The 56,570-nt window shown below is 70.6% G+C and carries 52 protein-coding genes and 1 riboswitch; of the genes, 17 read left to right on the plus strand and 35 right to left on the minus strand.

Going from position 1 to position 56,570, the window contains the following annotated elements:
• Positions 1 to 142 precede the first annotated feature (142 nt).
• Entirely contained in the window at positions 143 to 1,285 is a 1,143-nt protein-coding gene (locus BMZ82_RS08205; protein ID WP_093773267.1) for a glycosyltransferase family 4 protein, read from the minus strand.
• Between the two features lie 85 nt (positions 1,286 to 1,370).
• On the opposite strand from BMZ82_RS08205, the gene BMZ82_RS08210 reads away from it, so the two are divergent.
• Positions 1,371 to 2,627: a glycosyltransferase family 87 protein gene (locus BMZ82_RS08210; protein WP_093773269.1), complete on the plus strand. Its 1,257-nt coding sequence runs from the start codon at positions 1,371 to 1,373 to the stop codon at positions 2,625 to 2,627.
• Here the strand turns inward: BMZ82_RS08210 and BMZ82_RS08215 are convergent.
• From BMZ82_RS08215 to BMZ82_RS08235, 5 genes are all read right to left on the minus strand, one after another.
• Entirely contained in the window at positions 2,584 to 3,810 is a 1,227-nt protein-coding gene (locus tag BMZ82_RS08215) for a hypothetical protein (RefSeq protein WP_093773271.1), read from the minus strand. The genes BMZ82_RS08210 and BMZ82_RS08215 overlap by 44 nt on opposite strands.
• A 39-nt stretch (positions 3,811 to 3,849) precedes the next feature.
• Positions 3,850 to 4,872 (minus strand): C40 family peptidase, encoded by a 1,023-nt coding sequence (locus tag BMZ82_RS08220; protein ID WP_093773273.1) that lies wholly within the window; start codon positions 4,870 to 4,872, stop codon positions 3,850 to 3,852.
• A gap of 222 nt (positions 4,873 to 5,094) precedes the next feature.
• Entirely contained in the window at positions 5,095 to 6,135 is a 1,041-nt protein-coding gene (locus tag BMZ82_RS08225; protein WP_093773275.1) for a C40 family peptidase, read from the minus strand.
• Positions 6,136 to 6,401: 266 nt separating this feature from the next.
• Entirely contained in the window at positions 6,402 to 7,745 is a 1,344-nt protein-coding gene (locus BMZ82_RS08230) for an NYN domain-containing protein (RefSeq protein WP_093773277.1), read from the minus strand.
• Positions 7,746 to 7,783: 38 nt separating this feature from the next.
• A complete protein-coding gene (locus tag BMZ82_RS08235; RefSeq protein ID WP_093773279.1) occupies positions 7,784 to 8,023 on the minus strand; it encodes a hypothetical protein in 240 nt (79 codons plus the stop codon).
• A 201-nt stretch (positions 8,024 to 8,224) separates the two neighbouring features.
• Here BMZ82_RS08235 and BMZ82_RS08240 point away from each other — a divergent pair, with 201 nt between their 5' ends.
• The 5 genes from BMZ82_RS08240 to BMZ82_RS08260 all read left to right on the plus strand — a co-directional run bounded on the left by BMZ82_RS08240 (position 8,225) and on the right by BMZ82_RS08260 (position 14,578).
• A complete protein-coding gene (locus BMZ82_RS08240) occupies positions 8,225 to 8,953 on the plus strand; it encodes a rhomboid family intramembrane serine protease (RefSeq protein WP_093773281.1) in 729 nt (242 codons plus the stop codon).
• 797 nt (positions 8,954 to 9,750) lie between these two features.
• A complete protein-coding gene (locus BMZ82_RS08245; protein WP_093773283.1) occupies positions 9,751 to 10,818 on the plus strand; it encodes a polyprenyl synthetase family protein in 1,068 nt (355 codons plus the stop codon).
• Positions 10,815 to 11,753, plus strand: coding sequence for a terpene synthase family protein (locus BMZ82_RS08250; RefSeq protein WP_093773285.1), 939 nt, complete (start codon positions 10,815 to 10,817; stop codon positions 11,751 to 11,753). The genes BMZ82_RS08245 and BMZ82_RS08250 overlap by 4 nt, the downstream gene beginning before the upstream one ends.
• A gap of 9 nt (positions 11,754 to 11,762) precedes the next feature.
• On the plus strand, positions 11,763 to 13,157 hold the full coding sequence (locus BMZ82_RS08255) for a cytochrome P450 (protein WP_093773287.1): 1,395 nt from the start codon (positions 11,763 to 11,765) through the stop codon (positions 13,155 to 13,157).
• Between the two features lie 62 nt (positions 13,158 to 13,219).
• Complete coding sequence (locus tag BMZ82_RS08260) at positions 13,220 to 14,578, plus strand: cytochrome P450 (RefSeq protein ID WP_093773289.1); 1,359 nt, start codon at positions 13,220 to 13,222, stop codon at positions 14,576 to 14,578.
• A 17-nt stretch (positions 14,579 to 14,595) separates the two neighbouring features.
• On the opposite strand, the gene BMZ82_RS08265 is transcribed toward BMZ82_RS08260, so the two are convergent.
• Entirely contained in the window at positions 14,596 to 15,771 is a 1,176-nt protein-coding gene (locus tag BMZ82_RS08265; RefSeq protein WP_093773291.1) for a cytochrome P450 family protein, read from the minus strand.
• A gap of 143 nt (positions 15,772 to 15,914) precedes the next feature.
• Here BMZ82_RS08265 and BMZ82_RS08270 point away from each other — a divergent pair, with 143 nt between their 5' ends.
• From BMZ82_RS08270 to BMZ82_RS08280, 3 genes are read left to right on the plus strand one after another with little or no spacing between them, the layout of a single operon-like run.
• Positions 15,915 to 16,625 (plus strand): TetR/AcrR family transcriptional regulator, encoded by a 711-nt coding sequence (locus BMZ82_RS08270; protein ID WP_093773293.1) that lies wholly within the window; start codon positions 15,915 to 15,917, stop codon positions 16,623 to 16,625.
• Complete coding sequence (locus BMZ82_RS08275) at positions 16,622 to 17,920, plus strand: phthiocerol/phthiodiolone dimycocerosyl transferase family protein (RefSeq protein ID WP_093773295.1); 1,299 nt, start codon at positions 16,622 to 16,624, stop codon at positions 17,918 to 17,920. The genes BMZ82_RS08270 and BMZ82_RS08275 overlap by 4 nt, the downstream gene beginning before the upstream one ends.
• A gap of 45 nt (positions 17,921 to 17,965) precedes the next feature.
• Positions 17,966 to 18,247 carry an Lrp/AsnC family transcriptional regulator gene (locus tag BMZ82_RS08280; RefSeq protein WP_057579946.1) on the plus strand — a complete coding sequence of 94 codons (282 nt, stop codon included), beginning with the start codon at positions 17,966 to 17,968 and terminating at the stop codon, positions 18,245 to 18,247.
• Between the two features lie 42 nt (positions 18,248 to 18,289).
• Here BMZ82_RS08280 and BMZ82_RS08285 read toward each other — a convergent pair whose 3' ends face one another.
• The 6 genes from BMZ82_RS08285 to BMZ82_RS08310 form a co-directional block, all read right to left on the minus strand.
• Positions 18,290 to 19,663 carry an aminotransferase class V-fold PLP-dependent enzyme gene (locus BMZ82_RS08285; RefSeq protein ID WP_093773298.1) on the minus strand — a complete coding sequence of 458 codons (1,374 nt, stop codon included), beginning with the start codon at positions 19,661 to 19,663 and terminating at the stop codon, positions 18,290 to 18,292.
• 169 nt (positions 19,664 to 19,832) lie between these two features.
• A riboswitch (SAM riboswitch) is annotated at positions 19,833 to 19,949 on the minus strand.
• A 74-nt stretch (positions 19,950 to 20,023) separates the two neighbouring features.
• Positions 20,024 to 21,088, minus strand: a complete 1,065-nt coding sequence (trpD, locus tag BMZ82_RS08290; protein WP_093773300.1) for an anthranilate phosphoribosyltransferase — start codon at positions 21,086 to 21,088, stop codon at positions 20,024 to 20,026.
• A 149-nt stretch (positions 21,089 to 21,237) separates the two neighbouring features.
• Positions 21,238 to 22,875: a cytochrome bc1 complex cytochrome b subunit gene (locus tag BMZ82_RS08295; RefSeq protein ID WP_093773302.1), complete on the minus strand. Its 1,638-nt coding sequence runs from the start codon at positions 22,873 to 22,875 to the stop codon at positions 21,238 to 21,240.
• Positions 22,872 to 23,930, minus strand: coding sequence for a cytochrome bc1 complex Rieske iron-sulfur subunit (locus BMZ82_RS08300; protein ID WP_093773304.1), 1,059 nt, complete (start codon positions 23,928 to 23,930; stop codon positions 22,872 to 22,874). Before BMZ82_RS08300 ends, BMZ82_RS08295 begins: the two co-directional genes overlap by 4 nt.
• Positions 23,927 to 24,739, minus strand: a complete 813-nt coding sequence (locus tag BMZ82_RS08305; protein ID WP_093773306.1) for a cytochrome bc1 complex diheme cytochrome c subunit — start codon at positions 24,737 to 24,739, stop codon at positions 23,927 to 23,929. Before BMZ82_RS08305 ends, BMZ82_RS08300 begins: the two co-directional genes overlap by 4 nt.
• 61 nt (positions 24,740 to 24,800) lie before the next feature.
• On the minus strand, positions 24,801 to 25,421 hold the full coding sequence (locus tag BMZ82_RS08310) for an aa3-type cytochrome oxidase subunit III (RefSeq protein WP_093773308.1): 621 nt from the start codon (positions 25,419 to 25,421) through the stop codon (positions 24,801 to 24,803).
• A gap of 178 nt (positions 25,422 to 25,599) precedes the next feature.
• Between BMZ82_RS08310 and BMZ82_RS08315 the strand changes: the two genes are divergently transcribed.
• Positions 25,600 to 26,004 carry a response regulator gene (locus BMZ82_RS08315; RefSeq protein ID WP_093773310.1) on the plus strand — a complete coding sequence of 135 codons (405 nt, stop codon included), beginning with the start codon at positions 25,600 to 25,602 and terminating at the stop codon, positions 26,002 to 26,004.
• A 105-nt stretch (positions 26,005 to 26,109) separates the two neighbouring features.
• Here the strand turns inward: BMZ82_RS08315 and BMZ82_RS08320 are convergent, their stop codons facing one another.
• The 4 genes from BMZ82_RS08320 to coxB form a co-directional block, all read right to left on the minus strand.
• A complete protein-coding gene (locus tag BMZ82_RS08320) occupies positions 26,110 to 27,363 on the minus strand; it encodes a L,D-transpeptidase (protein ID WP_093773312.1) in 1,254 nt (417 codons plus the stop codon).
• 132 nt (positions 27,364 to 27,495) lie between these two features.
• Positions 27,496 to 27,894, minus strand: coding sequence for a cytochrome c oxidase subunit 4 (locus BMZ82_RS08325; RefSeq protein ID WP_093773314.1), 399 nt, complete (start codon positions 27,892 to 27,894; stop codon positions 27,496 to 27,498).
• Entirely contained in the window at positions 27,891 to 29,627 is a 1,737-nt protein-coding gene (gene ctaD / locus BMZ82_RS08330; RefSeq protein ID WP_093773316.1) for an aa3-type cytochrome oxidase subunit I, read from the minus strand. Before ctaD ends, BMZ82_RS08325 begins: the two co-directional genes overlap by 4 nt.
• Positions 29,624 to 30,583 carry an aa3-type cytochrome oxidase subunit II gene (gene coxB / locus BMZ82_RS08335; RefSeq protein ID WP_093773318.1) on the minus strand — a complete coding sequence of 320 codons (960 nt, stop codon included), beginning with the start codon at positions 30,581 to 30,583 and terminating at the stop codon, positions 29,624 to 29,626. Before coxB ends, ctaD begins: the two co-directional genes overlap by 4 nt.
• 297 nt (positions 30,584 to 30,880) lie before the next feature.
• Here coxB and BMZ82_RS08340 point away from each other — a divergent pair, with 297 nt between their 5' ends.
• Positions 30,881 to 32,245 (plus strand): cysteine desulfurase/sulfurtransferase TusA family protein, encoded by a 1,365-nt coding sequence (locus tag BMZ82_RS08340; RefSeq protein ID WP_093773320.1) that lies wholly within the window; start codon positions 30,881 to 30,883, stop codon positions 32,243 to 32,245.
• A gap of 55 nt (positions 32,246 to 32,300) precedes the next feature.
• On the opposite strand, the gene BMZ82_RS08345 is transcribed toward BMZ82_RS08340, so the two are convergent.
• Positions 32,301 to 33,275 carry a carbohydrate kinase family protein gene (locus BMZ82_RS08345; RefSeq protein WP_093773322.1) on the minus strand — a complete coding sequence of 325 codons (975 nt, stop codon included), beginning with the start codon at positions 33,273 to 33,275 and terminating at the stop codon, positions 32,301 to 32,303.
• 130 nt (positions 33,276 to 33,405) lie between these two features.
• On the opposite strand from BMZ82_RS08345, the gene BMZ82_RS08350 reads away from it, so the two are divergent.
• Entirely contained in the window at positions 33,406 to 33,615 is a 210-nt protein-coding gene (locus tag BMZ82_RS08350) for a hypothetical protein (RefSeq protein WP_093773324.1), read from the plus strand.
• A gap of 159 nt (positions 33,616 to 33,774) precedes the next feature.
• Positions 33,775 to 35,547, plus strand: a complete 1,773-nt coding sequence (locus BMZ82_RS08355) for a hypothetical protein (RefSeq protein ID WP_093773326.1) — start codon at positions 33,775 to 33,777, stop codon at positions 35,545 to 35,547.
• 100 nt (positions 35,548 to 35,647) lie between these two features.
• Here the strand turns inward: BMZ82_RS08355 and BMZ82_RS08360 are convergent, their stop codons facing one another.
• On the minus strand, positions 35,648 to 36,004 hold the full coding sequence (locus tag BMZ82_RS08360; RefSeq protein ID WP_030794551.1) for a HesB/IscA family protein: 357 nt from the start codon (positions 36,002 to 36,004) through the stop codon (positions 35,648 to 35,650).
• A 268-nt stretch (positions 36,005 to 36,272) separates the two neighbouring features.
• Here BMZ82_RS08360 and nadA point away from each other — a divergent pair, with 268 nt between their 5' ends.
• Complete coding sequence (gene nadA, locus BMZ82_RS08370; protein WP_093773330.1) at positions 36,273 to 37,472, plus strand: quinolinate synthase NadA; 1,200 nt, start codon at positions 36,273 to 36,275, stop codon at positions 37,470 to 37,472.
• A gap of 67 nt (positions 37,473 to 37,539) precedes the next feature.
• Here nadA and BMZ82_RS08375 read toward each other — a convergent pair whose 3' ends face one another.
• Positions 37,540 to 38,328 (minus strand): SDR family oxidoreductase, encoded by a 789-nt coding sequence (locus BMZ82_RS08375; RefSeq protein ID WP_093773332.1) that lies wholly within the window; start codon positions 38,326 to 38,328, stop codon positions 37,540 to 37,542.
• Entirely contained in the window at positions 38,325 to 39,359 is a 1,035-nt protein-coding gene (locus tag BMZ82_RS08380; RefSeq protein ID WP_093773334.1) for a 3-oxoacyl-ACP synthase III family protein, read from the minus strand. The genes BMZ82_RS08375 and BMZ82_RS08380 overlap by 4 nt, the downstream gene beginning before the upstream one ends.
• A gap of 127 nt (positions 39,360 to 39,486) precedes the next feature.
• Between BMZ82_RS08380 and BMZ82_RS08385 the strand changes: the two genes are divergently transcribed.
• Positions 39,487 to 40,254: an SDR family NAD(P)-dependent oxidoreductase gene (locus BMZ82_RS08385; RefSeq protein WP_093773336.1), complete on the plus strand. Its 768-nt coding sequence runs from the start codon at positions 39,487 to 39,489 to the stop codon at positions 40,252 to 40,254.
• A 41-nt stretch (positions 40,255 to 40,295) separates the two neighbouring features.
• On the opposite strand, the gene BMZ82_RS08390 is transcribed toward BMZ82_RS08385, so the two are convergent.
• The 13 genes from BMZ82_RS08390 to BMZ82_RS08450 form a co-directional block, all read right to left on the minus strand.
• Positions 40,296 to 41,501 (minus strand): cytochrome P450, encoded by a 1,206-nt coding sequence (locus BMZ82_RS08390; protein ID WP_093773338.1) that lies wholly within the window; start codon positions 41,499 to 41,501, stop codon positions 40,296 to 40,298.
• Entirely contained in the window at positions 41,498 to 42,739 is a 1,242-nt protein-coding gene (locus BMZ82_RS08395) for a phthiocerol/phthiodiolone dimycocerosyl transferase family protein (RefSeq protein ID WP_107487645.1), read from the minus strand. Before BMZ82_RS08395 ends, BMZ82_RS08390 begins: the two co-directional genes overlap by 4 nt.
• 217 nt (positions 42,740 to 42,956) lie before the next feature.
• Positions 42,957 to 43,577, minus strand: a complete 621-nt coding sequence (locus tag BMZ82_RS08400) for a response regulator transcription factor (protein WP_177244428.1) — start codon at positions 43,575 to 43,577, stop codon at positions 42,957 to 42,959.
• A 264-nt stretch (positions 43,578 to 43,841) separates the two neighbouring features.
• Complete coding sequence (locus BMZ82_RS08405; RefSeq protein WP_256251815.1) at positions 43,842 to 44,069, minus strand: ferredoxin; 228 nt, start codon at positions 44,067 to 44,069, stop codon at positions 43,842 to 43,844.
• Positions 44,066 to 45,460: a cytochrome P450 gene (locus BMZ82_RS08410; RefSeq protein ID WP_143098837.1), complete on the minus strand. Its 1,395-nt coding sequence runs from the start codon at positions 45,458 to 45,460 to the stop codon at positions 44,066 to 44,068. The genes BMZ82_RS08405 and BMZ82_RS08410 overlap by 4 nt, the downstream gene beginning before the upstream one ends.
• Positions 45,457 to 46,563, minus strand: a complete 1,107-nt coding sequence (locus BMZ82_RS08415; protein WP_093773346.1) for a terpene synthase family protein — start codon at positions 46,561 to 46,563, stop codon at positions 45,457 to 45,459. The genes BMZ82_RS08410 and BMZ82_RS08415 overlap by 4 nt, the downstream gene beginning before the upstream one ends.
• Before the next feature lie 8 nt (positions 46,564 to 46,571).
• Positions 46,572 to 47,657: a polyprenyl synthetase family protein gene (locus tag BMZ82_RS08420; RefSeq protein WP_093773348.1), complete on the minus strand. Its 1,086-nt coding sequence runs from the start codon at positions 47,655 to 47,657 to the stop codon at positions 46,572 to 46,574.
• Positions 47,654 to 49,012, minus strand: a complete 1,359-nt coding sequence (locus tag BMZ82_RS08425) for a cytochrome P450 (RefSeq protein ID WP_093773350.1) — start codon at positions 49,010 to 49,012, stop codon at positions 47,654 to 47,656. The genes BMZ82_RS08420 and BMZ82_RS08425 overlap by 4 nt, the downstream gene beginning before the upstream one ends.
• A 76-nt stretch (positions 49,013 to 49,088) precedes the next feature.
• Entirely contained in the window at positions 49,089 to 50,324 is a 1,236-nt protein-coding gene (locus BMZ82_RS08430) for a cytochrome P450 (RefSeq protein WP_093773352.1), read from the minus strand.
• Positions 50,325 to 50,633: 309 nt separating this feature from the next.
• A complete protein-coding gene (locus BMZ82_RS08435) occupies positions 50,634 to 51,317 on the minus strand; it encodes a response regulator (RefSeq protein WP_093773354.1) in 684 nt (227 codons plus the stop codon).
• On the minus strand, positions 51,314 to 52,537 hold the full coding sequence (locus BMZ82_RS08440; RefSeq protein ID WP_093773356.1) for a sensor histidine kinase: 1,224 nt from the start codon (positions 52,535 to 52,537) through the stop codon (positions 51,314 to 51,316). Before BMZ82_RS08440 ends, BMZ82_RS08435 begins: the two co-directional genes overlap by 4 nt.
• 935 nt (positions 52,538 to 53,472) lie before the next feature.
• The gene (locus BMZ82_RS08445; protein ID WP_093773358.1) at positions 53,473 to 53,751 is read right to left on the minus strand and encodes a PspA-associated protein PspAA; all 279 of its coding nucleotides are present in this window, start codon (positions 53,749 to 53,751) and stop codon (positions 53,473 to 53,475) included.
• A 33-nt stretch (positions 53,752 to 53,784) separates the two neighbouring features.
• Positions 53,785 to 54,594, minus strand: coding sequence for a PspA/IM30 family protein (locus BMZ82_RS08450; RefSeq protein ID WP_093773360.1), 810 nt, complete (start codon positions 54,592 to 54,594; stop codon positions 53,785 to 53,787).
• A gap of 242 nt (positions 54,595 to 54,836) precedes the next feature.
• On the opposite strand from BMZ82_RS08450, the gene BMZ82_RS08455 reads away from it, so the two are divergent.
• Complete coding sequence (locus BMZ82_RS08455) at positions 54,837 to 55,430, plus strand: DUF3043 domain-containing protein (protein ID WP_093773362.1); 594 nt, start codon at positions 54,837 to 54,839, stop codon at positions 55,428 to 55,430.
• An 83-nt stretch (positions 55,431 to 55,513) separates the two neighbouring features.
• Complete coding sequence (locus BMZ82_RS08460) at positions 55,514 to 56,215, plus strand: methyltransferase domain-containing protein (protein WP_093773364.1); 702 nt, start codon at positions 55,514 to 55,516, stop codon at positions 56,213 to 56,215.
• Between the two features lie 99 nt (positions 56,216 to 56,314).
• Here BMZ82_RS08460 and BMZ82_RS08465 read toward each other — a convergent pair whose 3' ends face one another.
• Positions 56,315 to 56,527, minus strand: coding sequence for a hypothetical protein (locus BMZ82_RS08465; protein ID WP_093773366.1), 213 nt, complete (start codon positions 56,525 to 56,527; stop codon positions 56,315 to 56,317).
• Between the last annotated feature and the right edge of the window lie 43 nt (positions 56,528 to 56,570).

The following is a 56,570-nucleotide window of genomic DNA, read 5'->3' on the forward strand; positions in this document are numbered from 1 at the left end:
GGTGACGCTGCATCAGTTTGGCTGTCATGAGCGCAGCATCAGCGCAAATCCGCCGCCCGCCTAGAGCCCGAACGGAAAAGCCTGGAACAAAAGCCTGGAGCAATGTCGAGAACAAGCTCTGGAACAAGCCCTGGAACAAGCTCTAGAGCAATGTTTTGAGACGCTCGGCGAGGAGGTCCCAGCGCCAGCGCTCCTCCACCCACCGCCGCCCCCGCTCGCCCATCCGGCGGCGCAGCTCGGCGTCCCCCAGCAGGACGGTGATCCGCTCGGCGACGTCGGCGGGGGCGCCGCCCCGTACGACCCACCCCGTCTCCCCGTCGAGCACGGCGTCCGGCGCCCCGCCCGAGTCCCCGGCGACCACGGGCAGTCCGGTCGCCGACGCCTCCAGGTAGACGATCCCGAGGCCCTCGACGTCGAGTCCGCCGCGCCGCGTCCGGCACGGCATCGCGAAGACGTCCCCGGCGCCGAAGTAGGCGGGCAGCTCGGACCATTCCACGGCCCCGGTGAAGTGCACCGAACCCGCCACCCCGCGCTCGTGGGCGAGCCTGCGCAGGTCCTTCTCGTAGGGGCCGCCGCCGACGATCAGCAGGACCGCGTCCGGCTCGGCGGCCAGGATCCGGGGCATGGCGAGGATCAGCGTGTCCTGCCCCTTGCGCGGCACCAGCCGCGAGACGCACACGACGACCGGGCGGCCGGTCAGCCCGAGCCGCGCACGCACCGCTTCGCCGCCGGAGCCCGGGTGGAAGGTCTTCTCGTCGACGCCCGGCGGCAACTGCACCATCCGGCCGGCCGCCTCGGCGCTCAGCGCGGTCGCGATCCGCGAGCGGGTGTACTCGCCGAGGTAGGTGACGGTGTCGGTGACCTCGCCGATCCGGCCGAGGAGCTGCCGGGCGGCGGGCAACTGCGCCCACCCGGCCTCGTGCCCGTGCGTGGTCGCCACCAGCCGCTCGGCGCCCGCCTTGCGCAGCGCCGGCGCCATCAGCCCGAGCGGCGCGGCGGCCCCGAACCACACCGACGTGCACCCGTGCTCCCGCAGCAGCCCGACGGCCCGCCGGGTCGCCGCGGGCGTCGGCAGCAGCATCGTCGTGGAGTCCCGTACGACGGTGAAGGGCTGCTCGGCGTCGAACGCGGCCGTCGCCTCGACGCCCTCGCGGGAACGCTTCCAGGTGGAGGCGTAGACGACGAGGCGGTCGGGGTCGAGGCGGAGTGCCATGTTGTGCAGGAACGCCTGGATACCGCCCGGGCGGGGCGGGAAGTCGTTCGTCACGATCAGGGTCTTGTGCATAGCGGCCATCGCAGCCGACCCTATCCAAACGCCGCGCACAGCCGCGCCGACCGCGCTTCACAGCCGCCCGGGGGATCATGACCCCATGACGACGAAGGCCCCGAGACCGCCCCTGGCCTCGACCTCGCCCCTGACCTCGCTGCTGGTGACATGGGGTGTGACCCGGCTGGTCCTGCTGCTCTTCGTCTTCAAGGTGCTCCTCTTCCCCGGCCCGGACGTCACCACCGACGTCTCCGTCACCTACCAGGGCTGGTACGAGGTCCTGCGCACCGGGGCGTTCCCGCAGTCCGACGTCACCTGGCAGTACCCGCCCGCGGCAGCCCTGGCGATCCTCTCCCCCGCCGTCCTGCCCTTCCTCTCCTACGCGTCGGCCTTCTTCATCCTGGCCTTCCTCGCCGACCTGGCCGTCCTGACGCTCCTGCTGAACACGGGCCTGCGCCCGGGCCGTTCCCTGCGTGGCGCCTGGCTGTGGACGGCGGGCGCGCCGCTCCTCGGCCCGACCCTCTACTCCCGCTACGACGTCATGGTGACGGCGGTCGCGGTAGCCGCACTGCTCGCGGGCACCCGCCGCCCCCGGCTGATGGGTGCGCTGACGGGCCTGGCGGCCCTGCTGAAGGTCTGGCCGATACTGCTGCTGGCAGGCGCGGTACGCAAGCGGGCCTGGACCACAGCAACCCTGACGGCAGCCGCCCTATCGGCCCTCTTCGCTCTCGCGATGCCGGGCGCCTTCGCCTTCCTCACCTTCCAGCGCGACCGGGGCACGGAGGTGGAGTCGGTGGGCGCGCTGGCCCTCCATGTGGCCCGCCAGTTCGGCTGGCCGGGCCAGGTGCTCATGAACTACGGCTCACTGGAGTTCCTGGGCCCGTACGTCGGCATCGTGAGCGATGTGTCCCTGGCCCTGACCGCGGTCGCGTTCGGCTGGCTGCTGCGGTGGCGGCTGACGGCGCGCCGCTTCACCCCGCACACACTCGCCGACGCGGCGTTCACGGCGGTCCTGCTCTTCACCGTCACCAGCCGGGTCATCAGCCCCCAGTACCTGATCTGGCTGATCGGCCTCGCAGCGGTCTGCCTGTGCTTCCGCACCACCCGCATGACCCTCCCCGCCACCCTGACCCTGACCGCGTCGTCGCTGACGGTCCTGGAATTCCCCATCCTCTTCGAGGACGTCGTCACCAGCACCCCCCTGGGCATCACCCTCCTGTTCCTGCGCAACGGGCTGCTGCTGGCCGCGACGGTGACAGCGGCCCGGCGACTGTGGCGGTCGACGGTACCGACACCCACGGCGTCCGCTCCCGGGGTCAGCCGAGTTGAGTGCGCACGTACTCCCGCCAGTCCGCCGTGAACTGGGGCAAGGACGTGCCCAGGACGGTCTTCAAGGCGTTTTCCACTGCTCCGGGGCGTTCCCTGTGGGTGCCCACCGTGCGGTAGAACTCGTCGAGTTTCGGTTCGCCCCAGTGTTCGGCGATCATGCGGCAGGCCAGCCAGCCGCCCTCGTAGGCCGAGGCGAGGCGGTTCGCGTCGCCGGTGAAGCCGAAGTCGGTGTCGGTGGGGAGGGCCGTCGGGAGGTCGTCGGAGGTGACGGCGTGCTGGAGTTCGGGGGCGGCCTCGGCGGGGGTGCGGTCGGTGTCGCGGTAGCCGACCCAGTCGGCGTAGCCCTCGGACAGCCACAGCGGGGTGGCGGCGTTGGTGTGGGCGCGGGTGGCGACGTGGGTGGTCTCGTGGGTGAGGACCACCTGCCGGCCGACCCTGCCGAGCATGCCGTACGCGTCGGGGTTGACGATGACCCGGTCGGCGGGTGTCTTCGCCCCGCCGCCCGTCTCGCCCGTCGTCACCGCGGCGATGCCCCGGTAGGAGGAGGCTGGCGAGCCGAGCAGCGCCGCCATGCCCTCCAGGGACTTCGGTACGAGGACGACGACGTGCCCGGCCCAGTCGGTGCCCCAGGCCGCCGACACCGCCGGGACGGCGTCGTCCGCCAGGTCCGCGAAGGACCGCAGCCGGGCGGCGGACTGGCCGGCCCCCAGCACGAGACTGTGCGCGCCCCGCACGACGCTCACCGTGCCCTGGTCCCACAGTTGCTCGCCGGTCTTCTTCGCGGGCCGCTCGGAGGTCACCGACCACTGCCCGGCCCCGCCACGGGCCAGGCCGAGGACGCGGGACGTGGTCACCGGAGCCTTGTCGTAGCCGTCCACCCGGTAGCTCAGTTGGGCGTCGGCGGTGGCGGAGGTGGCGGAGTCGCCGTCCTCGTGGACTGCCGTCACTCGGTATGACCAGGTCGCCAGTGGGACGGCTCGGACGGCCGTGTAGTCGGCCGCGGTGCCGGTGGTCGCGTAGGCGCTCGCGTCGTGGCCGAGGAGCGCGGCGGCGCGGCGGTCCAGGACCCGCTGTACGTCGGCACGGGCGCTGTCCGTGGCGGGGCGGCCGCCGCCGCAGCCGACCAGGGACACCAGCAGCGCGAGGAGCAGCGGCACGAGCAGCAGGCAGCGCCCCGGGAACCGGGAGCCGCGCGTCCGCCGTCGACCAGCCATCCACCCGATCGTACGGCGACCGCCCCGCACGGGACGCGGTCAGGGCCTGGTGACGGACGACACCGGCATCATCCCGACCGGGTCGTAGCGCACCGGCGCGCCCGGGTAGGGGGCGTGGATGACCTGGCCGTTGCCGACGTACATGCCGACATGGCTGGCGTCGGAGCGGTAGGTGACGATGTCGCCGGGCTGGGCCTGGGACAGCGGCACCCGGCGGCCCGCGTGCGCCTGGGCCTGCGAGGTGCGCGGCAGGGAGACGCCGGCCTGCGCGTACGACCACTGCATGAGGCCCGAGCAGTCGAAGCCGGAGGGACCGGTGGCGCCCCACACGTACGGCTTGCCGAGCGCGGAGCGGGCGGCGGCCAGCGCCGCGCCCGCCCGGCCCGACGCCGGGACGACGCCCGAGAGGTCGGGCAGGTCCTCGCGGCCGGAACGGGACGCCCGGTCGTAGTCGGCGCGTTCGGCGGACGGCAGGGAGTTGAGCAACTGCCGCGCCTTGGCGAGCTTGCGCTCCACGGTCCGCTTGTGGCTCACGACGGCCTTGCGGCTCTTCTCCAGCTCGGCGAGCTTGCCCGCCGCCTCGGCGCGCTCCTGGGTCAACTCGCGCATGGCGCCCTGGAGTTCCTTCAGTTCACCGGCCTGGTGGGCGGTGATCCGGTCCAGGACGGACGCCTTGTCGAGGTAGTCCTCGGGGTCGTCGGAGAACAGCAGCGCGAGGGTCGGGTCGAGGCCGCCGGCCCGGTACTGTGCGCCGGCCAGCGAACCGAGCTGCTCGCGCATGCCGTTGATGCGCTCCTGCTGCCGGGCGATGTGGTCCTGGGCGTCGCCGACCTGCCTGCGCAGCGTGCCGGCGCGTTCGTCGGCCTTGTTGTAGGCCTCGGTGGCTTTCTCGGCCTCTTCGTAGAGACGGTCCACCTCGGAGCGGGTGTCGTCGTGCGGCGCGGCCGTGGCCGGTACGGCGGAGACGGCGCCGAGTGCGGCGGCCGCGAGGGACAGCACGCTCAGGGCGCTGCGGGCGCCCCCGTTGAACCCGGACTGTGCAAGGCGGCGATGGGACCCCACGGGAAGCCGCGCTCCTTCCGCTGGCGGACAGGGAAACGCGGCAGACAGTAGCCCGCGGCGGGGGGTCGGCCAACGACCTCGGCGGGCACACACAGTGACGCCCCACCGCTGACGCAGGTCACCGGCGGGGCGTGGGGTCACTTCTCGTCGTCACGATTCGCCCGTTCGGGCGGCGTGGTGTCCCGATCTTGAAGTTGATCGGACCCCACATGTCGGGCTTGGTCAGACGCGGACGCCGAACATGAACGGGCCGCCGATGGTGCTCATCGACTCGTAGCGGACGACGGTCCCGGTGCGCGGGGCGTGCAGGATCTGGCCGTTGCCCGCGTACAGGCCGACGTGGTGCAGGTCGTTGAAGAAGAACACCAGGTCGCCGACCTGGAGGTCGCTCTGCGAGTAGATCCGCGTCCCGATGTTGGCCTGCGACTCCGAGGTCCGCGGGATGCCGACACCGGCCTGCGCGTAGGCCCAGGAGGTGAGGCCCGAGCAGTCGTAGGACGACGGGCCGGTGGCACCGTAGACGTACGGCGTGCCGATCTTGGACTGGGCGGCGGAGAACGCGGCGGCGGCGCGGCCGGAGGCGGAGCCGGTGTCGCCGAGGTCGACGCGCTCGGTGGAGGAGCGGCTCGCGCGTTCCTGGTCGGCGGCGAGGTCGGACTTCTCCTTGGCCGTCAGCGTGTTGTACAGCTCCCGCGCCTCGGCCAGCTTGCCCTGGACTTCCTTCTTCTTCTTGCCCAGTTCGGTGCGGGTGGCGGCGAGGTCCTTGAGCTTGGTGGAGGCCTCGCTGCGCTCCTGGGCCAGCTCGCGCTGCTTCTCCTGGATCTTCTTCAGCGCCTCGACCTGCTGGGCGCTGAGCTGGTCGGCGGTGGACGCCTTGTCCAGGAAGTCGTCCGGGTTCGAGGAGAGGAGGAGCTGGAGGGAGGAGTCGATGGACCCGGTGCGGTACTGGGCGGCGGCCGCCAGGCCTATGGAGTCGCGCAGTTCGTTGAGGTCCGCCTGCCCGCGGGCGACGTTGTCCTGGATGGTGGAGATCTCCTTCTGGAGCTTCTCCTGCTTCTCCTGGGCCCCGTTGTACTGCTCGGTGGCCTGCTCCGCCTCTTCGTAGAGCTTGTCGACCTTGGTCTTGACCTCGTCCTTGGTGAGCTTCTCGCTGGGCGCCGCGTTGGCGGCCTGGGAGCTCAGGACGACGGCAGCGGCGGCTGCGGTGGTCAGCACGGTCACGCGGGCGCGACTGGGCTGCTTCGGTCGACGGTGGGACGCCACGGAGACGGGCTCCTTCTTTTGAGTGATCACCCGTGTGGAAGTTCGAGCGTATGGAGGTGCGGGGTCCAAACCTTAGTGACCTTGCCGTGATCAGTTCAAATCCCCAGGCGAAAAAAACGCATCACGCAACACAGTTTTTTCACACAACTCACGTGCGGTGATGTGCGATTGACCCTACGTTGCGCGACGAACCCGCCAATTCGGTCATTAAACCCGTAACTTCGACCTTAAGGACAGCCGCCGACCTTCAGGACAGCGAATGATGTTCAGGACAGTCGCTTCAGAAGTACCGCGGAAGCCACCGGCCGGGCGCCGGCCCTGGCCACCCCGTCGGCCACCTCCCGGTCGGTCGAGGCGACGATCACCGGCCGGCCGGGCGGCTCGGCCCGCACCAGTTGGCGGATCAGCTCGTCGGCGGTCACGCCCGGCTTGGAGAACAGCACCCGCACCCCGCGCGGCGGCGCGAGCAGCACCGGTGCGGCCAGTTCGGCCCCGTCGAAGACGCAGGTGACCTCGGCGCCGGTCTGCGCGGCGAGCTGCGAGAGCTGCCCGAGGAGCCGCAGCCGCTGCTTCTCCAGCGGCATCTGCGGATAGCCGGTCTTGGTGACGTTGTAGCCGTCGACGACGAGATGCGCCTGCGGCAGCGCGAGGAGCTGGTCGAGGATGGCCGGGTCGTTCTCCGACAGGGCGCGGGCCGCGATGTCCTTCGGGGTCATCCGGCCCGGCTCGACCGCGTCGACGGTCTCCGCCGGCCGTACCGACAGCGGCGGCAACGCCAGTTCCCGGCGCAGCCCCTGGGCCGCGTCGAGCACGGTGTCCAGCAGCAGCCGCAGCCGCATGTCCTCGACGCTGCGGCCCTCGCGCGCCGCCCGCCGGGTGGCCTCCAGGCTGCCCTCCACCTCGGCGAGCCGTGCCTTCAGCCGCCGGCTCTCGCTCTCCGCGGCGGACACCTGCGTGTGCCCCTCGGCGCGCACGGTCTCCATCTCGCCCTGCACCTTGCGCAGCGCGGCCTCACCGCGTTTGACGTCGCTGAGGGCCGAACGCAGCTTGCGGTGCAGCGACTCGGCCTCCTTCTTCGCCGCGTCCAGCTCCGCGCGCAGCCGCTCGGTGTCGGTCCGGGTCTGCTCACGGGCCCGGTCGAGCTCCTCGCGCAGCCGCTCCAGCTCGACCCGGCTCTCCTCGCCTGCCCGTTCGGCGTCCGCGCGCTGGGCCTCCTCGCCGGCCGCGGTGACCAGCTTCACCCAGCCCGCGGGCCGCAGCACATAGGCCGCGGCCGCCACGTCGAGCGGGTCCGCGGCCGGGGTCGGCGAGCCGGAGTCGAGAGCGCCGGACAGCTCCGGCTGACCCTCTCTGAACTTCTCGGCGATGCGTTGCCGGAACAGGGGGTCGGTCTCCAGTGCGGCCGCCATCGCGGTGCCCGCGAACTTGGCCCGCCGGTTCGGTGCGAACCGGGCGTACTGGCGCAACTGGGCGGGCAGTTCGCCGACGGTCAGCCCGCCGAAGCCGTCGGAGACGATCTGTACGACTCTGCGCCGCACGCCGTCCGGCAGCGGACGGTCGAGCATCTCGGCGGCGCCGTCGCCCGGCCCCCCGCCTGCGCTCTCCACCATCCGTCACACCCCACCTATCCGTGCGGGGCCGCCTCCCGTCAGGAGTCGGCGCCCGGCCGATCCACCAGTTCCACCTGATCCACGGCGTTGCACCAGCGGCACCGCACCGACTCGATGGTCTCACTGACCACCTCGCGCTCCTCGACCTTCGGCTCACCCGCGAGGTCGAGGTGCACGTACTCGACGACCTTCGACGAGCGCGTCACGTCGAACCGCGTGAGGTTGCCGCAGAGCGTGCAGCGCCACCGCGTGGCGGCGGTCGGCAGGGGAACCGTCATCGTGACTTTCCGCTCCTTCTAGTGTCATACGTCCGTCGTGCGCGCGTCGTCGTCCGTCGTGCTTCCCGGGCCGGGGTCGCCGGAGACTCCCCCGCCCATGTGGCTCGTAACCCTACGGCCTGGCGGGTACCCACCGCCCGTCCGTCCACGGCGGCGAGGCGGTCTGGGATGGTGCGTCCCGTTACGTCATGCTCTGTGGTCATGATCGGCAACTGGAGCGGGACCCCGCGCAGCACCCTCCGTAAGGCCCTCCGCAGCCCCTCGGCGCCGGTGACCTACGGGCTGATCGCCCTGTGCTGCCTGGTCTTCCTGGTCGGCCCCGGTTCGGGCCTCAACGCGGCGTACGGCACCGGCGACGAACTGCTGGCCGCGCAGCGGGCCTACTTCCGGCGCTGGGGCGTGGTGCCGGCCGAGCTCTTCGAGGGCGCTCCCCGGGCCGCCCTGACCCCGGCCACGGCCCTCTTCGTGCACGGGAGCTGGGTGCATCTGCTGGGCAACATGCTCTTTCTCTACGTCTTCGGGGCGCTGACCGAGGAGCGGATGGGCCGCGTCGAGTTCACGCTCTTCTACCTCGGCTGCGGCTACCTGGCCCTGCTGGGCTACGCCGCCGCCAACGCCGAGTCGTCGCAGTCCCTGGTCGGCGCGTCCGGGGCGATCTCCGCGGTCCTCGGCGCGTTCCTGTACCTGTTTCCCCGGGCCCGGGTGACCAGTCTCCTGCCGTTCCTGTTCTTCCTGCCGCTGCGCTTCCCGGCGTGGGTCGTGCTGCCGTTCTGGGCGGCCCTCCAGTGGGTGGCGGCGGGGCAGGCGGCCCAGGGGCCGGGGGTGGCGTATCTGGCGCACCTGGTCGGCTTCGGGCTGGGGCTCGGCTACGCGTGGGCGCGTTTCGGGCGGCGGACGGCCGGGGTGGTGCCGGACTCCGGCACGGGCTGAACTCCCCTCCCGTCCCGCATTCGGAATAGACGGTACGACCGCCGCCCCGATTTAACCGATCCCCTACACACGGCGAACCGCTCATCTCCCCGCGCTCCGATCGGTGCCCTCGCCAACGACTCGAACGTAATGCGGTGTCGAGGACGCCGTCCAGGCGGTTAGGCCTTGTCACCCACGGCTGCCTTGTGCCTAGTATTCGACCACCGGGATCGAGGCCGCTTCAGCAGGCCCGCGGTCCTGCCTGCCGATTTTCATGGGGGAGACTGGCATGGAACCACCGGGAAACAAACCTGTCCTTTTCAAGGCTCGCGCCGCCCGCATTGGCCACGATGGCCGCGATGCCCGAGATCCGCGACCGCGCGCCGATCCGCATACGCATACGCAAGTGCCGGCCGGCCGGTGGCGCGTATCGCCGTCGGCCCGCCGGGGCGTCGTCCGGCGTCGGCCGGTCGCCCTCCGCGGGCTCAGAGCGCTCCGCGTCGATCCGCTCTCCTGACCTCGATCGACCTGATCTCCTGACGTCGGCCGACACCGGCCGACCCCAGGTGCGCCGGGCAGTGTCGCCCCGCGCACCCCGTCAGGCCCAGGCCGAGTCCGAGGCCTTCCCGGCGGGCGGTCCGCCGGGCCTTTCGCCCGCCCATCATCCGGCCCGTTTCCGACATTCCGTCCGAACGCCGTTTCCTCCCGCACCGCCGTCGGCACCCCGCCGGCCGCGCGGTGACGGGTTGCCGACGCATGCCGTCCGGCGCGCGGTACCGAATTCACGGGCCCCACGAGTGGGGATGAAGCACGTAAACATGAGTACCCACACCATATCTCCCGACATACTGGACCCGGTCGCCACGAGGACCGCCGTCGACAGTGTTCTCTGTGAATTCCTCGAGAATCAGCGAAAGAACTCCGGGCAGCGCCAGTTGACCCGCCTCGTGGAATTACTTGAAGAATTCATGGTGGGCGGCAAGCGAATACGCCCGATTCTCACCGTGTTGGGCTGGCAGGCGGCCGGCGGAGAAAACGACTTGACGGCCGTGGTACGTGTGGCCGCCGCGCTGGAGATGTTTCACGCGTTCGCGCTCATCCACGACGACATCATGGACGACAGCGACACCCGGCGCGGCCGGCCGACCATCCACCGGATACTCGCCGGGAAACGCGGCGACGAGCGTGCCGAGCGCTTCGGAATCGGCGGCGCGATGCTGCTGGGCGACCTCGCCTTCGCCTGGTCGGACGACCTGCTGCACACCGCGGGACTCACCCCGGCGCAGTCGGCGGCGGTGCTGCCGCTGCTCACCGAGATGCGTACCGAGGTCATGCTCGGCCAGTACCTGGACCTGCGGGCGACCGGCGAGCTCACCGACGACGTCGACGCCACGCTGACCGTCAACCGCTACAAGACCGCCAAGTACACGATCGAACGGCCCCTGCACATCGGCGCCGCCCTCGCCGGCGCCGACGCCCGGACCCTGGCCGCCTGCACCGCGTTCGCGCTGCCTCTCGGCGAGGCCTTCCAGCTCCGCGACGACCTGCTGGGGGTGTACGGCGACGTCCGGGACACCGGCAAGTCGCGGCTGGACGACCTGCGGGCCGGCAAGAACACGACCCTGGTCGCGCTGGCGCTGCGCGCGGGCGGCCCCGCGCAGCGCGCCCGGCTGCGCACGCTGATCGGCGATCCCGGTCTGGACGAGACCGGCGCGGAGGAGGTCCGGGCCCTCTTCGAAGCCACCGGCGCCCGGGACGCCGTCGAGCGGATGATCGACGACCGTTACCGGCGGGCGCTGCGCGTGCTGGACACCGCCCCCTTCACCGCCGCCGCGGTCACCGCCCTCACCCACCTCTCCGCCACGGCCACCACGAGGAAGTCATGACCACGGAACTGACCACGCAACCCGGCACGCACCTGACCCCGACCCCGGCACAGGCGACGGGGATCGCCCGCCACCGGCAGGAGTGCACCGACCGCTTCGCCGCCCTGTTCGACCGGCACGTCGGGTACGAGGCCCAGAAGGTGCCGATGACGGACGCCGAGCTGCGCGAGGTCATCGACGCCTGCAACCGCGCGGTCGCGCCGCTCGGCAAGAGCGTCTCGGACAAGCGCTGGGTCTCCTACATGGACGTCGTGCGGTGGTCGCAAAGCGCCCGGCACATCAAGGACATGGAGGCCTTCAAGGCCGTCTGCGTGCTCAACTGCGTGACGTTCGTGTGGGACGACATGGACCCCGCCCTGCACGACTTCGACCTCTTCCTGCCCGAGCTGCGCGCGGTGTGCGAGCGGTACTACGCCCCGCAGGACGCGGAGTTCGCGTTCGAGGGCGCTCGCGCCTTCGTCACCAGCGACCACATGTTCCGTGACTCGGCGCTCAAGGAGGTGCTCTGCTCCACCTCGCCCGAGCAGTACTTCCGCTTCCGCGTCACCGACGTCGGCGTGGACTTCTGGATGCGGATGTCGTACCCGATCTACCGCCACCCCGAGCTGACCGAGCACTCCAAGACGGGCCTGGCCGCCCGGATGACCGCTCGCGGGCTGGCCATCGTCAACGACTTCTACTCCTACGAACGCGAGCACGCCCTCGGGCAGATCACCAACTGCTTCCGGCTGTGCGACATGTCGGACGAGGCCGAGTTCCAGGCGTTCTTCCAGGCCCGTCTGGACGACCTGGCCGAGGACATGGAGTGCATCAAGGCGTTCGACCCCCTCACCCGGGACGTCCTGCTCGACCTCCTGCACGGCAACTTCGTGTGGACGACCCAGGACCGGCGCTACCGGACCGCGGTCAACGACGTCAACTCACGGATCGAGTAGGACCGCCCGATGCACACCCCCGAATCACCCAAGCCGCCGAAGTCGTCCCCCTCGCCCAACTCGCCCTCGGCGCAACGGTCCTGGCGCTTCGGCGTCGCGCCCGGCGCCGTACCGCTGCTCGGGCACGTCCCCGCGCTGTGGCGCCGCCCCCTGGACTTCCTCGCCTCGCTCCCCGCGCACGGCGACCTGGTCGAGCTGCGGCTCGGTCCGGCCCGCGCCTATCTCGCCGCCCACCCCGAACTGGTCCGGCACATCCTGCTCAACCCGCGTGTCTTCGACAAGGGCGGCGTCTTCGACAAGGCACGCCAGCTCCTCGGCAACAGCCTGTCGGTGTCCCGGGGCGAGGAGCACCGCTTCCAACGGCGGCTGATCCAGCCCGCGTTCCACACCAAGAGGATCGCCGCCTACACGACGGCGGTGGCCGCGGACACCCGTACCGTCACGGACGCCTGGCGGCCCGGCGAGACCCGGGACATCGGCGAGGCCATGCACGCCCTGCTCATGCGGGTCGCCGCCCGCACCCTGTTCTCCACCGGGCTCGACGAGCACACCATCGAGGAGGCCCGGCAGTGCCTGCGGACCGTCTCGCACGGCATCTACAAACGCACCGTCGCCCCGCTGGGCGTCATGGAGAAGCTGCCCACCCCGGGCAACCGCGCCTACGACCACGCCAACACGCGGCTGCGGCAGATCGTGGCCGACATGATCGCGCAGCGCCGCCGGTCCGACGCGGACCACGGCGACCTGCTGTCCACCCTGCTGCGGGCGGAGCATCCGGAGACCGGTGAGCGGCTGGACGACGGCCAGATCCTGGACCAGGTCGTCACCTTCCTGGTGGCCGGCAGCGAGACCACCGCCTCCACCCTGGCGTTCGTCTTCCACCTCATGGGCACCCTCCCCGAGGTGGAGCGCCGGGTGCACGCCGAGGTGGACGCGGCGCTGGCGGGCCGCACCCCGGTCCACGACGACCTGCCCGCGCTGCCGTACACCCGCAACGTCATCACCGAGGCGCTGCGCCTGTACCCGCCGTCCTGGATGGCGATGCGGGTCGCCGCCGAGGACGTCGAACTCGGCGGGCGGATCATCCCCGCCCGGACGATGATCCTGTACAGCGCCTACGCCCTGCACCACAACCCCGAACTCTTCCCGGACCCCGAGACCTTCGACCCGGGGCGCTGGGAGGGCGAGCGGGCGGCCCAGGTGCCGCGCGGGGCGCTGCTGCCGTTCGGCGCGGGCAGTCACAAGTGCATCGGGGACGTCCTCGCGCTCACCGAGACCGCGCTGATCGTCGCGACCGTCGCCGCGCGCTGGCGGCTGCGGCCGGTGCCCGGCAGCCGACTGCGCCCGGAGCCGAAGGCCACCCTGGAGGCGGGCCCGCTCCCCATGATCCTGGAACCCCGCTGACCACCCCTCTCCTCCCACCTCCCACCTCTCTCCGTCGTACCGTCTCAGGGGGCGCAACCGGCATGAAGTCCCATTCCGACCTGGCCAGGCGCAGTTGGCGGATCGCCAAGGCGCCGGGCCGGCTTCCGCTGGCGGGTCACGCGCTGCATCTGGCGCGCCGCCCGCTGGAGTACCTCTCCTCGCTGCCCGCGCTGGGCGACCTGGTCGAGCTGCGGCTCGGCACCCGGCTCACCTATCTGCCCTGCCATCCGGAGCTGGTGCAGGAGGTGCTGCTGAACGCGCGGATCTACGACACCGGGGGCCCGGTGAAGGAGAAGGCCCGCCCGATCCTCGGCAACGGGCTGATCACGTCCGACTGGGCCGACCACCGCAGGCAGCGCCGGATGGTCCAGCCCGCCTTCCACACCGCGCGCATCGCGACCTACGCCGAGGTGATGCACGAGGAGTGCGCGGCGCACGCGCTGACCTGGCAGCCCGGCCGGCCGGTCGACGTCGGTGACGCGATGCAGGCGCTGACCGCGCGGGTGACGGCCCGCGCGCTGTTCTCGACGGAGATGGCGCCGCACTCGGTCGCGGAGATCCAGCGCAGCCTGCCGATCATGGTGCGCGGCGCGTTCCGCCGGGCGCTCGACCCCACCGGACTGCTGGCCCGGCTGCCGCTGGCCGCCAACCGCGAGTTCGACGCGGCGCTGCACCGGCTGCACACCCTCATCGACGGCATCGTCGGGGACTACCGGCGCTCCGGCGAGGACCGCGGCGACCTGCTGTCGGCGCTGCTGGCCGCGCGCGACGACGAGGACGGCGGCGCGCTGACCGACCAGGAGGTCCACGACCAGGTCATGACCCTGCTGCTGGCCGGCGTGGAGACCACCGCGAGCGCGCTGACCTGGGCCTGGCATCTGCTGGCGGCCCACCCGGAGGCGGAGGCACGGCTGCACGCCGAGGTCGACGAGGTGCTGGGCGGCCGTACCCCGACGTACGCCGACGTACCGAGGCTCGGTTACACCCAGCGGATCTTCACCGAGACGCTGCGCCTGTACCCGCCGGCCTGGATGTTCACCCGGATGACCACCCAGCCCACCGAACTGGCCGGCCACCCGCTGCCGACCGGCACGGACGTACTGATCAGCCCCTACGTCGTCCACCGCATCCCGGAGTTCTTCCCGCGCCCGGAGTCCTTCGACCCGGACCGCTGGCTGCCCGACCGGGCCAAGGACGTCACCCGCGGCTCGTACCTGCCGTTCGGGGCGGGCAGCCGCAAGTGCATCGGCGACGTCTTCGGCATGACGGAGGCGACCCTCGCCCTGGCCACCCTCGCCTCCCACTGGCGACTGCGCCCCGTACCCGGTACGACGGTCTCGCCCCGAGCCGAGATGAGCCTCACGGCGGGCCCGCTGCCGATGGTGCCGCAGCCCCGCTGACGGGAACCCCGCCCGCTCTAGCCGAAGGTGACGGGCAGGGCGTGCAGGCCGCGGAGCATCAGGCTGGGGCGCCAGCGCAGGTCGCCGGGGTCGGTGTCCAGGGCCAGGTCCGGGCACCGTTCCAGCAGGGTGCGGAAGGCGACGGCGCCCTGCATCCGGGCCAGCGGCGCGCCCAGGCAGTGGTGGATGCCGTAGCCGAAGGCCGTGTGGCCGCGGGCGTCGCGGCGGATGTCGAAGCGGTCGGGCTCGGCGAACCGGCGCGGATCACGGGACGCGGCGGCCAGGACGACGGCCACGGACTCCCCCGCGCCGATCAGCGTGCCGCCGATCTCCACCGGCTCCTTGGCGTAGCGGAACGCCGTCGTCTCCACCGGCCCCTCGTAGCGGAGCATCTCCTCCACCGCGTTCTCCAGCAGCGACCAGTCGCCGCGCAGCGCCGCCAACTGGTCCGGGTGGCGCAGCAGGGCGAGGGTGCCGCCGGACAGCAGGTTGGCGGCCGTCTCGTAGCCGGCCACCAGCAGCAGGAAGGCCATGCCGAGCATCTCCTCGGCGGCGAGCCCGTCCTCTTCCCCGTCGAGGTGACCGGCGAGCGCGCTCAGCAGGTCCTCGCCGGGCGCGCGCCGCTTGGCCGCGACGAGGTCGGCGAGGTATCCCGTCATGGCCTGGGCCGCGGCTCCGGCGACCTCGGGCCGGGTGAAGTCGGTGCTCTCCAGGTACCAGTCGTGGAACGTCTTGCGATCGCTCGCCGGCACACCGAGCAGCTCGCAGATCACGGCCAGCGGCAACGGCAGCGCGAACGACTCGACCAGGTCCGCGCGGCCCGACGGCAACATGGCGTCCACCAGTTCGTCCGCGATCCGCTGCACCTCGGGGCGCAGCGCCTCGATGCGCCGGGACGTGAACTCCCGCGCCACCAGCCCCCGCAGCCGGGTGTGCTGCGGCGGGTCCGTCTGCACCATGTTCAGGCCGATCGAGTTGCCGCCGTCGTCCTGCCACCCGGCCGAGTGCCTGATGTCGTTGGACAGCCGCGCGTCGGCCAGCGCCGACCGCGCCTCCGAGTGCCCGACGACGAGCCAGAACTCCCCCGACGCCGCCGTCCGCACCCGGTGCACCGGCCCCTGCGCGCGCATCCGCCCGTACACCGGATACGGATCGTCGACGAAGGTCCGGCCGAGCGCCGACAGATCTTGCATGCCATCAAATCCCGTTACGGACAACGGTGTTCCTCGCTTCGAATGCGCCGGGGCGGATGAGCGGGGAGTACTCCCCGGTTGACGGCGCGACCCTAGCAATGAAACGGGGAGCTGTCCCCGGTTTTGGTGTTAGGGTGCCGCCCATGGCCGGCGGAGAAGCACCACTAGCACCCCAGCGCAGGCGCAGCGACGCGCGCCGCAACCGCGAGACGCTGCTCGCCGCCGCCCGGGAGATCTACGCCGAACGCGGTGTGGACGCCCCGCTGGACGACATCGCCCGCCGGGCCGGCGTCGGCAACGCCACGCTGTACCGGCACTTCACCGACCGGGCCGAACTGATCGAGACCGTCTTCCACGACGTACTGGCCCCGATCGTGGCCGCGGCCCGCGAGACCCGCGACCGGGCGGACGCCTGGCACGGCCTCACCGCCTACCTGGACCACGTCTTCACCCTGCTGGCCGCCGACCGGGGCGCCGGCGACCTGATGACCACCGGCATCCGGGGCGTGCCCACGCTCGACACCCTGCGCGAGGAGAACCGGCGCACGCTGGAGACGCTGCTGCTGCGCGGCCAGGAACAGCGCACGATCCGCCCCGACCTCACCGTCGAGGACCTGCTGTTCCTGCTGGCGGCGCTGGGCCGGGCCACGCCCGCCGCCCCCGGGTCCTGGCGCCGCCATCTGGCCCTGATGCTGGACGGCCTGCGCCCCGAAGCCGCCCACCCGCTGCCCGAACCGCCGCTCGGCCCGGAGCAGTTCGAGGCCGCCCTGCACCGCCTCGGCACCGCTCCGCAGGCGTCGGACCGGCCGGAGAAGTCCCCTCGTCCACCGAGATCGGAGACCCCCGCTTCATGACCCACCAGCGCCCCATATCGCCGTTCGAGAGCGTCTACTTCGTGGACCTGGGAGCCGCGGGCCTCCCCCTGTACGACATGGCCGTGTTCGTGGACTGCCTGGTGCGCGGCCGGCTGGACCCGGCGCTGCTGCGGCGGGCGCTCGGCCTGCTGACCGAGCGCCATCCGATGCTGCGCTCCGAGGTGGCGGACGGCGACACAGGGCTCCTGCTGCGGGTCCGGGACCGGGTCGAACCGCCGCTCACCGTGCTCGACGGCATCGAGGACACCTACGCCGAACTGATCAACACGCGGCCCGACTGGACCGAGAGCCTGCTGCACGCCTGGCTGCTGACCGACGGCGAGCGCAGTCAGGTCGTGCTCGGCGTCCACCACGGGGTGATCGACGGCCGCTCGGTCTTCCCCCTGCTCGACGAGTTCTGGCGGTACTACAGCGCCCTGGCGGCCGGCGCGAGCCCGTCCGTGGAGCGGCGCGAGGCGCTGCCCGAGGCCATCGACACCCGGCTGGCCGGCACGCTGCCGGACGCGGAGATCGACGCGCTGGTCGACGCGATCGCGCAGGGCGCGGGGGCCGACGTCAAGCCCGCCGCCCTGCCCACCGAAGGGGTGGGCCGCCCCGACCGGCCCGACGCGGCGCGCCGTTTCGTGGTCGACCGGCTGGAGTTCTCCGAGGAGACCACCGACGCCGTGGCGGCCGCCGCCCGGAGTCGCGGGGTGAGCGTCAACAGCCTCGTCACGGAGCTGCTCCTGACCGCCGTACGCGCCCAACTCGCGCCGGAACACGGCCCGTTGACGATGACCTGCGGGCACGCGGTCGACCTGCGCACCCGGCTGACGCCCGAGCTGCCGCGCGCCACCACGCTCAACTGCGTCACCGGCCTGCAGACCACGCTGACCGTCGGCCACGACGACCCGCCGGGGGCGGTGGGCCGGGAGGTGGCCGGCCAGATGACCGGCGCGCTGGCCCGGCGCGACCCCGAGCGGTCCCTCCTTGCCGCGCTGCGGGCCGGCGCGCGGGGCATCCCGGTGCCCGTGCCGGTCGTCAGCTACGGCATCTCCAACCTCGGCCGGATCCCCGCGCCACCCGTCCCGCAGGACGTACGGCTGCTGCGCTTCGGCGCGACGGGCAACGCGCCGGGCATGCCGCCCAAGATCCTGGTCGCGGGCCTCGGCGGCCGACTGCTCGTGCAGAACGAGTACGACGCCTGGACCTACGCCCCCGAACAGATGCGGCGCGTGCGCGAGGCGCTGCGCGGATCGCTGTCCGCCTTTGGTGAGCCACGGCTCACGTCATAGAGTGAGGCCCGCCCAGCTCCGGCCCCCCGAGGGAGAGAACCAGCCGTGATCACCGCGATCGTCCTCATCAAGACCAGCGTGGACCGGATCCCCGAGATCGCCGAACGGATCGCCTCCCTGGAGTCCGTGAGCGAGGTCTTCTCCGTCACCGGGACCTACGACCTGATCGCCATGGTCCGGGTCAAGCAGCACGAGGACCTGGCGGAGGTCATCCCGGGCAGCATCAGCAAGATCCCCGGGGTGGAGGGGACGGACACGCACGTCGCCTTCCGCACGTACTCGCAGCACGACCTGGAGGCGGCGTTCGCGATCGGGCTGGACTCCTGACCGCCTGACCACGCCCGAACACCGCCCCCGGCGGCCGGTCTGCTACACCGCCGGGACGCAGCGGCCGCCTTCCGTCCGGTACTGCCACCGCGCGCCGTCGGCGACCAGTTCGCGCACCGCGTCGACGAAGCGCTCCACGTGCTCGTCGGGGGTGCCGGCGCCGAAGCTGACCCGGATCGCGTTGAGGGACTTCTCGCCCGGTGCCGCCTCGGGGGCCCCGCACTCGCCCTGGGTCTGCGGGTCGCTGCCCAGCAGGGTGCGGACCAGCGGGTGGGCGCAGAACAGGCCGTCGCGGACGCCGATGCCGTACTCGGCGGAGAGCGCGGCGGCGAAGTGGGAGCTGTTCCAGCCCTCGACGACGAACGAGAGCACGCCGACCCGGGGGGCGTCGTCGCCGAACAGGGACAACACCCTGACCTGCGGCACCTCGGCCAGGCCCGCCCGCACCTTCGCGATCAGGTACTCCTCGCGGGCCACCAGCGCGTCGAAGCCGGCCTCGGTGAGCGCCGTGCACGCCGAGGCGATGGAGTACGCGCCGATCACGTTCGGCGAGCCGGCCTCGTGGCGGGCGGCGCTCTCGTGCCACTCCACGTCCACGCCCCCGTCCGCGCGCCGCGTCACCTTGCGGCTCGCGCCGCCGCCCGCGAGGTAGGGGTCGGCCGCGACCAGCCAGTCGGCCCGCCCGGCCAGGACACCGGAGCCGAACGGGGCGTACAGCTTGTGCCCGGAGAAGGCGACCCAGTCAACGTCGAGGTCACGGACGGAGACCGGGTGGTGGGGCGCCAACTGGGCGGCGTCCAGGACGATCCGGGCGCCGTGCGCGTGGGCGGCGGCGGCCAGTTCACGCACCGGCCACAGCTCGCCGGTGACGTTCGACGCGCCGGTGACGCAGACCAGGGCCGGGCCCTGCGGCTCGCGGTCGGCGAGGGCCCGCTCCAGGGTCTCGACGGCCTGGCGCGGGGTGCGCGGGGCGTCGAGGTAGGTCACCCGGGCGTCCTGCCAGGGCAGCAGCGAGGCGTGGTGCTCGGTCTCGAAGACGAAGACCTGGCAGTCGGCGGGCAGCGCCCGCGCCAGCAGGTTGAGGGAGTCCGTCGTCGAGCGGGTGAAGACCAACTGGTCGTCGGGGCGGCAGTCGAGGAACTCCTCGACCGTGCGGCGGGCGTTCTCGAAGAGGTCCGTGGAGAGCTGGGAGAGGTAGCCGGCACCCCGGTGGACACTGCCGTAGTACGGGGCGTAGGCCGCCACGTCGTCCCAGACGCGCTGGAGGGCGGGGGCGCTGGCCGCGTAGTCGAGCGCCGCGTAGGTGACCTCGCCGCCCGTCACGAGCGGGACGGTGACATCCCGTCCCAGAACGGGCAGCGGGGCACAAAGGGGCTGGGCCGAGACAGCGGTGGAGGCAGCACTGGAGACAGACATGACGGGGCTCCCGTGAGAGGAAAGAGGAACGGCGCGGCGGACGGAGCGCGGCGGCCGGAAAAAAGGGGTGTGCGGAGGCGGGGCGGTAGCCCTATCGCATTCGCTTGCTCACGGAAGACTCCCTCGAGACCCAGGACCCCTGGACTGCGTTCGCTCGACGAGCGGGAGGGGTCCGCGCTTGCCGTAGACCTCACTGCCTACGACCTGGTCTTCACCCGGGGCACCCCGCCACGGACGGAGGGTTGCCGGACAGTCGGCCGGGGCCTCATGACTGTCACTCATGACCTGATACAGGAACGTACGTGAAGTGATCGCGGTCCCGCAACCCGTGTCCGGATCGCGGGACCGCGCCACCACCGGCTACGCGTTGCTGGCGGCCACCCAGCGCTCCAGGGACCGCTTGGCCGCGCCGGAGTCGATCGACTCCGCCGCCTTGGCCATACCGTCCCGCAACTGCCCCGCCAGCGGCCCGCCGCCCGGTTCGAGCGCCACGAGCGCCGCCGCCGAGTTCAGCAGCACGGCGTCGCGCACCGGGCCCGGGTCGCCCTCCAGGAGGCGGCGGGCCACCTCCGCGTTGTACGACGGGTCGCCGCCGCGCAGGGCCTCCACCGGGACCAGGTCGAGGCCGACGTCCCGCGGGTCGAAGGCCTCCTCGGCGACCTTGCCGTCGCGGACCACCCACACCCGGGAGGTGGCCGTCGTGGTCAGCTCGTCCAGACCGTCGTCGCCCCGGAAGACCAGCGACGAGTTGCCGCGCTCGGCGAAGACGCCCGCGACGACCGGCGCCATCCGCGGGTCCGCGACCCCGACCGCCTGGCTGCGCACCTTCGCCGGGTTGGTCAGCGGGCCGAGCACGTTGAACACCGTACGGATGCCCAACTGGCCGCGCGCCGCGCCCACATGACGCAGCGCCGGATGGAACTTGATCGCGAAGCAGAAGGTGATCCCGGCCTCCTGTGCCACCTCCGCCACCCGCCCCGGCGTCAACTCCAGATTGACGCCGAGCCTCTCCAGGACGTCCGAGGCACCGGACGCGGAGGACGCGGCCCGGTTGCCGTGCTTGACGACCGTGGCGCCCGTGCCGGCCACGACGATCGACGACATCGTGGAGATGTTGACCGTCTTCGCGCCGTCGCCGCCGGTGCCGACGATGTCGACGGTCGGCCCCGGCACCTCGATCAGGTTGGCGTGCTCGTACATCGCCCGGACCAGCCCGTTGATCTCCTCGACGGTCTCGCCCTTGGCGCGCAGCGCCACCACGAACCCGGCGATCTGCGCGTCGCTCGCCTCACCGCGCATGATCCGGTCCAGCGCCCAGAACGTGGCGTCCGCGCCCAGGTCACGGCCGGACAGCAGGCCGTTCAGCACCTCGGGCCAGGAACGGCCCGCCGCGGTGTCGCCTCCAGCGGGGGTCACAGCGCTCATAGCCGCTCCTGTGTCTGTCGTCGTGTGTCGTACGTCGTGAGAACGATGCGAACCCCACCCTATCCAGCCCATGGGCACGGCAAAGGGCCCCGTCCGAAGACCGGACGGGGCCCTTTGGGCCGGCGTGGCGACGCCTGGTGATCAGGTGATCAGTGGTGGCCGTGGCCGCTCGTGATCTCCTTGTACTCCTCGACAGTCGGCTTCGGGATCTGCTGGTCCTCGCCGAAGTACGCGCCGCTGATCTTGGCGCGGAGCCGCTCCTTGCCCGTCACCTTGCGCGCGACGCCGTTCTCGTCGACCGAGGGGCCGATCGCGGCCGGCGCGTACTGCTCGTGCGCGGTGAGGGTGTGCAACTGCTCCTGGCTGAGCGGCTCGTGGATCTCGATGAACTCACCGTGCGGCAGGCGCTTGATGGTGCCGGTCTCCCGACCGTGCAGCACCTTCTCCCGGTCCCGGCGCTGCAGGCCGAGGCAGATCCGCTTGGTGAAGACGTACGCGATGACCGGTCCGACGAAGAAGAAGATCCGGACGAACCAGGTGATCGCGTTGATCGACAGGTGGAAGTGGGTGGCCCACAGGTCGTTGCCACCGCCGACCAGCGTGATCATGTACATCGTGACCCAGGCGACGCCCAGCGCCGTACGGGTCGGCGCGTTGCGCGGGCGGTCCAGGATGTGGTGCTCGCGCTTGTCGCCGGTGATCCAGGACTCGATGAACGGGTAGGCCGCCAGCGCGCCGAGGACCACACCGAACAGGACCAGCGGGATGAACACGCCCAGCACGAGCGTGTGACCCCAGAGGTTGATCTCCCAGCCCGGCATGAAGCGGATCAGACCCTCGGCGAAGCCCATGTACCAGTCGGGCTGGGCGCCGGTCGACACCTGGTCCGGACGGTAGGGGCCCATGGCCCAGATCGGGTTGATCTGCGCGACGGCCGCGATGACCGCGATGACACCGAAGACCAGGAAGAAGAAGCCTCCGGCCTTCGCCATGTACACCGGCAGCAGCGGCATGCCGACGACGTTCTTGTTGCTCTTGCCGGGGCCCGCGAACTGCGTGTGCTTGTGGTAGAAGACCAGGATCAGGTGGCCCACCATCAGGCCGAGCATGATGCCCGGCAGCAGCAGGATGTGGATCGAGTAGAACCGCGCCACGAAGTCGTGGCCCGGGAACTCCCCGCCGAACAGGAACATCGAGATGTACGTGCCGACGATCGGCATCGACAGGATGGCGCCCTGGGTGAAGCGGACACCGGTGCCGGAGAGCAGGTCGTCCGGGAGCGAGTAACCGGTGAAACCGGTGAACATGCCCAGGACGAACAGCAGGAAGCCGAACAGCCAGTTGATCTCACGCGGCTTGCGGAACGCGCCCGTGAAGAACACGCGCATCATGTGCACGAACATGCCGGCGAGGAAGATCAGCGCCGCCCAGTGGTGGATCTGCCGGATGAGCAGACCGCCGCGCACGTCGAACGAGATGTGCAGGGTCGAGCTGAACGCCTCGGACATCAACTGTCCCTGGAGCGGGACGTAACTGCCGTGGTACTCCACCTCGTTCATCGACGGGTGGAAGAACAGCGTCAGATACACACCCGTCAGGATGATGATGATGAAGCTGTACATGCACACTTCGCCCAGCATGAACGACCAGTGGTCGGGGAAGATCTTGCGCATGTTGGCCTTGGCCAGGGAGTAGATCCCGAGCCGGCCGTCGGCCCAGTCGGCGACACGTTCGCCGGCCGGTGCCTTCCCGCGTTCGCGGGGCTCTGTGGTCTCTGTGGTGCTCATCCGCGCTCCCAGAATGCAGGACCGACGGGCTCTTCGAAGTCGCCGAGCGCCTCGAGGTAGCCCTCGTCGTTCACACCGATGCGCAACTGCGGCAGGGCGTGACCGGCCGGGCCGAAGATGACCTTGGCGCCGTCGGAGAGGTCGAAGGTGGACTGGTGACAGGGGCACAGCACGTGGTGCGTCTGCTGCTCGTACAGGGAGATCGGGCAGCCGACGTGGGTGCAGATCTTCGAGTACGCGACGATGCCCTGGTAGGACCAGTCGAGTTCCTGCTTGTCCTTGATGTCGTCCGGCTGGATCCGGACGATCATCAGGGCCGCCTTGGCGATCTCGTTCTGGAACTCCTCGTCGTGCTCCTCCAAGCCCTCGGGCTTGACGAAGGTGAGCGAACCGACGGCGACGTCCGAGGGACGCAGCGGCTCGTTCGTGTTCATGTTGACGAGCAGCTTGCCCTTGGCCCACAGCGTGTGCCGCAGCTTGTCCTCGGGCAGCGGGCCCAGGTCGCGCAGCAGCACGACACCGGAGAGCGGCACCAGGGCGACGGCGCCGAACATGGTGTTGCGGATCAGCTTGCGCCGCCCCATGCCCGATTCCTTGGCGCCCTGCCGGAAGTCGGCGTGGACCTTGGCACGGACCTCGGGGGACGCGGCGATCGCGTGGCGCTCGTCGGCGACCTCCTCGTCCGACATCAGGGTGCGGGCCCAGTGGACCGCGCCGGCGCCGATGGTGAACAGCGCCGTGCCCAGCGTCAGACCCAGCGCGAAGTTCAGCGCGCTGAGGTGGCCGATCGGGAACACGAAGATCGACTTGTCGGCGGGGATCGTCACGTACGCCGCGATGAAGGCGACCGTGGCGAGCATCGACAGCGTGAACAGGAAGGCGACCGCACGCTCGGACCGCTTGGCGGCCCGCTCGTCGATGTCCTGGACACGGTGCTCGTGGGGCGGCAGCCCCGGGTCGGCGAACGGGTTCTGCTCGTCCGCCACGTCCACTGCGCCGTGCGCGTGGCCCTGCTCAGCGGGCAGGTTCTCTTCTGGAATGTCTTGGCTACTCATGACTTCTTGGCCTTTGCGGTCCGAGCGGCGACCCAGACGGCGACCGCGATCATGGCGCCGAGGCCGAAGATCCAGGAGAACAGGCCCTCGCTGACCGGCCCGATGCCGCCCAGTTCCAGCCCACCGGGGTTGTTCGTCTCGTCGCTGTTGACCGCGTGCAGGTACGCGATGATGTCCTTCTTGTTCTGCTCCGACAGCGTGGTGTCGGGGAAGGAAGGCATGTTCTGCGGGCCGGTCTGCATGGCCTCGTACATGTGCTTCGGGTCCACGTCCTCCAGCGTCGGGGCGTACTTGCCCTTGGTGAGGGCGCCGCCCTTGCCGGTGAAGTTGTGGCACTGCGCGCAGTTGGTGCGGAACAGTTCGCCGCCCTTGGCGATGTCCGCGCCCTCCGGGCCGTAGTCGGCCTCGGTCGGGACGGAGGGACCGGCGCCGAGGGCGGAGATGTACGCGGCGAGCTGGTCGATCTCGGCCTGCGTGTAGATGACCTTCTTCGAGGGCACCTGGGCGCCCTGGGAGGTCGCCGCCGGCATACGGCCGGTGCCGACCTGGAAGTCGACGGCTGCGGCGCCGACGCCGACCAGGCTCGGACCGTCAGAGCTGCCCTGACCGCCGGTGCCGTGGCAGCTTGCGCAGCCTACGGCGTAGAGCTTCTTGCCCTCGTCGATGGCGAGGGACTGGGCGGTGTCGTCTGCCTGCGCCTTGCTCGCGGGCGCGAACACGGCGTACAGCCCCCCTGTGCATGCCAGCGCGAGGAGTAGGACGACGAGCGCCGCCAGCGGATGGCGTCGTCGTGCGGAGAGCTTTTTCACGGATTACCCCGGTGTCAGGATCTTCTGCGTCGATGCGTGGGATGTGCGGGAGCGGGCCCGGCTACTTGATCATGTAGATCGTGGCGAAGAGGCCGATCCAGACGACATCGACGAAGTGCCAGTAGTAGGACACGACGATGGCCGCTGTCGCCTGCTCGTGGGTGAACCTCTTGGCCGCGTAGGTGCGTCCGAGGACGAACAGGAAGGCGATGAGGCCGCCCGTCACGTGCATGCCGTGGAAGCCGGTCGTCAGGTAGAACACCGAGCCGTACGGGTCGGAGGAGAGCGAGAGCCCGTCCTCCTTCACCAGCTCCGTGTACTCGTAGATCTGACCGCCGATGAAGATCGCACCCATGATGAAGGTGACGATGAACCACATCCGGAGCTTCTTCACGTCACCGCGCTCGGCGGCGAAGACGCCGAGCTGGCAGGTGAGGGAGGAGAGCACCAGGATCGTGGTGTTCGTCGCCGAGAACGGGAAGTTCAGATGGGAGGCCATCTCCTTCCAGTGCTCGGGACCTGTCACCGATCGCAGGGTGAAGTACATCGCGAAGAGGGCCGCGAAGAACATCAGCTCGGAGCTCAGCCAGATGATGGTTCCGACGCTGGTGAGGTTCGGCCGATTGACCGACGGGTGCGCGTGCCCGGTTTCTACTGTCGTTGCTGTCGCCACGACCGACATTATGTCGGTCCCTTATCCCGCCCTCACTCCCGGGGGTGCCGTTCGGAGTGTTCACACCGTGTGTACTGCCCGGATGGCCCATCGAAGTGGTGTTCCAAGCGGTGTTGACGAGGTGGCCGAGGGAGTAGCATCCGCGGCATCGGTTCTGTCCGTACGACGCTGATGTCACGGAGGAAGCATGCAGGCGACCGCCACGGTGCTGGTCTACAGCGACGACTCCAACACCCGCGAGCAGGTACGGCTCGCGGCCGGGCGCAGGCCCGCGCCGGACGCCCCGCTCGTGGAGTTCGTGGAGTGCGCGACGCAGGCCGCGGCCGTCAAGGAACTGGACAAGGGCGGGATCGACGTCTGCGTCTTCGACGGGGAGTCCGCGCCGCTGGGCGGCATGGGGCTGTGCCGGCAGATCAAGGACGAGGTGTTCCAGTGCCCGCCGGTGCTGGTCCTCATCGGGCGGCCCCAGGACGCGTGGCTGGCCACGTGGAGCCGGGCTGACGCGGCTGTGACGTTGCCTGTGGAGCCGGTGGAGTTCGCGGGAGCGCTGGCCGCGTTGCTGCGTACGCGGGGGCTTCAGCAGAGCGCCTGAGGGGCGGGGGCGTAGGGTTTCGTGGCGGCTGCGGGCCGTCCGTGGCTGGTCGCGCCCACGCCGCGGAGCCGCACATCGATACAGCCCCGCGCCCCTTAAAAGCTCCTACACCGCCGCCGGCTGGAGTCTTGACGTTACTTGCTCCGTGTTCTGCTTGGCGGCTGTCAGGGCGCTGCCCTTGGTCCATTTTTGCCAGTCCAGGTTCCAGTCGCCGAAGCCGTTGCCGAAGGTTTCCATGGTGTCGCCGGCGCTGTTGACGACTTGGACGACGTCGCCGGCGCGGACGTTGTCGAAGAACCACTCGGCGTTGGACGTGCTCATGCCGGTGCAGCCGTGGCTGACGTTCGCGTACCCCTGGGAGCCCACGGACCAGGGGGCGGCGTGGACGTACTCGCCGCTCCAGGTGACGCGGGTGGCGTAGTAGACGGGCAGGTCGTAGGACTCCGAGGAGCCTTCCGAGATGCCTACGGTGGTGCTGCGCATCCGTACGAAGTACTCCTTGCCCAGGACGACCTTGATGCCGTTGCGGGTGTCGAAGCCGGGCTTTCCGGTGGTGACGGGGATCTGGTTGATCACCTCGTTGTTCTTGAAGACCTTCATGGAGTGCGACGAGGCGTCCGTCACGGCGATGACCCGGTCGCCGATCGTGAGCTTGAGGTCCTTCGCGGGGCCGCCCCACAGCCGGTCGCCGATCTTGATGCCGTCCAGGTTGCTGTGGACGCGGAGGGTGGCGTGGGCGGGCCAGTAGTCCTTGGGGCGGTAGTGGAGTTCCTTGTCGTCCACCCAGTACCAGGCGCCCTGCGCCGAGGGCGTGGAGTCGACCTTGAGGGCGCGTTCGACGACGGCCCGCTGGGCGGGGTCCTTGACCGGCTGGTCCAGTTTGGCGGTGACGGGCTGGCCGACGCCGTACTCGCCTGCGTCGGGGCCGAAGGTGACCGTCAGGCGCTTCTTCGTGGTGGGCTTGCCGGTGTCGAAGGTGAGGACCCGGCGACCGGGGGCGCCGTCGCCGTCCTCGGTGCTCACCCGGACCGTGTAGCGGACGCCTGCGGCCAGCGGCTCGGTGCTGTGCCAGCGGCTGCCGTCGGCGGCGAGTTCGCCCGCGAGGTAGCGGCCTGAGGCGTCGACGGCGGTGACGTCCGTGATGCGGTCGTCGTCGTCGGCGGTGACTTCGAGCGGCTTGTCCGGGTCGGCCTTCTTGCCGTCGTCCTTGGGGCCGTTGAAGGAGATCTGGTCCGTCGCGTCGTAGGGGCGCTCGGCGAGGGGGTTGCCGTCCGAGCCGCAGGCGCTTGCGACCGCGCCCAGGGCGATCACCAGCAGGGTGCAGCCGACGACGGTGCGGGGGCGGGGTTCGTGGCTCATGGACTTCACGCTAGGGAGCCGCGTCAACCGTGGCGCGCTGAGTGACACGGACGGAGCACGTCCGTTACGGCAAAAGCGTGAGCCCGGACGCTCCTGACGGAGTGTCCGGGCTCACGGCATGCTCTGCGCGTGCTACTGGGTGCGGCTTTCACCGTGGTAGTACTCGAAGACCCAGCCCCACAGGCCGATGAGGATCAGCGGGACGGAGAAGTACAGCAGCCACCAGCCCACCGCGACGCCCAGGAAGGCCAGGGCGCCGCCGATGCCGAGCGACAGGGGCTGCCAACTGTGCGGGCTGAAGAAGCCCAGCTCGCCGGCGCCGTCCGCGACGTCCGCCTCCTTGTCGTCCTGTGCGCCCGCGTCGACCCGCCGGGCGGTGAAGCCCAGGTAGAAGCCGATCATGATGCACAGGCCGAAGGCCAGGAAGAGGGCCGTGGTACCGGCCGGCTCCTTCGACCACACGCCATAGACGATCGCCATGGCGAGGACGAAGACGCTCAGCCAGACGAACATCTTGCCCTGGATCTTCACTTGCCGGCCTCCTTGTTGCCCTCGATGGCGCTCGCACCGTGGCCGGCGTGCGCCAACTGCTCGAGAGCGGCGATCTCCGGGTGGTGCAGGTCGAACGCCGGGGATTCACTGCGGACCCGCGGCAGGGTGAGGAAGTTGTGGCGCGGCGGCGGGCAGGAGGTCGCCCACTCCAGGGAGCGGCCGTAGCCCCACGGGTCGTCGACGCCGACCGGCTTGCCGTACTTGGCGGTCTTCCACACGTTGTAGAAGAACGGCAGGACGGACAGACCGAGGACGAACGAGCTGATCGTCGAGATCGTGTTCAGGGCGGTGAAGCCGTCGGCCGCCAGGTAGTCGGCGTACCGGCGCGGCATGCCCTCGGCGCCCAGCCAGTGCTGGACCAGGAAGGTGCCGTGGAAGCCGACGAACAGCGTCCAGAAGGTGATCTTGCCGAGGCGCTCGTCGAGCATCTTGCCGGTGAACTTCGGCCACCAGAAGTGGAAGCCGGAGAACATCGCGAAGACGACGGTGCCGAAGACGACGTAGTGGAAGTGCGCCACCACGAAGTACGAGTCCGAGACGTGGAAGTCCAGCGGCGGTGAGGCCAGGATGACGCCGGTCAGACCACCGAAGGTGAAGGTGATGAGGAAGCCGACGGCCCACAGCATGGGCGTCTCGAAGCTCAGCGAACCCTTCCACATGGTGGCGATCCAGTTGAAGATCTTCACACCGGTCGGGACCGCGATCAGGAAGGTCATGAAGGAGAAGAACGGCAGCAGCACACCGCCGGTGACGTACATGTGGTGGGCCCACACCGTCACCGAGAGACCGGCGATCGCGATGGTCGCGGCGATCAGGTTCATGTAACCGAAGATCGGGCGCCGGCTGAATACCGGGATGACCTCACTGATGATGCCGAAGAACGGCAACGCGATGATGTACACCTCTGGATGGCCGAAGAACCAGAAGAGGTGTTGCCACAGCAGGGCCCCGCCGTTGGCCGGGTCGAAGACGTGGGCGCCGAACTTGCGGTCCGCCTCCAGGGCGAACAGCGCGGCGGCCAGCACCGGGAAGGCCAGCAGGACGAGGACACCGGTCAGCAGCACGTTCCACGTGAAGACCGGCATGCGGAACATGGTCATGCCCGGTGCGCGCATGCAGATGATCGTGGTGATGAAGTTGACCGAGCCGAGGATGGTGCCGAAGCCGGAGAAGGCCAGACCCATGATCCACATGTCGGCGCCGATGCCGGGGCTGCGGATCGCGTCCGACAGCGGGGCGTAGGCGAACCAGCCGAAGTCGGCCGCACCCGAGGGGGTGAGGAAGCCGCCCACCGCGATCAGCGAGCCGAACAGGTACAGCCAGTAGGCGAACATGTTCAGCCGCGGGAACGCGACGTCCGGCGCACCGATCTGGAGCGGCATGATCCAGTTCGTGAAACCGGCGAACAGCGGCGTCGCGAACATCAGCAGCATGATCGTGCCGTGCATCGTGAACGCCTGGTTGAACTGCTCGTTCGACATGATCTGCAGGCCCGGTCGGGCCAGCTCGGCGCGCATGAAGAGCGCCATCACGCCGCCGATGCAGAAGAACGCGAACGACGTGACCAGGTACAACGTACCGATGGTCTTGTGGTCGGTGGTCGTCAGCCACTTGACCACGACGTTGCCGGGCTGCTTGCGCCGGACCGGCAGCTCATTCCCATAGGAGTCTTCCGCTGCCGCGGCACCCTGGGGTTCGTTGAGGATGCTCACAGGTTGTTCGTCTCCCGGTTCTTCTCGTGGCTCGTCTGCTCGATGCCCGCGGGAACGTAACCGGTCTGCCCCTTCTTCACGAGGTCCTTGAGGTGCTGCTCGTAGCGCTCCTGGGAGACGACCTTCACGTTGAAGAGCATCCGGGAGTGGTCGACGCCGCAGAGCTCGGCGCACTTGCCCAGGAAGGTGCCCTCCCTGTTGGGGGTCACCTGGAAGGAGTTGGTGTGGCCCGGGACGACGTCCTGCTTCATGAGGAACGGCACCACCCAGAAGTCGTGAATGACGTCACGGGAGGTCAGGATGAAGCGGACCGTCTTGCCCTCGGGGAGCCAGAGGGTCGGGCCGGGGTTGTTGGTCTGCGGGTTCCGCTCGTTGGGGACACCACAGGTGTACGTACCACCCGCGTTGTCCGGGAAGTCCGTCTTGAACCGGTCCGGGATGGCGGACAGGTTCTTGTCGGTCTTCGCGTCCCCGTCGGAACCCTCGACGTTCGCGATGTAGTTGAAGCACCAGCTCCACTGGAAGCCGACCACGTTCACCGTGACGTCGGGCTTCTTGTCGAGGCTCAGCAGCTTCGACTCGTCACGGGCCGTGAAGTAGAAAAGGACCGAGACGATGATGATCGGGACCACCGTGTACAGCGCCTCGATGGGCATGTTGTACCGGGTCTGCGGAGGAACCTCGATCTTCGTGCGGCTGCGCCGGTGGAAGAACACACTCCACAGGATCAGGCCCCACACCAGCACGCCGGTGGCCAGCGCGGCGGCCCAGGAGCCCTGCCACAGCGAGAGGACGCGTGGCGCCTCTTCTGTGACGGGGGTGGGCATACCAAGGCGGGGGAAGTCCTTGTATGTGCAACCGGTGGCGGTCGCCAGGACCAGGCCCGCGGTCATTGCCTGCAGCAGCTTCCGCCGCATCGGGCGCCGCGGCGAGCGGTCGGAGCCGTTGGGACTCACGTAGCGCCTTCCCGAGAGTCTCGCCCGCGCGGTTGGCTGCGGCCTGCCTTCTCGCGGGTCGGTCGCCGCCCTGCGTCGGGCAGGGGTTTGGATGTTTATGCGGACCAAACCCTACTGGACGCGATTTAGGGTCGCGCGGGGAGGGTCCCCAACGCGCCGGGGGCTACTTCTGACGGTTCGTTGCATGCGCCCAATAGCTCGAAACGTTCGGTTGTGTGGCGTGTGCAGGCCTGTTGTGGCCGTTCGCGCAGTTCCCCGCGCCCCTTCTTTCCCTCACCGGCGATTTAACGTTGCCGTGTGTCCTACTTTGATGCTGCCTCCGCCGCTCCTCTTCATCCCGTTGCCCGGCAGGCGTTGTCGGCCGCCCTCGACGAGGGGTGGGCGGACCCGCAGCGGTTGTACCGGGAAGGGCGTCGGGCACGCATCCTGCTCGACGCCGCTCGCGAGGCCGCGGCCGAAGCCGTCGGCTGCCGGACGGACGAGCTGACCTTCACGGCATCCGGCACCCAGGCCGTGCGCACCGGCGTCGGTGGGGTGCTGGTGGGGCGGCGGCGGGTGGGGCGTCACCTGATCGTGTCTGCTGTCGAACACTCCTCGGTCCTCCATTCGGCCGAGGCGTTCGAGGCGGAGGGCGGGTCGGTGACCCAGGTGCCGGTGACGCGGACGGGGGCGGTGGCCGTCGAGTCGTACGCCGGGGCGCTGCGGGCCGACACCGCGCTGGCCTGTCTGCAGTCCGCCAACCACGAGGTGGGGACCGAGCAGCCGGTGGCGGCGGTGGCCGAGGCGTGCCGGGCGGCGGGGGTGCCGTTGCTGGTGGACGCGGCGCAGTCGCTCGGGTGGGGGCGGGTGGCCGGGGACTGGTCGGTGCTGACGGCCGGGGCGCGCAAGTGGGGCGGGCCGGCCGGGGTCGGGCTGCTCGTCGTCCGCAAGGGCGTGCGGTTCGCGGCGCGGGAGGCGGAGGAGTTCGCCGGGCTGCCCGCGATCGTGGCGGCCGCCGCGTCCCTGCGGGCCGTGCGGGCCGAGGCCGACCAGGAGGCCGTACGGCTGCGGGAGTTGACCGCGCGGATCCGGGTACGGGTGCCCGAGCTGGTCCCCGATGTGGAGGTCGTCGGGGATCCGGAGCGGCGGCTGCCGGGGATCGTCACCTTCTCGTGCCTGTACGTCGACGGGGAGGCGCTGCTGCACGAGTTGGACCGGGCCGGGTTCTCCGTGTCGTCCGGGTCGTCCTGCACCAGCAGCACGTTGACGCCCAGCCATGTGCTGCGGGCGATGGGGGTGCTGAGTGAGGGAAACGTGCGGGTTTCGCTGCCTGCGGGGGTCGCCGAGGCGGACGTGGAGCGGTTTCTCGCCGTGCTGCCGGGGGCCGTGGCCGGGGTGCGGGAGCGGCTCGGGGCGCCCGTGTCGCCCGCGTCCGCGCAGGTGGCGGAGGTGCGGGAGGAGGCGCTGGTCGTGGACGCGCTCGGGCGGCGGTGTCCGATTCCCGTCATCGAGCTGGCGAAGGTCATCGGGGACGTGCCGGTCGGGGGCATGGTGCGGGTGCTGTCCGACGACGAGGCGGCCCGGCTCGACATCCCCGCGTGGTGCGAGATGCGGGGGCAGGAGTACGTCGGTGAGGAGCCGGCGGACCGGGGTGCGGCCTATGTGGTCCGCCGGCTCTCCTGAGTCACACCAGGTTCTTACGTCACACCAGGTGCGCGCATCACCCCAGGTGCTTGTGTCACACCAGGTGCTTGCGGACCTCGGTCGCGGCCTCGTCGCCGTACGCCTTGGTGAAGCGGTCCATGAAGAGGCCGCGGCGCAGGCGGTACTCCTGGGTGCCGACCGTCTCGATGACGAGGGTGGCGAGCATGCAGCCGATCTGCGCGGCGCGCTCGTGGGAGACGCCCCAGGCGAGGCCGGAGAGGAAACCGGCGCGGAAGGCGTCGCCGACGCCCGTCGGCTCGACCTTGGCCTCCTCCTCCGGGCAGCCGACCTCGATCGGGTCCTCGCCGACCCGCTCGATGCGGACGCCGCGCGAGCCGAGGGTGGTGACGCGGTGGCCGACCTTGGCGAGGATCTCGGCGTCGCTCCAGCCGGTCTTGGACTCGATGAGGCCCTTCTCGTACTCGTTGGAGAAGAGGTACGTGGCGCCCTCCAGCAGGATCCGGATCTCGTCGCCGTTCATCCGGGCGATCTGCTGGGAGAAGTCGGCGGCGAAGGGGATCGAGCGGGAGCGGCACTCCTCGGTGTGCCGGAGCATCGCCTCGGGGTCGTCGGCGCCGATCAGGACCAGGTCGAGGCCGCCGACGCGGTCGGCGACGGTCTTCAGCTCGATCAGGCGGGCCTCACTCATCGCGCCCGTGTAGAAGGAGCCGATCTGGTTGTGGTCGGAGTCCGTGGTGCAGACGAAGCGGGCCGTGTGCAGGGTCTCGGAGATGCGGACCGAGCCGGTGTCGACGCCGTGCCGGTCCAGCCAGGCCCGGTACTCGTCGAAGTCGGCGCCGGCGGCGCCGACCAGGACCGGGCTGGTCCCCAGTTGGCCCATGCCGAAGGCGATGTTCGCGGCCACGCCGCCCCGGCGCACGTCCAGGTTGTCGACGAGGAAGGACAGCGAGACCGTGTGCAACTGGTCCGCGACCAACTGGTCGGCGAAGCGGCCGGGGAACGTCATGAGGTGGTCGGTCGCGATGGAGCCGGTGACTGCGATGCGCACGGCGTGGACACTCCTGTGGGGAGGGGGATTGACAGTTCACGCTATCTGGTCGCCCGGCGCCACCGAAGCAGTCGAAACTACCCGATAGTAGATCTTTCTTCGCAGGCCCGGGCATGCCTACGGTTCGGTTATGACGAACCTCAAGGTCCACGCCCCCGTTCCGGCCGACCTCGACGGCGACCTGGCGTCGCTGCGCGGGGACGGCGCCCGGATGGCTCCGCACTGGGCAGCCCCGGAGCAGATCGCGTCCCTGCCGGTCTCCCCCTCCCTCATCCACGGCGTGCGGGTCCCGGCGAAGTCGGCGCGGCTGCTGGAGGCGATGCCCGACTACGGCAACTAGGGGATTTCCCTCGGTTTTCACCGGTTTTCCTCGGTTCTCATCTGTTTCCCTCGGCGGGGCGCTCGGAAGGGAACCGTGCGCTCCCCCGGCGCGTCCCATCGCCGTCCCCCGTAAAGGGGATATGAGGTACGACAGCAGGGCAGCCGAAGGAGCGATGCGGTGACCACCGAGCGACCCGAGAACGACGACGCCGCGCGCAAGCCGGAAGAGACGACAGAAGCGGGCAAGACGCAGGAGACGGCAGAGGCAGCAGAGCCGGTAGAGACGCCAGAGGCGGCAGAGGCGGGCAAAGAAGAGGCGAAGGCCGCGGAACCCGGTCTTCCGGTGCCGGAAGCCGTGGAGCCGGACGATGATGAGCCGGACGCCGTGGAGCCGGACGCCGTTGTGGATTCCGGGCCGGACGATGATGAGCCTTCCGTCGCTTCTGTTTCGGACGCGGTCGCGGACGCGGACGAGTCCGGTGGGTCCCGGCGGCGTTCGCCCGTGCTGATCGCCTCCGTCGCCGCCGCCGTGCTGCTGGTGGGTGGCGGTGGGGCGTACCTCACCTCCAGTGCCGTCAGCGGCGCAGGTGGGGCCGGTTCCGGGGCACCCTCCGGGGACGGCACGCCCGCCGCGCTCCCCCTGGACGACTACGCCGGGGGTACGGGTGCCCCCGAGGGCGGTACGAACGGCATCGCGCCCGGTGAGCCGAACCCCTACGGGGTGACGTACAAGGCCGCCGGCACGCTTCCCGACGGGCCCGACTCCGCGTCCGCGTACTGGGCGAAGAGCGAGGTCACGAAGGACGACGTGGCCCGGCTGGCGAAGGCGCTGGGGGCCACCGGGACGCCGGTCGTCGACGGCGGTGACTGGAAGGTCGGTTCCGGGAAGGACGGGTCGGGGCCGGTGCTGCGGGTGAACCGGCAGGCGCCGGGCACCTGGACGTTCACCCGGTACGCGCCCGGCACCGACAACTGCAAGGGCGGCACCGTCAAGTGCACCCCGGGCACCGTGGCCCCGGCCGGCGACCCGGTGAGCGAGGCGGTCGCGAAGAAGGCGGCGGCGCCGGTCCTGAAGGCGGTGGGGCAGGACGACGCCAAGGTGGACGCGAGCCAGATCATCGGCGCCCAGCGGGTGGTGAACGCCGACCCGGTGATCGGCGGCCTGCCCACCTACGGGTGGACGACCGGGATCAGCGTCAACGCGCGGGGCGAGGTCGTCGGCGGGAACGGGCAACTGGAAGCGCCGACGAAGGGCGACACGTACCCCCTGCTGAGCGCGCAGGAGGCGCTGGACGCGCTGAACTCGGTGCCGGGGACCCCGGAGACTCCGGAGACCGCGGCGACTCCGACCGACCACCGGATGGGCATCGGCGGGTGTGCCAGCCCGGTGCCGTTGAAGGACCGGCTGGAGAGTCCGTGCGGTTCGTCGACGACGGCGCCGCAGCAGGAGACGGTGACGGTCGACGACGCGGTGCTCGGGCTCGCCCCGCACACCTCGGGCGGCCGGCAGGTGCTCGTACCGTCCTGGCTGTTCGGTGTGAAGGGGGCGGGGGCGGCGGACGGCTACACGGTGACGCAGCCGGCCGTCGAGCCGGTGTACCTGAAGTCCGCCACGACGCCCACGCCCGCCCCGACGCCGACGTCGACCGGCACCTCGAAGACGCGTGACGTGCAGGTGGACGGCTACACCGTCGAGGGCGACACGCTGGTCGTGAGCTTCACCGGCGGGGTGTGCGCCGACTACAAGGCGACGGCGACCGAGAGCGGGGGCGCGGTGAAGGTCACCGTGACCGAGACGCACTGGCCGAAAAAGGTCTGCATCATGATCGCCAAGGTGTTCCACCAGACGGTGCGGTTGGACGCGTCGCTGGGCAGCCGGAAGGTGGTCGGCTCGGACGGCGCGGCGATCCCGCTGGAGAAGCCGGGGGCGCGGCTGCCGCAGGCGCAGTGACCCGGTAGCGAACGCGCGAAGGCGGCGGCCCCGTTGGAGGGGGTCGCCGCCTTCGCGTGTCGTTCGGCCGGATCAGCCCGCCGCAGCGGGCCGGGACGGCTTAGCTGAAGGAGTCGCCGCAGGCGCAGGAGCCCGTCGCGTTCGGGTTGTCGATCGTGAAGCCCTGCTTCTCGATGGTGTCGACGAAGTCGATGGACGCGCCGCCCAGGTACGGGGCGCTCATGCGGTCGGTGACGACCTTGACGCCGTCGAAGTCCTTGACGACGTCGCCGTCGAGGGAACGCTCGTCGAAGAAGAGCTGGTAGCGCAGGCCGGAGCAGCCGCCGGGCTGAACGGCGACGCGCAGGGCCAGGTCGTCACGGCCTTCCTGGTCGAGCAGGGCCTTGACCTTCGCCGCGGCGGCGTCGGACAGGATGATGCCGTCGGTGACGGTGCTGGTCTCGTCCGATACGGACATCTACATCTCTCCCGGGTTGTACGGAGACTGCTTGCCGACGGTTGCAACCGTCAGGGCCGCGGATTCATTCCGGGCCGGGCTCTGGTCTTTTCGTTCCCTTCTCATGCTCGCACATGCGGTTGCGAGCGGAAAACGTCTCCCGGTACGCCGTCAGGGCGTCTTCGGGATTCACGTCACATCGACGCTATGACCATCGTCAAAGTGACGTTATGCGGGTTATCATAGATAACGTCAGTTCGACGAAAAGCAGAAAGAAAGGGTGCGTGTCGTGACCACCGCCCAGACCACGGAGCTCGACGTACAGCCGTCTCCGCTCGCCCTGTTGCTGCTCGGCCGGGACGCCGACCCGAAGAGCGAGCGGGGTGTCGAGTGTCCCGGCGACCTGCCCTCCCCGTCCGACCCGGACCTGGTGGAGCGGGCGCGCGCGGCCAAGGAGAAGCTCGGAGACAAGGTCTTCGTGCTCGGCCACCACTACCAGCGCGACGAGGTCATCCAGTTCGCCGACGTCACGGGCGACTCCTTCAAGCTGGCGCGGGACGCGGCGGCCCGCCCGGAGGCCGAGTACATCGTCTTCTGCGGTGTGCACTTCATGGCCGAGTCCGCCGACATCCTGACGTCGGACGACCAGAAGGTGGTCCTCCCCGACCTCGCCGCCGGCTGCTCGATGGCCGACATGGCGACGGCCGAGCAGGTCGCCGAGTGCTGGGACGTGCTGACCGAGGCCGGCATAGCCGAGCAGGTCGTGCCCGTCTCGTACATGAACTCGTCCGCCGACATCAAGGCGTTCACGGGGAAGCACGGCGGCACGATCTGCACCTCGTCGAACGCCCAGCGGGCGCTGGAGTGGGCCTTCGAGCAGGGGGACGGCCCCGCGGCGACGAAGGTGCTGTTCCTGCCCGACCAGCACCTCGGCCGCAACACCGCCGTCCGCGACCTGGGGATGTCCCTGGAGGACTGCGTCCTGTACAACCCGCACAAGCCGAACGGCGGGCTGACCGTCGAGCAGTTGCGGGACGCGAAGATGATCCTGTGGCGGGGCCACTGCTCGGTGCACGGCCGCTTCAGCCTGGAGTCGGTGGCGGACGTACGCGCCCGGATCCCCGGTGTCAACGTGCTCGTGCACCCCGAGTGCCGGCACGAGGTCGTGGCGGCGGCGGACTACGTCGGCTCGACCGAGTACATCATCAAGGCGCTGGAGGCGGCCCCGGCCGGCTCGAAGTGGGCCATCGGGACGGAGCTGAATCTCGTACGACGGCTCGCGAACCGTTTCGCGTCCGAGGGCAAGGAGATCGTCTTCCTCGACAAGACGGTCTGCTTCTGCTCGACCATGAACCGCATCGACCTCCCCCACCTGGTCTGGACCCTGGAGTCGCTGGCGGCGGGCAAGCTGGTCAACCGGATCCAGGTCGACGAGGAGACCGAGAAGTTCGCGAAGCTGGCGCTGGAGCGGATGCTGGCGCTGCCGTAGTCCGTGGCCGCTGCCGTAGTCGTGGCTGTGGTGTGAGTGCCGGTCCGGGGCGGACCCGGACCGGCGGTCAGCCGGGGTGTGCGCAGAACGGTGCGGTGATGCTCAGTCCGCCGTCGACGACGAGGTTCTGGCCGGTGATGTACGCGGCGGCGGGCGACAGCAGGAAGTCCACCGCGTCGGCGATCTCCTGCGGGGATCCCGGGCGGCCCTGCGGGATGTGGGACACGACGTCCGCGTGGGTGAGGCCCGTGGCCCGCAGATAGTGCTCCAGCGAGTCGGTCGTGACCATCCCTCCGGTCACCGTGTTCACGTTGATCCCGCGCGGCGCCAGCTCGGCCGCGAAGTAGCGGACCCACGACTCCAGGGCCGCCTTCTGCGCCCCGATGGCCGCGTATCCGGGGACGGCCCGGCCCGCGGCGAGCGAGGAGACGGCCACGATCCTGCCTCCGTTTCCCATGAGCCGGACCGCGTGCTGGGCGGCCAGTACGAAGGACTGCGAGTTCATGGCGTGGCTGCGCGCGAGATGCCGCAGTTCGACCTGCTCGACGCTCTTGGCGGGGCCCGCGGCGGCGTTGGCGACCAGGTGGTCGAGGTGCCCGTGCCGGCGGCGCACCGTCTCGAACAGCTCCGCGAGCTCGTCGGGGTCCTCCACGTCGGCACGGCAGAGGCTGCCCCGGCCGCCGGCCGCCTCGACCTCGGCCAGCGTCTTCGCCGCCGCCTCCGCGTCCTGCTTGTAGTTGATCACCACCTGGCAGCCGCGCCGGGCGAGGGTGAGCGCCACGGCGCGCCCGATGCCCCGGGAGGAGCCGGTGACCAGGCCGACCTCGTCGCGGCCTGCGTGCTCCCGCCCGGTCATCCGCGCCGTCCCGGCTCGCCGCCGAAGTCCTCCGGGCCGCACCAGCGCACCACTGTCCCGCCGTAGCTCATGCCGGAGCCGAAGGAGACCACGAGGACGTCGTCGCCCGGATTCAGCCGGCCGTGGTCCACGGCGTCGGCCAGGGCCAGGACCACGCTGGAGCCGCTGGTGTTGCCCAGCCGGTCGGCCACCACGACGGTCTTCGTCTCCGGCTGGCCCAGCTCCGCCATCAGCCGGCGCAGCAGCGTGGGATTGGCCTGGTGGGAGACGATCAGGTCGACCTCGTCCAGGGTGGTCCCGGCCGCCTTGACGACCTGTTCGGCGAAGTCGGGGATGACGTCGAGGGCGAAGTCCCGCACGCCGCCGCCGTCCATCCGCATGTAGTTGGGGCCGCTGAAGCGGTTGGGGAAGCCGCCCGGCGGATCGAGGCGCTCGGTGAAGGCCGTGTAGTACAGCTCGGGCCGGGTGCGCATCAGGGTGGGGCCGATGCCGCGCCCGGGGCGGCAGGCCTCCAGCAGGTAGCAGGCGGCGCCGTCGCCGAAGATGGCGTGGGCCGTGCGGTCCTCTGGGTCCAGGCACTGGGCGACGGTGTCGGCGATGACGACCGCGACCCGGTGGTACTCCCCGGAGCGGATGTACTTGACGCCGACGTCCAGCGCGAAGACGCCGCCCGCGCAGCCGCCGGCGTTGACGTCGAAACCGCGGATGTCCAGCAGGTTCGCCTTGCGCAGGACGGCCGCGGCCATCGCGGGCAGCATGTGGTCCGGCGTTCCGGTGCAGCAGATCACCAGGTCGAGGGAGTCGGGGGCGACGCCGGCGCGGGCGCAGGCGTCGTACAGGGCGCCGACGGCGAGATCCGAGGTCGACTGGTCGGGTGCGGCCACCCGGCGCGTGTGAATTCCCAGTTTTCTGCGAATCCATTCGTCGGTCGTGTCGAAACGCTCGACGAGTTGTTCGTTGCTTATTTCCGTATCGGGCACGAAACGCCCTACCGACCGGATCCCGACAGACTCCGGAGCCGAATCAATCATGGCTCGCCACACTCCCTCACCGCTCCGTGCGACAAAAAATTACGAGACATCACTTGCTGCGGATTGTGCATTCCAGCAGAATCAAGCTTCGGTTGTATTCTTTTCCGCTGTCTTCGAAAGGGTCCTCATGTCTCGGCACCAGAACCGTCCCGTGGCACTCGTCACCGGGGGCACCTCGGGGCTCGGTCTCACGACCGCCGAACGGCTCCTCGCGGACGGTATGCGGCCGGTGCTGTTCGGGCGGTCCCGTGAGCGGGGCAAGTCGGCCGTGCGGCAGTTGGGGGGCGAGGCCGTCTTCGTGGCCGGTGACGTCGCCGTGGAGGGCGATGTGGAGCGGGCCGTGGCGGTCGCGGCCGAGCGCGGGGAGCTGCGGGCCGTGGTGAACTGCGCCGGGCGGGCGCACGCGGCGCGGGTCGTGGGCCGGTCGGGGCCGCACTCCCTGAAGGAGTTCGCCGAGGTGGTGACGGCGAATCTCACGGGCACCTTCAACGTCGTACGGCTGGGCGCCGAGTCGATGGCGCGCAACGAGCCGGTGGCCGGGGAGCGGGGAGTCGTGGTCAACACGGCCTCCATCGCCGCCTTCGACGGTCAGATCGGCCAGGCCGCGTACGCCGCCTCCAAGGCCGGTGTCGCCGGTATGACGCTGCCGCTCGCGCGGGAGCTGGCCGGCCTGCTGATCCGGGTGGTGACCGTGGCGCCGGGGCTGTTCGACACCCCGGCCGCCGAGGTGCTGCCGCCCGCCAAGCGGGCCGCGTTGGCCGGTCTGGTCCCGCATCCGCGCAGGTGGGGGCAGGCGCACGAGTTCGCGCACCTGGTGGCCCACGTGATCGGCAACCCGATGCTCAACGGCGAGACCATCCGGCTGGACGGCGGGCTGCGGCTGCCTGCCTCGTGAGCCCGGCCGGGGCCCCGGGCGGCGCCCGGGGCCGGATCCGGCTACCAAGTCACCGGGAGCTCCCGGCACCCGTAGACGATGGCCCCCTCGCGCATCGCCACCTCCTCGGCGGGCACCGCGAGGCGCAGTTCCGGCAGCCGGTCGAACAGCACCTGGAAGCCGATGCGCATCTCGGCCCGGGCCAGTTGCTGGGCCACGCACTGGTGCACGCCGAAGCCGAAGGCCAGGTTGCCCGAGGGCACGCGGGTGATGTCGAACCGGTCCGGGTCCGCGAACCGCTCGGGGTCGCGGTTGGCGGCGGGCAGCGACACGGTGACGGTCTGCCCGGCCCGTACGGTCGCCCCGCCCAGCTCCACGTCCGCGGCGGCGCCCCGCGAGATGCCGAACTGGATGACGGTGAGATAGCGCAGCATTTCCTCGACGGCGCCGCTCGTCATGTCCGGGGACTCGCGCAACGCGGCGAGCTGCTCCGGGTGGGTCAGCAGGGTGTAGGTGCCCAGGGAGAACATGTTCGCGGTGGTCTCGTGGCCCGCCGTGAAAAGCTGGAAGGCGACGCTCGTCAATTCGACATCGCTGAGTTCGGCGGAATGCGCGAGGCCGCTCAGCAGGTCGTCGGCGGGTGCTTTCCGCTTCAGTTCGACGACGCCTCCGAGGAATTCGAAGATGATGCGGTAGCACTCTTTGACCTCTTCGGCGGTCGAGTCGATGCGCAGCATCTTCTCGGAGACCGGCTGGATCTCCCGCCAGTCCTCGTACTCGATTCCCAGGAGGTCGCAGATGACCCGGGACGGCAGCGGGATGGCGAAGGCGGTGACGAGGTCCGCGCCGGTCGCGCCGTCGGCCCGCATCCGGTCGACCAGTTCGTGCGCGACCGCCGCGATCTTGGGTTCCATCTCGCGCATCCGGCGGGTGCTCAGCTCGCCGGTGAGCAGCCTGCGGTAGGTGGTGTGCTCCGGCGGGTCCATGCCCACGAACATGCCGGGCACGTCCTCCTCGGGCGGCTGTCCGTCGCCCAGGACGTCGTGCACCGCCGAGTGCCGCAGCCGCGGGTCGGAGCTGAAGCGCGGGTCGGACAGCACCTGCCGGGCGTACTCCTGGTTCGTCACGATCCAGCCCTCGTGCCCGTCCGCGTAGGTGAGCGGGGCCACCGGGCAGCGCGCCCGCCACTCGGCCAGCTCCGGCGGCGGGTCCAGGGGGTGGGCGCGGTCGACGGGGATCCTGGGAGGCGTGGTCTCTCGCTGGGTCATGCGTGCTCCTGGTTCGCGTTGCGGGCGCTGAGCAGCTCTGCGGCGCGCCGTTTCAGGGCCTCGCGCTCCGGGCCTGAGAGCAGGTCGTGGGGCGAGGTGAGCTCGACGCTGAGCCTGCCGTCGTAGGAGGTGACGACGAACAGCAGCAGTCCGGGCATGGTGGTCGTGGTGTAGCCGCGGAAGTCCGTGACGCGCAGTCCGTCCGGTGTGGTGAACGGGGGGATGGGGCCCAGGTTCGTCACGACGAGGTCGACCGAGACCGGGGTGGCGGCCGTGAACTGGCCGGCCTGGAGGATCGCGTGTTCGGCCTCGCCGCTGTCGATGGCCTTGTCCAGCCGCTCCTTGACGACCCGGCCGATCTCCATCGGGTCGGCGTGCCGGGGGACGGCGACGGACGCCTCGACGCCGCTGACGAAGTTGGTGGACTCCTCGACCGTCACCGGTGGTTCGACCCGGTTGCGCAGATCCACCGGGCAGCCGCACACCATGTCGAGTGCGCCGCCTTGCGGCCGGCCCTCGCGCAGGGCGACCGTCGCGACGCCGGCCACGAAGCCGTGCACGGAGAAGCCCTCCGCGCGCAGCGACTCGATCAGCCCGGCCGTGTGCCGCTGGTCGAGCCGGACGCGTTCGGGTACGACGGTGAGGTGGGCCGGGGACGGGGCCGCGGCGAGCGCGGCGCGCAGGGCCGCCCGGTCCACGGCGGGCTCGGCCCCGCGCGCCGCGCCGCGCTCCTTCAGCAGCGTCTCGGCGGACGCCTGGGGCACGGCCGGGGGCGTGGCGTACGGGGGCTGTTCGCCCCTGCTGAGCGCGGTGTAGTTGCGGCACAGCTTCTCCAGCAGGGTGACGCCGCCGCGGCCGTCGATCATGCTGTGGTGCAGTACCAGGATGAGGTGGCCGCGCCGGTCGCCGCGTACCAGGACGAGCCGGCACAGCTCCCGGGTGGAGTCCAGGGGGCTGCCCATTTCCTCCAGGTAGACGGCTTCCTGATGCTGGGCGGTGCCGTCCGTGTCGCGGACGCGGATCTCCGGCCGGCGTCCCGGGGGGATCCGGAAGAAGAAGCCGTGCTCGTCGCGTCCGAGGCTCCCGCTCAGCAACGGGACGGCGTCACAGAGTGCCTCGAATGCCCCGACGAGTAAATCCGAATCAATCGATCCGGCCACTTCGATCGAATAGGAGCCGGACCAGTCGACAAAGGCGTGATATGCCTCGCTGGGGTCCAGATGGCGCTGCCACGGCATGAAAGACTCTTCCCGGTCGAGCTGAAAAAGAAATCCGGAACAGATTCCAGTATTCCCGGGAGCCGTCAGGACTGTCTTCCGCCCAAGAGCCAGGCACGGAAACCGGACTCCCGACCGGCCGGCCGACTCCGGCCCGGGCGAACGACCGGGGAAAAAGCCCGCCCGACCTGGCAGAAGGGCCGGGGTGGTCGTGGGTGGCGTGGTCGCCGAGGCGTGGTCAGGCGCTGAAGCGGTGCAGGGCGGCGCGCTGCGCCGGGGTACCGAAGGGCCCCACGGCGGCGATGAGCTGGGTGCGGGTGCTCACCCCGGACTTGGCCAGCACGTTCGAGACATGGAATTTGACCGTCTTCTCGCTGACCGAGAGCGCCGCTGCGATGGCCTTGTTCGACAGGCCCTGGCAGAGCAGGCCCAGCACGCCGTTCTCCCGGTCGGTGAGCCGGTCCTTGAAGCGGTGGTCGACACCGGGGCGGGCGACGCCGGCCCGCACGGCCTGGAGCAGACACCCCGTCAGCTCCTGCGAGGCGAACCCGTCTCCGGAGGTCACCGCACGCACCGCGCGGACCAGTTCGTCATGGCGCGCATCACGGTGGACGATCGCCCGCACATTACCTCTGACCAGGGCGGCGAGCTTCTCCGGCGCCATGCACTCGATGCCGTAGACCAGCCCGTACGGGGGCGCCGGGGCCGACTTGGCGAGGTCCTGGATCGTCTCGGCAAGGCCGGCTTCCAGCAGGACGACGTCGGCCCGGCACTCGGCGATCCGCCGCAGCGCCTCCCGCTCGTCCGCCGCCTCCGCGACCACGGAGATTCCGGGGTCCCTGGAGAGGATCGTCTTCAAGCCGAAGCGGGCGTGTGGATTCTCATCACAAATAATGACATCGATCGCATCTTCTTTGATCGAGAGTAGCAACGAACCCCCTATGTCGCACCCGAGTACGCAGACGTCACGCGGGAACATAGGAATTCGGAATCGATTCCACAGACGGCCCCCGCCGCGCCCCGAAATCTAGATCAGGCTAATCGAACACGGGCGCGCGGCACAAGGGTTCAGCCAATCACAAGGGGGCTCGCGGCCATCTCTTACCCGGCCCATGAGGCTTTTTCAACCCAGACCGTTCAATTTCGCGTCAGAATTCTCCATCCTGATGGCGGTGCAGGGACAGTTCTCCACGGCGGTTCTGACCGTCGATTCCTGGCCAGGTGGCGGAAATTGCGTCAGGAGGACGACGGTTCCGTCGTCGTCCCGCTGGTCGAACACACCGGGCGCGCTCAGGGCGCACATGCCCGAGCCGCAGCAGCGGTCGTAGTCGATGACGATGCGACCGGTCACGGACAAGATGCGGCCCCCTCGCCCGGGACGTCTTCACCCGGGGCGTCCTCGGCGAGGACGGGCTCGGCACGCATCGGCATGTGGTTCGGGTTGACCGTCGCCCAGGGCATCTCCCGGACCGTGACCCCGTCGGGCAGCGTCAGCCGCCAGCGGCGGACGACCGTGCCGAGCACCACGTGCATCATCGCCCAGGCGAACTGCTCCCCGATGCAGTGCCGCGGGCCCGCCCCGAACGGGGTGTACGCGCCCTTGGGCAGGCTCGCGGCCGGCCGCTCCAGCCAGCGGTCCGGGTCGAAGCGCAGCGGGTCGGGGAAGAACTCGGGGTCCCGGTGCACCGCGTAGGGGCTGTAGAACAGCTCGGTGCCGGCCTTCACGGAGCCGGTGCCCAGCGGGAAGTCGCGGACGGCGCGCCGGGAGATGACGAGGATCGGCTGCCGGACCCGCATGACCTCCTGGAGCACCCGGCGGCTGTACGGCAGGTTCCCCACGTCGGCCATGGTGAAGTCCCGCTCCCCCACCACCTCTTGGACCTCCTCGCGCACCCGGCGTTCGATCTCCGGATGACGGGCGAGTTCGTAGAACAGCCAGGCCATCGCCGTGGCCGCGGTCTCGGAGCCGGCCATGGTGACCGAGACGATCTGGTTGCACAGCTCCTCGTCGGTCATGCCGAGGCCCGTCTCCTCGTCGCGGGCCTCCAGGAGCATGGCGAGCATGCCGGCCCGGCCGGGTTCCGCGGCTCCCTGGCGGTAGGCCAGCATGACGCGGCTGATCGTGTCGCGGAGCTGGGCGAAGGCGCGGTCGAAGCGGCGGTTCATGGGCAGCGGCAGCTTCTCCATCAGGTCGCCCGGCGAGACCGTGCGCCACATGATGGCCTCCAGGACCGTGGGCAGGATCCCGGCGAGTTCCTCGTGGGCGTCCCGTCCGACCACCGAGCCGAACATGGTGCGGGCCAGGATGTTGAAGGTGATGTCCCGCATCGCCCGGTCCACGGGGATCTCCGCCCCGGCCCGCCAGCCCGCCGACTTCTCCTCGGTGACCTCCCGCATGACCTCGACGTAGCGGGTGATCTCGTCCCGGTGGAAGGACGGCTTGATCATGGCCTGCTGACGGCGGTGCTCGTCGCCGTAGGCGTGGATCACCCCGTTGCCGGTGAGCGGCCGCACCTTGTCGTAGAACCGCCCCTTGTCCAGGAGGTCCTTGCGGTCGGTGAGCAGGGTGTGGATCAGCGGCGGCGACGTCACGAACAGCGACGGCATCGGGCCCAGGTCGACCCGGACCAGGTCGCCGTGGTCGCGCAGCGAGGTGAGGAAGCGCAGCGGGCTGCGCATCAGCGCCGCGGCGTGGCCGACGCCGGGCAGCCGCCCGGGGGCGGTCGCGTACGAGGTGTTCACCCACGCACCTCCGTACGCGCCGCCGTCCACGCCGGGGGCAGCGTGCAGTAGGCGTCGTCGCTGAACACCGTGCGCTCGCGGTGCAGGGTCAGCACCCCGGAGCGGGCCCCGCTCCAGGTGTGCCCGGGGCCGTTGTAGCGGGACGTGAGGTACGACCACTGGAGGTTGCCGGCCATCATGTGCCAGAGGGCGTCCAGGTAGGCGCGGATGTCCTCGCGCCCGCCCAGTTCGCCCGCCTCGATGGCCGCGCGGGCCGCCATGAACTCGGCCCGCTTGCCGTCGATGAACGCGAACAGCCGGTCCACGGCGGCCTGGAGACCGAGTCCCTCGCGCAGGTGCAGCACCGAGAGGGCGTTGACGTAGTCGTCCATCATCGCCTCGGCGCGGAACGAGAACAGGTCGTTGGTCAGCATGATGTGCACGAGGGCCGTGTCGACGATGTCGCGCAGCTCCGGGTGGCGCCGGAGGTCCTCGGTGAGGTCGATGCCGAGGCCGTACTCGCCGAGCACGAAGTACATGCCCATGCCCACGCTGTCCTTGCGGACCTCGAGGTACGTGTCGTAGTCGAAGACCCGGTCCTCGGTGCGGGAGGTGATCTCGCGGACGCAGCCGCCGAGGAAGCGGCGGACCTCGCCCATGAACCGGTCCCAGACGGCCGGCGGCATCCCCGCCCGCATCTCCTTCCACAGCCCCTGGAGGACGGAGCCCCAGGCGAAGTCGGCGCCGTCCGCGCGGTCGTCGAGGATGTTCGCCACCCGGCCGAACATCTCGCGCGCCGCGTCGGGATCGCTGCCGATCTTGGTGCGGTCCACCATGGCGTTGTCGAAGACCGAGAGGTACTCGGTGTACTTGCACAGGTGGCGCAGCCGGTCCTCGCGGGCCGTCGGCAGCACCAGGCAGGTCCACAGGGACGCGGTCTCCTCCAGGAGGAGTTCCATCTCGCGCGGGTCGGCCATCGCGAAGCCCATGGTCTCGCGCACCCAGGCGTCCGACTCCCGGCGGATGTCCTCGGTCCTCGGGTGGCTGCAGGCGGGCAGCAGGTAGGGGAATTCCGGAAGGTATATCTGCATGCCGTCCGAGAACGGCTTCGGGATCGTCGACATCGGGTAACTCACCTTTCGCGATGGACGGCGGCGGCCGCCAGCGACTCCAGCTCGGCCAGCGCGGACCGTTCGACGCCGGCCTCGCGCAGCGCCCGGACGGCGTCGGTGTGCCGGTCCTCGATCATCCGCTCGATGGCTTCGGGGGCTCCGGTGGCCGTGACCACGTCCCGCAGTGCGCCCATGTCGTCGGCGCGGAACTCCGGCGCGCCGTAGAGCAGGTCCAGGCGGGCGCTCTGGCGCGGGTCGGCCAGTTCGCGGGCCAGCGCGATGAGCGCCGTGGGCTTTCCCTGGCGGACGTCGTCCGTGCCGTCCTTGCCGGTGACCTCCGGGGCGCCGAAGAGGCCGATGAGGTCGTCGCGGAGCTGGAACGCCTCGCCGAGGAGCAGTCCGAAGGTGTCGTACGCCTTCATCAGCGTGTCGTCCGCGCCCGCGAGCGCGCCGCCGATCTGCAGGGGGTAACGGACCGTGTAGCTCGCCGTCTTGTGCCGGATGATCTTCAGCGCGTCGTTGAGCCGGCCGCCGCGCGCCTCGCCGACGAGGTCGAGGAACTCCCCGTACACCGCGGACGTGCGCAGCCGGGCGAACAGCCGGCGAGCCCGGTCGTCGCGCGCGACCAGCGGGTTGGCGTGGAACAGCTCCTCCGACCAGACCAGGCAGGCGTTCCCGGCGAGCAGCGCGCCGCTCTGGCCGAAGGCTCCGCTCTCGCCCCGCCAGCCGTGGCCGGCGTGCCAGGTGCCGAGCGCCCGGTGGATCGTGGGCCGGCCGCGCCGTACGTCGCTGTTGTCGATGATGTCGTCGTGGATGAGGGCCGCGGTGTGGAACAGCTCCAGCGCGGCGGCCACGGCGACGACGTCGGCACAGGCATCGGTGTCGGCGTAGGCGTCCGGGTCGGCCGCGCCGCGCCAGCCCCAGTAGCAGAACAGCGGGCGGATCCGTTTGCCGCCGTTCAGCGTGAAGGTGCGGAGCGTCTCCAGGACGTCCCGGGTCTCCGGGTGGGTCTCCCGGGTCGTCCGCTCCCGGAGGAAGTCGTCGAGGAGACCGTTGACCCGCGCCGCGACCGCCGAGCTCTCCGTGAACTCGTCGATGAGCGTCACTTGCCGCGCCTGACGACCTTCATGGACAGCTCCCCCGGGACCAGGGCGCCCATCGCGATCGGCTTGACCGGCTCACCGGTGATGGGCTGCACGGACCAGTTCTGGAACAGGGTCGCGAGCACGGTCTGCGTCTCGAACCAGGAGAAGGACTCGCCGATGCAGTTGCGCACGCCCGCGCCGAACGGCATGAACGCGCTGCGCGGAACCTGCTTGGCCCGCTCGGGCAGCCAGCGGTCGGGGTCGAACGCCTCGGGGTTGTCGTAGACCTTGGGGTCGTGGTGGACGGCGTAGATGGAGTACAGCACCTCGGAGCCGGCCGGGATGCGGTGGCCGCCCAGCTCGGTGTCCGTCACGCACTTGCGGCCGAGCGCCCACACCGGCGGATACAGCCGCAGGGCCTCCTGGATGACCCGCCGGGTGTAGTCCAGCGCGCGCAGGTCGGTGGCCTGGACGGGGCGGTCGCCGACCACCTCGTCGACCTCCTCCTGGAGCCGGCGCTGCACCTCGGGGTGGCGGCCGAGCAGCATGCAGCTCCAGCTCATGGCGCTCGGCGTGGTCTCGGAACCCGCCGTCAGGAGCGTCATGAACTCGTCCTGGATCTGCTTGTCCGTCATCGACTTGTTGCCCTCGTCACGCGCGGTGAAGAGGAGGTTCATCAGGTCGTCGGGGCGCTCGCCGCCGGGGCCCTTGGCACGGTAGTCGGCGATGATGCGCCGGCCCATCGAGTACAGCCGGCCGACGGCGCTGTGGAACTCGCGGCTGGAGCGGCTGGGAATGCGGTCCAGGAGCGCGGGCGGGATCGCCGCCCGCTTCTCGACCCCGGAGATCACGATGGGCATGGACCGGAAGACCTCGGCCACGTCCTGCTCGACCATGTCGGTGGAGAACAGCGCCTTGATGACGACGCGCACGGCGAGCTCGTAGAACATGCTGTACATGCCGACGCGTTGACCGTCGCGCCAGGTGTCGAAGACCTCGGTCGCCGACTCCCGCATGACGTCGACGTAGCTGCCGATCTTCTCGTGGTGGAAGGCGGGCTGCATCAGCAGCCGCTGCCTGCGGTGGAAGTCGCCCTCGGACAGCAGGATGCCGTTGCCGAGCAGCGGGCGCGCCTGGTCGAACTGCATGCCCTTCTCGAAGGACTTGGCCTTGCGCACGAGGATGTCGTAGAGCATGTCGTGGTCGCTGACCACGTACGCCGGCTTGGTGCCGAGCCAGATCCGCACCAGACCGCCCTGCTCGCTCGCGGTCTGGAAGAACTTGAGGGGGTTACGGAACATCTGCACGGCGTGGCCCGCGAGCGGAACGCGTCCCGGCATGGGCGGGACGTTCGGTGCGGCAGTCGCCAAAGCCATGATCTTTTCCTCCGTGGAGTGGCTTGCTGCGAGGGGGGAGGCAGATGGAGAAGGGGAAAGGGGCGTCGGCGGGCGGTCAGGAGCAGGTGACCGGCAGTCCGGCCAGGCCCCGGAAGACGAAGCCGCCGGGCAGGTACTGCGGGGTGAAACCGTCGGCGAGCCGCAGTCCCGGCAGGGCGTCCGCGAGGGTCTCCAGGGCGATACGGGACTCCAGGCGGGCGAGCGCGGCCCCCACGCAGAAGTGGATGCCGAGGCCGAAGCCGAGGTGGCGCGGCGGGCCCTGCCGGTCGAGCCGGAACGTCTCGGGGTCGTCGACCTCCCCCGGATCGCGGCCCGCCGCCGCGAACATCACCCGCAGCCGGGCGCCCTCGGGCACCTCGGTGTCGCCGACGCGCAGCGCCCGGGTCGCGACGCGCGGCGCGCCCTGCACGGAGGAGTCGAAGCGCAGGGTCTCCTCGACCGCCGGGCCGATCAGCTCCCGGTCCTTGACGACGGCCTCCCACCGGGCGCGGTCCAGGAGCAGTTGGTGGACGGCGTTGGAGATCAGGTTGCTGGTGGTCTCGTGCCCCGCCGCGATCATCACCCGGAGGGCGACGACGGCGTCCTCGACGGTGCACACCGGGTCCGCGGCCTCGGACGCCCGCACCAGCTCGGTGAGCAGGTCGTCGGCGGGCTCCCGGCGCCGCTGCTCCAGCAGGTCGAGTACGTACTTCTCGTACGTGACGACGTTGGTGGCGCAGTGCACCTGCTGCTCGGGCGGCAGCGGGACGACCTGGAGGGCGAGCCACTCGTTGTTCCAGCCCTTGACCATCGCCCGGTCCGCCTCCGGGATGCCGATGATGTCGCAGATCACCGTCATCGGCAGCGGGTAGGCGAACTCCTGGAGCAGGTCGCCGCCGCCCTTGGCCGCGAGGTCGGCGACGAGCCGGCGGGCGATCTCCCGGATCGCGCCCTCGCGGCGGCGCAGCGCGCGGGGCGAGAAGTACTCGCTGATGAGGGTGCGGAAGCGGGTGTGGGCCGGCGGCTCCACGTTGTAGAGGGCGACCCGGAAGAACAGCGAGCCGTCCAGGATCTCCTTCGCCTCGGGGCAGAAGGGATAGGAACCGTCGAGGTTGTAGCGGCTCGTGAAGTGCTCGTGGTCGCGCTGCACGGCCTCGATCTCGGCGCGGCCGGTGACGATCCACTCGTCCAGCGCGCTCTGGTGGGCCACCGGATGCTGCTCACGGGCGCGGGCGAACGCCGCGTACGGGCACGCACGGTAGGCCTCGGATCCGGGATCGAAGAGTTCTGCCACGGACGTGTCGGACGACATCGGTGCGCTGGCCTCCTAACGACGGGGCGGTCCCCGGCCACCGGGAGGGCGGTCGATCCGAACCCGCATGATCTGCACGTCAGCATCGTCGACGCGATCATCGGATGTCTTCGGCCGAGAGGCCAGGATCCACCGACCCGGCGGAAGGCGGGGCCGGCCCCCACACTGGTCTCCGGACCAGGCAACGGCAGGGGGGACGGCGGGGGGCGGGAGGCCGGTTCGTCGGCTGGGCACAGGGGCGTTGTGCGTCGTGGTGGTGAGCGGCGCTCGGGGGCGGCGGGCGGGGGCTTCGCCGGTCTCGCCGGGTGCTTACTCTGCCCTCGGGCGTACCAGGCCCGATTCGTAGGCGATCACCACGAGTTGGGCGCGGTCGCGGGCGCCCAGTTTGGCCATGGCCCGGTTGACGTGCGTCTTCACGGTCAGCGGGCTGACCTCCAGGCGCTCGGCGATCTCGTCGTTGGAGTGCCCGCCTGCGACCTGGACGAGGACCTCGCGCTCGCGCACGGTGAGGGTGCCGAGGCGGGCGGAGCGGGCCGGGTCGTGGTCGTCGTCCGCCGTGCCGCCCTGGGCGAGGAAGCGGGCGATGAGGCCCTTGGTGGCGGTCGGCGACAGCAGCGCCTCGCCGCCCGCGGCGACCCGGATCGCGCTGAGCAGTTCCTCGGGCTCGCTGCCCTTGCCGAGGAACCCGGAGGCGCCGGCCCGCAGCGACTGCACCACGTAGTCGTCGACCTCGAACGTCGTCAGGATGACCACCCGGACGGCCGCGAGAGCGGGATCGGCGCTGATCATCCGGGTCGCGGCGAGACCGTCCGTGCCGGGCATGCGGATGTCCATCAGGACGACGTCGGCGCGCTCCTCCTTCGCCAGCCGGACCGCCTGCGCGCCGTCGGACGCCTCGCCGACCACCTCCATGTCGGGCTCGGAGTCGACGAGCACCCGGAACGCGCTGCGCAGCAGTGCCTGGTCGTCGGCGAGCAGGACACGGATGGTCATACGGTCTCCCCCGTGGTGGCCGTGCGGGTCTTGACCGGCAGGATCGCATGGACGCGGAAGCCGCCTCCGTAGCGGGGACCGGTGGTGAGGGTGCCGCGCAGGGCGGTGACGCGTTCGCGCATGCCGAGCAGGCCGTGGCCGCCGCCGACCGCGGGCGCCTCGTCGCCCGCGGGGTGGCCGTTGTCGAGGACCGTGACCTCGATGTTCGGTCCCACGCGGACGACGCTGACCTCGGCCTTCGCCGCCGCGCCCGCGTGCTTCTGGACGTTGGTGAGGGCCTCCTGGATGACCCGGTAGGCGGCCAGGCCGACGGCGGCCGGGAGGGTGGTGCCGTGGTCGGTGCGGGCCACGTCGACCTGGAGTCCGGCGTTGCGGAAGGTGCCGGCGAGTTCGTCGAGGCGGTCCAGACCCGGGGCGGGTTCGGTGGGGGCCTCGGGGTCGCCGGACTGGCGCAGCAGGCCGACGGTGGCCCGCAGTTCGTTGAGCGCGGAGCGGCTGGCCTCGCGGACGTGCGCGAGGGCCTCCTTGGCCTGGTCGGGCCGCTTGTCCATGACGTGCGCGGCGACCCCGGCCTGCACGTTGACCAGAGCGATGTGGTGGGCGACGACGTCGTGCAGGTCGCGGGCGATGCGCAGGCGCTCCTCGGCGACGCGGCGGCGGGCCTCCTCCTCGCGGGTGCGTTCGGCGCGCTCGGCGCGGTCGCGGATGGCCTGGACGACGGCCTTGCGGCTGCGGACCGCGTCCCCGGCGGTGGCGCCGATGCCGGTCCAGGCGAGGATCCCCAGGTTCTCCTGCGCGTACCAGGGCAGTGGTCCGGCGAGCATGGCGGCGCCGGTGAGGACCGTCATGGTGAGCAGGCCTGCCCGCAGGGTGGTGGCGCGGTCGGTGGTGGCGGCGACGGTGAACAGGGCGACGACGGCGCACATGGCGACGGGGGCGCGGGGGTCGCCGGTGAGGCACTCGACGAAGGAGACGGTGCCGGTGACGGCCAGCACCCTCATGGGGGCGCTGCGGCGGAAGACGAGGGCGACGGCGCCGAGGGTCATCAGGAGCAGGCTGAGGGGGTCGGGGGTGTGGATGCTCCAGCTCACGCCGCGGTCGCCGTGCGGGTTGATGAAGGAGCCGGCGAGCATGCAGAGGAGTACGGCGGCGGCGAGGGTGGCGTCCAGGGCGAGGGGGTGGGCTTGCAGCCGGCACTGGGCTCTGGCGAAGGGGGTCACTGGTTGGTCACCGTCGCTTTCCGTACCGTCACCGGGGGCTGCCGCCCCCAGCCCCCCACTGTCGGCCCTGAAGGGCCCGGGCCCTCGTCCTCAAACGCCGGACGGGCTGATTATGCGGGCCCCCACCTGAAAAGCACCCACCCTCAGACCACCCGAACACTGCCCCCGGCACTGAAAAGTAGCCGCCACATCCCCGAAGACCCGCTCCCCCCCCTCAACACCGAAGACCCGCCCGGCCCCGGATGAGCCGCCCAGTCCTGAACGCGCCCTCGGCCCCGGATGAGCCGCCTTGCGCTGGAGGCACCCTCATCCCCGGATGAGGCGCCAGCCGGGGATGAGCCGGCCAACCCTGGATGCGCCCTCGGCCCCGGATGCACCGACCCGGTCCTGGATGCACTTTCAGCCCTGAATGAGCCGCCTAGCCCTGGACGCACCCTCAGCTCCGGATGAGCCACCCAGCCCCGGATAACCGGATAAGGCGTCAGCCGGGGATGCGCCCTCAGCCCTGGACAAGCCGCCCAGGGACGCGCCCTCCGCCCTGGATGCACCCTCGGCCCTGGATGAGCCGCCAGCCCTGGACGCACCCTCAACCCCAGACACGCCGCCAGCCCTGGACACACTCTCTCTCAGCCCCAGATGAGCCACCCAACCCTGGATCCGCTCTCCGCCCCGGATGCGCCGCCCAGCCATAGATCAGGCGTCAGCCGGAGAGATGAGGCGTCAGCCCCGGATGAGCCCCCCCCAGCCCCGGATAAGGCGTCAGTCGGGGATGAGGAGTCAGCCCCGGCCGAGCTGCCCGGACCTGCGGCCGAGCTGCCCGGACCTGCGGCCGAGCTGCCCGGACCTGCGGCTGAGCCGGCCGGACCCGCGGCTGAGCTGTCCGGCCCTGGATGAGGTCTCAGTCGGGGATGAGTCGCCTGGCCCCAGATGAGGCTTCAGCCGGGGATCAGGCCGTCGTCGCTCAGCATTTCTCGGACCTGCTCCAGGCTGGCGTCCGGGGACGGGAGGATGAGTTCCGAGGGTTCCAGGGCGTCGTCCGGGAGGGGGGTGCCCAGGCGGCGGACTGCGGAAAGGAGGGCGGCGAGGGTTTGGCGGAAGCCCTCCTCGTCGCCGCTTTCCATCGTGGCCAGCAGTTCGTCGTCCAGCTTGTTCAGTTCGACGAAGTGGGAGTCGGCCAGCTTCCACTGGCCCTCCCCCATGATCCGTACGATCATGTCGCTCTCCTCGGCTCCGGGCCCCGGCGCGGGCTACTGCTTGTCGAAGCGCGGGGTGTCCTGCGGCTGCTGCTGGGACTGAGACTGGGACTGCGACTGGCTCGTGCCACCTTCGATGGCCTGCTGCCCGGCGGAGCTGCCGCCGGCCAGCTCTGCCTTCATGCGTTGCAGTTCCAGCTCTACATCCGTACCACCGGAGAGGCGGTCCAGCTCGGCCTGGAGGTCGTCCTTCGCGATGCCCGTGGGGTCGTCGAGGGCGCCGGAGGCCATCAGCTCGTCGAGGGCGCCGGCCCTCGCCTGGAGCTGGGCGGTCTTGTCCTCGGCGCGCTGGATGGCCAGGCCGACGTCGCCCATCTCCTCGGAGATGCCGGAGAAGGCCTCGCCGATGCGGGTCTGGGCCTGGGCGGCGGTGTAGGTGGCCTTGATGGTCTCCTTCTTGGTGCGGAAGGCGTCCACCTTGGCCTGGAGGCGCTGGGCCGCGAGGGTGAGCTTCTCCTCCTCGCCCTGGAGCGTGGAGTGCTGCGTCTCGAGGTCGGTGACCTGCTGCTGGAGGGCGGCGCGGCGCGACAGCGCCTCGCGGGCGAGGTCCTCACGGCCGAGCGCGAGCGCCTTGCGGCCCTGGTCCTCCAGCTTGGTGGACTGCGACTGCAACTGGTTGAGCTGGAGCTCCAGCCGCTTGCGCGAGGTGGCCACGTCGGCGACGCCGCGACGGACCTTCTGGAGCAGCTCCAGTTGCTTCTGGTACGAGTAGTCGAGGGTCTCGCGCGGGTCCTCGGCCCGGTCAAGGGCCTTGTTCGCCTTCGCGCGGAAGATCATCCCCATACGCTTCATGACACCGCTCATGGGCTTCGCGCGCCCCCTTCTGACGGACAAGCTCACAGGTCTGCGACAGAACCCACAGTACGGGCCCTGCATCCATTGACGCACTGTTCGGGGACGGATGCGCTCATCCCCAAGGACGACTGACCAGGCTCTTACTCCGGCCAAAGGAGTAGGTGACCCTCAGGGTGTAAGACGTCCAGTGTTGCCGGATCGTTCCCCTCCGGGCTGGGGTCCATGCCCGGGAGCGCTTACCCTTGGGTTTTGTGTTCCGTAGCCGTGCCAAGGAAGAGAAGGCCCCCGCCGACGCGGTGGTGACCGACTCCAAGCAGACCCGCGACCCGCAGGCCCCGAAGGGCAGGCCCACGCCCAAGCGCAATGAGGCCCAGTCCCAGCGCCGCAGCGTCGCCAACACGTCGATGTCGCGCAAGGACGCCTCCAAGCGTCAGCGCGAGGAGCGCCGTGCCCAGCTCGACCGGCAGCGCCAGGCGCTGGCGGGCGGTGACGAGCGTTATCTGCCGGTCCGTGACAAGGGGCCGGTGCGCAAGTTCGCCCGCGACTTCATCGACTCGCGGTTCAACGTGGCGGAGTTCTTCCTGCCGATGGCCGTGATCATCCTCGTGCTGAGCATGGTGCGGGTGGGCTCGTTGCAGACCATCGCGCTGCTGCTGTGGCTGGTCGTGATCGTGCTGATCGTGCTGGACTCGCTCGTCACCGGCTTCCGGCTGCGCAAGCAGCTCGCCGAGCGCTTCCCCGACCAGAACCGGCGGGGCGCGGTGGCCTACGCGCTGATGCGCTCGCTCCAGATGCGCCGGCTCCGGCTGCCGAAGCCGCAGCTCAAGCGCGGAGCGCGGCCCTGAGCACTGCGGCTTTCTCCGGGGGAGCGGCCGAGGCCTGGCTGAGCAGGCTGGGCGGGCTGCGGGATGTCGTACGACAGGAGCTGGTGGCCCGGCAGCTCGACGAGCAGATGGCGGGCCGCTACCCGGTCGGGCAGCGGCTGCGGGTCCTCGACGTCGGGATGGGCCAGGGCACGCAGGCGCTGCGGCTGGCCCGGCTCGGTCATCAGGTGACCGGTCTGGAGCAGGACGCGACGATGGTCGCCGCGGCCCGCGAGGCGCTGTGCGGCGAGCCCGAGGGCATCCGGGAGCGGATGCGGATCATCGAGGGCGACGGCCGGGACACAGGGGTGCACTTCCTGCCCGGCAGTTTCGACGTGGTGCTGTGCCACGGCGTGCTCATGTACGTCGAGGAGCCGGACCCGCTGCTCGCCGGGCTCGCGCGGATGCTGGCCCCGGGCGGACTGCTGTCGCTGCTGGTCAGGAACGCGGACGCGCTCGCCATGCGGCCCGGGCTGGCCGGCGACTGGGCGGCCACGCTGGGCGCCTTCGACACGGCCGCCTACCGCAACCGGCTCGGTCTGGACGTACGGGCGGACCGGCTGTCGACGCTGACCGGCACGCTCGCCGGGATCGGGGCGCCGCTCCAGGCCTGGTTCGGCGTGCGGGTCTTCACGGACACGGCGGCGGACGACACGGAGATCCCGGGCGACGTCGACGCTCTGCTGGCCGCCGAGGAGCGGGCCGGGCGGACCGACCCCTACCGGCAGGTCGCGGCGCTGCTGCACCTGTGCGGTGTGCGCGGCTGAGCGGACGTACTCCGCTCGTACTCCGCTCTTAAGAGTGAACGGCGGTCGGGGTGGCCGTGGTGCGCCGGCCACCCCGACTCGTACGCGTGGTGCGCGCGGTCAGGCCTCGTTCGCCCGCAGGCTCATCGGGCCGTAGATCTCGGTGGAGTCCTCGAACAGCCGCACCTGCTCCGCGCCGCCTTCGAGGAGGTCCTTCCACACTTCCCCGATCCAGGACTCGGCGTCCCCCTGCGTGGTGAACTCCTCGGGCTCCACCGCGGGTGGGACCTCCGTCCCGTCGGCCTTCTCGAACCGCCACGTCCATGCCGCCATGTACGCCTCCCAGCTATGACCACGTGCAGAGCAGAAGCCGGAT

This window comes from Streptomyces sp. yr375 (genome assembly GCF_900110755.1).
Taxonomy (GTDB): Bacteria; Actinomycetota; Actinomycetes; order Streptomycetales; family Streptomycetaceae; genus Streptomyces.

Coding starts and splice junctions, on each gene's coding strand:
- BMZ82_RS08205 (WP_093773267.1), bottom strand. CDS start 1,285: ATGCACAAGACCCTGATCGTGACGAACGACTTCCCGCCCCGCCCGGGC.
- BMZ82_RS08210 (WP_093773269.1), top strand. CDS start 1,371: ATGACGACGAAGGCCCCGAGACCGCCCCTGGCCTCGACCTCGCCCCTG.
- BMZ82_RS08215 (WP_093773271.1), bottom strand. CDS start 3,810: ATGGCTGGTCGACGGCGGACGCGCGGCTCCCGGTTCCCGGGGCGCTGC.
- BMZ82_RS08230 (WP_093773277.1), bottom strand. CDS start 7,745: ATGGTGGAGAGCGCAGGCGGGGGGCCGGGCGACGGCGCCGCCGAGATG.
- BMZ82_RS08235 (WP_093773279.1), bottom strand. CDS start 8,023: ATGACGGTTCCCCTGCCGACCGCCGCCACGCGGTGGCGCTGCACGCTC.
- BMZ82_RS08240 (WP_093773281.1), top strand. CDS start 8,225: ATGATCGGCAACTGGAGCGGGACCCCGCGCAGCACCCTCCGTAAGGCC.
- BMZ82_RS08245 (WP_093773283.1), top strand. CDS start 9,751: ATGAGTACCCACACCATATCTCCCGACATACTGGACCCGGTCGCCACG.
- BMZ82_RS08250 (WP_093773285.1), top strand. CDS start 10,815: ATGACCACGGAACTGACCACGCAACCCGGCACGCACCTGACCCCGACC.
- BMZ82_RS08255 (WP_093773287.1), top strand. CDS start 11,763: ATGCACACCCCCGAATCACCCAAGCCGCCGAAGTCGTCCCCCTCGCCC.
- BMZ82_RS08260 (WP_093773289.1), top strand. CDS start 13,220: ATGAAGTCCCATTCCGACCTGGCCAGGCGCAGTTGGCGGATCGCCAAG.
- BMZ82_RS08265 (WP_093773291.1), bottom strand. CDS start 15,771: ATGCAAGATCTGTCGGCGCTCGGCCGGACCTTCGTCGACGATCCGTAT.
- BMZ82_RS08270 (WP_093773293.1), top strand. CDS start 15,915: ATGGCCGGCGGAGAAGCACCACTAGCACCCCAGCGCAGGCGCAGCGAC.
- BMZ82_RS08275 (WP_093773295.1), top strand. CDS start 16,622: ATGACCCACCAGCGCCCCATATCGCCGTTCGAGAGCGTCTACTTCGTG.
- BMZ82_RS08285 (WP_093773298.1), bottom strand. CDS start 19,663: ATGTCTGTCTCCAGTGCTGCCTCCACCGCTGTCTCGGCCCAGCCCCTT.
- trpD (WP_093773300.1), bottom strand. CDS start 21,088: ATGAGCGCTGTGACCCCCGCTGGAGGCGACACCGCGGCGGGCCGTTCC.
- BMZ82_RS08295 (WP_093773302.1), bottom strand. CDS start 22,875: ATGAGCACCACAGAGACCACAGAGCCCCGCGAACGCGGGAAGGCACCG.
- BMZ82_RS08300 (WP_093773304.1), bottom strand. CDS start 23,930: ATGAGTAGCCAAGACATTCCAGAAGAGAACCTGCCCGCTGAGCAGGGC.
- BMZ82_RS08310 (WP_093773308.1), bottom strand. CDS start 25,421: ATGTCGGTCGTGGCGACAGCAACGACAGTAGAAACCGGGCACGCGCAC.
- BMZ82_RS08315 (WP_093773310.1), top strand. CDS start 25,600: ATGCAGGCGACCGCCACGGTGCTGGTCTACAGCGACGACTCCAACACC.
- BMZ82_RS08320 (WP_093773312.1), bottom strand. CDS start 27,363: ATGAGCCACGAACCCCGCCCCCGCACCGTCGTCGGCTGCACCCTGCTG.
- BMZ82_RS08350 (WP_093773324.1), top strand. CDS start 33,406: ATGACGAACCTCAAGGTCCACGCCCCCGTTCCGGCCGACCTCGACGGC.
- BMZ82_RS08360 (WP_030794551.1), bottom strand. CDS start 36,004: ATGTCCGTATCGGACGAGACCAGCACCGTCACCGACGGCATCATCCTG.
- BMZ82_RS08375 (WP_093773332.1), bottom strand. CDS start 38,328: ATGACCGGGCGGGAGCACGCAGGCCGCGACGAGGTCGGCCTGGTCACC.
- BMZ82_RS08380 (WP_093773334.1), bottom strand. CDS start 39,359: ATGATTGATTCGGCTCCGGAGTCTGTCGGGATCCGGTCGGTAGGGCGT.
- BMZ82_RS08385 (WP_093773336.1), top strand. CDS start 39,487: ATGTCTCGGCACCAGAACCGTCCCGTGGCACTCGTCACCGGGGGCACC.
- BMZ82_RS08390 (WP_093773338.1), bottom strand. CDS start 41,501: ATGACCCAGCGAGAGACCACGCCTCCCAGGATCCCCGTCGACCGCGCC.
- BMZ82_RS08395 (WP_107487645.1), bottom strand. CDS start 42,739: ATGCCGTGGCAGCGCCATCTGGACCCCAGCGAGGCATATCACGCCTTT.
- BMZ82_RS08415 (WP_093773346.1), bottom strand. CDS start 46,563: ATGTCGACGATCCCGAAGCCGTTCTCGGACGGCATGCAGATATACCTT.
- BMZ82_RS08425 (WP_093773350.1), bottom strand. CDS start 49,012: ATGGCTTTGGCGACTGCCGCACCGAACGTCCCGCCCATGCCGGGACGC.
- BMZ82_RS08430 (WP_093773352.1), bottom strand. CDS start 50,324: ATGTCGTCCGACACGTCCGTGGCAGAACTCTTCGATCCCGGATCCGAG.
- BMZ82_RS08435 (WP_093773354.1), bottom strand. CDS start 51,317: ATGACCATCCGTGTCCTGCTCGCCGACGACCAGGCACTGCTGCGCAGC.
- BMZ82_RS08445 (WP_093773358.1), bottom strand. CDS start 53,751: ATGATCGTACGGATCATGGGGGAGGGCCAGTGGAAGCTGGCCGACTCC.
- BMZ82_RS08450 (WP_093773360.1), bottom strand. CDS start 54,594: ATGAGCGGTGTCATGAAGCGTATGGGGATGATCTTCCGCGCGAAGGCG.
- BMZ82_RS08465 (WP_093773366.1), bottom strand. CDS start 56,527: ATGGCGGCATGGACGTGGCGGTTCGAGAAGGCCGACGGGACGGAGGTC.